We start from the raw sequence: 57,671 nt of genomic DNA on the forward strand, positions 1-57,671 counted from the left end.
AATCAAAGCGGGTAAGGACAAGACCGCCGTTCTGCGCGACATGTCCGAACGCGCAGGCGTGGCCGACGTCGCAAGCTTCGTTACCGTTCTCATCCAGTCGCAGCAGTTCGGTACATCCATCGCCGAAGCGCTCCGCGTCTATGCCGCCGAAATGCGGGATAAGCGCGTTATGCGCGCTGAGGAGAAAGCGAACACCTTGCCGACGAAGATGACCCTTGCCACAATGGTACTGACGGTTCCGCCGCTCCTTATCATCCTCGTTGGTCCATCGGTTTACAGTATTGTCACGCTCCTGTCGGAAAACTCGTTCTGAGACTGCATCCGCAGACGTGATGCGTCCGATTTCAAACGTCGTACTAAAGACGCTCTCCGTCATGGCCATTCTCCTGCTCGCTGCTTGCGAGCAGGAGAATTTCGCTCCGACAGGCGACCGGGTTTTCGCGCCGGGTCTCGCCGGCGAAGCAGATGTCGACGGTCTTACGATCGGCCATCGTCTCATGGCCGCGGGCCAGTACGAGCTTGCCCTGAAATCCTATCAAAGGGCCGCTGCAACTCAAGGGCTGACAGCCGACACCCTCTCGGCGATCGCCTCCGCAAATCTCGAGCTTGGCCGTCTCAATCAGGCAGAGCGCTTGATGCGGCAGGCCGTGTCCATGGACCCGACTTTCGCTGCCGCTTGGAACAACCTCGGTGTGATCCTTATGGAACGCGGGAACGTGACCGAAGCGCGCCAGGTTTTCCGTCGCGCCTTTGCAACGGATAACGGCCAAAGCGAGGAGATCCGGGACAACCTGAAACTCGCTATCGCAAAATCAGAAGATCCGGGTTACAATCCAACCACAGATAATAATACCAAATTGGTGAGGCGGGGCACAGGCGACTACCTGATCCTGCAAACACCATGACAAGGCCCGAGCAGTAAAAGGACGCACAACATGCGCCACTCCATTATCTTTACCTTGTCCCTGACAGGGATCGTTGGTCTGTCCGCATGCGATCGCAGCGGCGAGGCTGAAGTCAACCGCGCCCTCCGCGACATCAACGTCATCGACGAGACCAATCTCAACGACGTCATGCTGAACTCGGCAGACCCGAACGAGGCGGTAGGCTATTTTGCGAAGGCCTTCGCTGCGAACCCCGAGCGGATCGACCTGGCCCGTGGTCTGGGCACGTCGCTTGTCAAGGCTGGCGATCCGGCCCGGGCTGCCATCGCCTGGAAACAGGTGACGACAATGGAAGGCTCCGAGCATGAGGATCACGTCGAACTCGCCGACGCGCTGATCCGCACAGGAGAATGGGATCAGGCCGAAGCGACGCTTGCGTCCATTCCGCCCACCCACGAGACCTTCAAGCGGTACCGCCTCGAGGCGATGGTCGCCGATAGCCGTCAGAAATGGGACAAGGCCGACAGCTTTTACGAGATTGCTGCGGGTCTGACCAACCAGCCCGCAGGCGTCTTGAACAACTGGGGCTATTCCAAGCTGACGCGTGGCGATGCCAAAAGCGCCGAGAGCCTTTTCACACAAGCGCTCCGCAACAAGCCGGATATGTTCACAGCAAAGAACAATCTCGTTCTGTCCCGCGCGGCACAGCGCAAATACGATCTGCCGGTTATCAAGATGACCCAGACCGAACGGGCGCAGTTGCTCCATACGATCGCACTTGCGGCGATCAAGCAGGGAGATGTCGCAACCGGTCGCGGTCTTTTGACCGATGCCATCGAAACGCATCCTCAGCACTTCGAAGCGGCCTCGCGAAGCCTCGCAGCCCTCGAAGCGAACGTTCAGAACTGACCTCGGCCAGATGGCTCTGACTTCTGTCGAAGCTCTCTGGTTCCTTCCGTTTGTCCTTCCGGTCTGTCTCTATATCACTTGGACCGACCTCTCGAGAATGAAGATCCCGAACAAGGCCAATATCGCCTTGTTCGGGATCTTCGTGATCATTGGCCCTCTTGCCCTTCCGACCGAGGCCTATCTCTGGCGGTTCGCTCATGCCGCCATTGTCTTGGCCATCGGCTTCACGGCCAACATGGCCGGAGTCATGGGAGGGGGAGATGCAAAATTTCTGGCCGCCGCAGCGCCCTTCATCGCCTATGACGATCTCGGCATCGTTCTCGTCCTGCTCAGCGTCGCCATGCTTGCGGCAGTGGCAGCCCACCGCCTTGCACGTCATACACCGCTCAAAACCTTGGCGCCTGACTGGAAGAGCTGGGACAAGAACCGAAGGTTCCCCATGGGCTTTCCCTTCGGCTGGTCGCTTTGCCTCTATCTTGCGCTGGGCGTGCTCTACGGCGCGTCGTAAAGCACGTAAAGCTCCGTCCTGCGCAGCTCGCGAAGCGGCTCTTCGCCTTCGCGAGCTGCCTCTATGTTCTCAAGCGTTTTGGTCCGAACGTCCGAATAGATCACGCAAAGGGGAACCAGCAGGTAGTCGGCACTCTCCCAACCGGGAAGTCCGCTGTAATACCAAGGGGACCCCCCCTCCAGTCGCTCGAAATCACCGTAAAGCCAGATCGACGAAAAGAGATCGGCAAAGAAGATACGCGAGGCGCCAAACCCGGCCTCTGTCAAATCCTCTGCGATCTCTTCCATGTAGATCGGGATCCCGTTGTCAACGGTGCAGAACGGCAGCGTCTCGCCCTGAAAGACCGTCGGATCGTCCCGCTCTTCGGGATCGGCGCGAGAGGCCAAAGGCATCCCTTCGGTATCCAAGGCGATCTTCGCATCTGCCCGAAGCGTCCGGACCCGGATCAACTGAAGATCGGCATGTACGTTATCTTCAAGAAACAAAGGCTCGTATTCGTCCGGGTCCTGGTTTGCCATCGTCACCGGCGAGTAGGCCATATTCAAATAGGACGGCAGACCAAAGGCGAGCACGACGGCGATAAGGATATGGCTCGCCTGCCGCATGTCCCACCCAAAGCCGTTGGTCATACCTGGTTCGGGCCGCAGCGCGATCAGCATCACGGCCAGAAGAAGAAGCCATTGTGGGTCATTCCCGAAATTCTGATAGGTCACGTAGATAAAGGCCGGAAGCAGGACCAGCAAAAGCAGCCCTTCGCGCTGCCGCCCCGACTGGCGCAAGAAGATCACGGCAACAACTGCCGCCAGCCAGGCGCCCCGGTATTCCGGATCGGTCACGATGCCCAATAGTGGCAGCCCCGGCTCCGATCGCAGATCCGACTGCGAAACCTCGAGCAAGTCACCGAGATACGCAAACCAATAGTCCGCCCCGAGCCAAAGCGTCAGCCCCGCCGCGATCACAAGACCAGTGCCCAGCGCCGCCGCAAGAGACCTCCAGGCGGAGCGCAGAACCAAGGCCAACAAAACAACCGGCGCAAATGCTGCAAAATAGGTAACCTTTATCATCACAAGACCGGTCATCAGGGCTCCGATCAGCACCCCATCAAACAGATCAGAACGACGACGCGATTCGAAGACGGACAGCATGATCACGAGAAACGAGAGCGCCCAGCACCACCGATTGTAGTGCATGGAAATCGACAGCCCTGTCTCGACCTTGCCGTGGATCACCGCGAGGCACAGGACCGGGATCAAGGCCCCGAACAGAAGTCCATTCACAAAGTTCAAACGGCTGACCGCAACCCACCATGCGATCGGCGTCAGCAAAAGCGCCGCACCAGCTTGTGACCAAAGGATCGACCGGCCTAGCCCCATGCCGCCTTCCACGAAAGAGGCGAATGGCGCAAAGGCCAGACCGCCGATCGGCGTCATGAAATCGAGATGCGGAACCTCTCCGGCAGCCATCCGAAACACGATTTCAGAAACATGCAGCGTATCGCCTTCGTGATGCGTCAGATAAAACGCGCCCTGCCACAGCGCGAATCCGCCGAGAACAAAACCGATCAGCGTGAGAAAAAGGCCGAGTTTCGTGGATTGTGCCCGGTTCATCTTGGGTTTGCCTTATTCATGTTTCTTTTTTGCCGTCTCTATACGGTCTGAGTCGGTGATGCGTTACCTGAGTGGTGTTTTTGTTGTTTGAAAGGCACCTGCGCGGTAGTTTCGCCACAAATCTGGATCCAAAGCTCGAGTGATTTCATGAACGTTCAGGCCCATCCGACCGAAGCGACCGGCGTCACAAAGCCGCCTGCTCCGAAATCGCTGTCCCAAATGCGTCTGCCGCAGGTGATGATGCGGGACATCCTGCTCAAGACGATGTTCCGTATGAACCTCGATCTGGTGACCGATCTCGCCCGTGTCATCTGCCTGCCGATCCCTGTGACGCAGGAGCTCGTCGATCTCGCCCGCGGCCAGAACCTGCTCGAGGCGACCGGTACGCTGAACGCCAATAGCGGCAACGAAATGGGCTATCAGCTCACCGATCTGGGCAAAGCCCGCGCGATGGATGCCCTGGCCCAGTCCGAATATTTTGGCCCGATGCCTGTTCCGCTCGAGGTGTATGCCGAGCAAGTCAAGCGCCAGTCGATCCGCGATATTACCATCAACCGCGACCAGCTGACCGCTGCAATGGGCCACCTTATCATCCCGGACGAGCTGCTCGATCATCTCGGCCCCGCAGTCGGCGCCGGGCGCTCGATCCTGATGTATGGCCCGCCCGGCAACGGTAAATCCTCGATCTCAAACGGCATCCGCGATGCGCTCGGTGACAAGATCTATGTCCCCCGCGCCATTGAATATTCCGGTCAGGTCATCACCGTCTACGACCCGATCGTGCATTCCGCCGCCGAAGAGATGCTCGATGATCCCAACGCGCTGCGCCGCACCTCCGACCGGTTCGACACGCGCTACGTCAAATGCGAGCGTCCGACCGTCATCACCGGCGGTGAGCTGTCGCTCTCCATGCTCGATCTCGTCTATAACCCGACCGCGCGGACCTATCAGGCCCCGCTTCAGCTCAAGGCGACTGGCGGCATCTTCATCGTCGACGACCTTGGCCGCCAGGAAGAACCGCCCCAGGCCCTCGTTAACCGCTGGATTGTCCCGCTCGAGGAAAACAAGGATATCCTCGCTCTGCAATCGGGTGAAAAGTTCGAGGTGCCGTTCGACACGCTCGTGATCTTCTCCACCAACTTCCACCCCAACGAGATCTTCGATAAGGCGGCGCTGCGCCGGATCTTCTTCAAGATCAAGATCGACGGCCCCAATCAAGAAGACTTCCTCAAGATCTTCGCGATGGTCGCCCGCAAGCGGAAGATGCCGCTGGACGAGAAGGCGCTCGTGCACCTGCTCAAGGTGAAATACCCCGAGATCGACAACGTCTACGCCAACTACCAGCCGATCTTCCTCATCGATCAGATGCGTTCGATCTGTGAATTCGAAGGCATCCCCTATCAGATGTCGCCCGAGCTGATCGACCGCGCCTGGGCCAACATGTTCGTCCGCGAGGAACATATCGAACATTGAGCAGTGACCCCGCGCCCGCGACGAGTGGCACGTTCGGCGGGCGCGGGGTGGTTTCTGTCGGCGTGGCAGGCTGCGGACGCATGGGTCTTCCTATGTTGCGAGCTCTTCAAAGGGCCGGGTTTCAAGCGAATGGCTTCGATATCCGCCTCGATGCCCCCGCTGATATCGAAACGAACTCGGCTACCTTCGCCGCTGACTTGACCATCCTTCTGACGGTCGTCCGAGATGACGCGCAGACCGACGCTCTCCTGTTCGACACCCAATGCCTGATCGAGCACGCGCCGAACCTGACGCATCTGATCGTCTGCTCCACCCTTTCGCCGCGCTATATCGCTGACTTGCGCAACCGCCTGCCTGCCCGTGTCCATCTGATCGACGCCCCCATGTCCGGCGCGCAGATCGCAGCGGAGGAGGCGCGCCTTTCCTTCATCATCGGCGGCGACCCGGACCAGATCGATGCGCTGATGCCGCTCTTCATGGCCATGGGCGCGCACCAGCACTATATGGGCCCGCTCGGCGCAGGCATGCAGGCCAAGGTGTTCAACAACCTGCTCGCAGCCGCCTCGACCGCCATGACCCGGCAGGTTTTGGGTTGGGCCGATGCGGCGGGGCTGGACGAGGCGCGCTTTCTGGATCTCGTCAACACTTCGTCCGGCCGCAACTGGCTGACGCTTGGCTTCAACGAGATCGAGTTCGCCCGCGACGGATGGGCCGAGGATAACTCCATCGGGATCCTGACAAAGGATGTCGATGCCGCGCTTGACGCCCTCCCCGATACAGCCGACACCGCACTCGCCGAAGAGATCCGTCGCGTGATACGAACCCTCCATCCCCATCCGTCTGGCCCTAGAACCCCTTAAATCATTAACCTTAACAGCGATTAATCTTAACGCCCCGCCGCGGACCCAGCCTGTCTTTGCCTTTCTAAATATCCCCGCCGGAGGCTGAGGGCCGGGGCCGCTCGACCAGAGCGGCCTCGGCCTGAACGGGCAAAGCCCGATCGGAACCTACCGGCAAGATGCATACACCACCGGACAGATCGTAAAAACCGCCTACATTGGCCCCATGACCGATCTGCCCCCGATCTTCTCCGACTGGTTCGCCTCCAAAGGCTGGTCGATCCATGCCCATCAGCAAGACATGCTGGACGCCGCCGACGCGCCGTCCCTCCTGCTCATCGCCCCAACCGGAGGCGGCAAAACCCTCGCCGGCTTCCTGCCGACCCTCATCGATCTGCATGAGAACCCCGGCGAAGGCCTACACACGCTTTATGTCTCGCCCCTCAAGGCACTCGCCGCCGATATCCGCCGGAACCTGACCACCCCGGTCACAGAGATGGGCCTGCCCATCCGGATCGAGGATCGCACCGGCGACACGTCCTACACCCAAAAACGCCGCCAACGCGCCGATCCCCCCCATATCCTGCTGACAACCCCTGAAAGCCTCGCGCTCCTGACCAGCTACGAGGACGCCCCCCGAATTTTCAAAGGCCTCAAACGCGTCATCGTCGACGAGATCCACGCGCTCGCCGAATCGAAACGCGGCGACCAGCTCATGCTTGCTCTCGCCCGCCTGCAAAGCCTCGAGCCGGGCCTCAAGCGCATCGGTCTCTCCGCCACGGTCGAGGATCCGCAGGCCATCGCCGACCAACTCGCCCATCACCCGGATCCGACCCTGATCGTCAATGCCGATCCCGGCCCTGCCCCCGATATCCAGATGCTCACCACCGAAGAGCTTCCACCCTGGGCGGGCGGTGGCGCAAAATACAGCATTCCATCCGTTCTGAATCAGGTCAAAAAGCACAAAACCACACTCATCTTTCACAACACCCGCGCCCAGGCCGAGATCTTCTTTCACAACCTCTGGCTCGCCAACGAAGACGACCTGCCCATCGGGATCCATCACGGCTCGCTCGCCCGCGAGCAGCGTCAAAAGGTCGAAGCTGCCATGGTCCGGGGCGATCTGCGCGCCATTGTCTGCACCGGCTCGCTCGATCTTGGCATCGACTGGGGCGACGTCGACCTCGTCATCCAGATCGGCGCTCCCAAGAACGTCAAACGCCTCGTCCAGCGCATCGGCCGGGCCAACCACCGCTACAATGCTCCGTCCAAGGCCTTGCTCGTCCCCGCCAACCGCTTCGAGGTAGTCGAATGCGTCGCCGCGCTCGAAGCGGTCAAGGATCACGACCTCGACGGCGATCCCAAAGGCCCCGGCCCCCGCGACGTCCTCTGCCAGCATATCTTGCTCACCGCTTGCGCAGGCCCTTTCGAGGCGGACGCGCTCTACGCCGAGGTCATCACAGTCGGCGCCTACCGCCACCTGACCCGAGACCAGTTCGACGCCTGTCTGGAGTTCTGCGCCACCGGCGGCTACGCACTGCGCGCCTATGACAAATGGAAACGCCTTAAGCAGACGGACGGCCTATGGCATCTGCGCGATCCCCGGGCGGCCCGTAATATCCGCATGAACATGGGAACGATCATGGACACCGATACGCTCAAGGTGCGCCTCAAAAGCCGGGGCGGCGGCAAGCCCCTCGGCGAGGTCGAAGAAGGCTTCGCCGCGACCCTCACCGCGGGCGACACGTTCCTAATCGGCGGCCAGATCGTCCGCTACGAAGGGCTCGACCAGATGACGGTGCAGGTTACGCGCCGCCCATCGGACAAGCCACGTATCGCCACTTTCATGGGCACCAAATTCGCCACATCCACCCAGCTGTCGCACCGCATCCAGCGCATGTTCCAGCAGCCCGACTGGCCCGAATTGCCGCAGCACACCGCCGACTGGCTCGCCCTTCAGCGCGAAGTCTCCAAGCTCCCCGAACCCGACCGCCTCCTGATCGAAAGCTTCCCCTTCGAAGGCCGCGCCCAGACGGTCGTCTACGGTTTCGCAGGCCGCAACGCGATGCAAACGCTCGGCCTTCTCATCACCCAGCGGATGGAAGAGCGGGGGCTCGACCCCCTCGGCTTCGTGACCACCGACTACGCCCTTCTGATCTGGGGGCTGGAGCCGCTCGACGATCCCGAACCGCTTTTCGTAGCCGAGAACCTGCGCGAGGGGCTCGAGACCTGGCTCAAAGGCAATGCCGTGATGAAGCGCACCTTCAAGCAGTCCGCCACCATCGCGGGCCTGATCGAGCGCAACACCCCGCAGGCCCGCAAGACCGGCCGCCAGGCAACCTTCTCCAGCGATATCCTCTACGACACGCTTCAGAAATACGACCCCGACCATCTCCTCCTCGACATCACGCGCGAAGAAGCGACGCGCGGCCTCGTTGACTTCGGCCGGATCGAGGAGATGGCGGCCCGCGTCCAGGGCCGCATCGACCACCTCCATCTCGACCGCGTCACCCCGCTCGCCGCGCCGCTTTTCCTCGAAGCAGGCCGCGTCCCCGTCAAAGGGGCAGGCCAGGAGCGCCTCCTCGAAGAGCATGCCGAACGCCTCATGTCCGCCTCCGGCCTCGACAAGCTCGCGCCCGAACGCGAGCAACCCAAATGGCGGGTCCCCTGGTAATCCCAAAGGGTCCGCGAAACATCCTGTCACTCCTCACATCCAAACAATCCCGCGACGAAATGCACCTGTCGTCGCACTCCCTCTGGACGCAAAAGCTGAGGTCTGGCAAAAGAACATCCCATGAACGGACACATCTTCACCCTCGCAGGCGTCACGCTCACCGCCCTGCCCTCAGGCGCCCTTTGGTGGCCGGAGAAGCGGTTGCTGACCGTTTCCGACCTGCATCTGGGAAAATCCGAACGGATTGCCCGCCGCGGGGGGACCATGCTGCCCCCCTATGAGGTCGACGCAACCCTGCACCGCCTAAGCGAGGATATCGCCCGGACCGATCCGGCCGCCGTCTTGTGTCTTGGCGACAGCTTCGATGACCTAACCGCTGCGGAAAACCTCAGCGAGGCGCATGCCTTGCAGATCACCCGCCTTCAGGCGGGGCGTCAGTGGATCTGGGCCGAAGGCAACCACGATCCCGGTCCCGCGAATTTAGGCGGAACCCATGTTGTCGAGTATCGGGCGGGCCCGCTCACCTTCCGGCACATTGCAACCTCCGAGACCGGGGAAATCTCCGGGCATTATCACCCCAAGGCCGAGATTCGAGGCCAGTCCCGCCCTGCATTCCTCTGCGATATGGACCGGCTCATCATGCCGGCCTACGGCGCCTATACCGGCGGCCTCAGGGCCGATAGCGATACCCTACAACGTCTGATGAAGCCTGCCGCTATCGCGATCCTGACAGGCCACCGGGCGCTCGCGATTCCAATGGTTCGAATGCGCGGCCACGCGGCCTAAAGAACGCCCGCCGCCACCAGATCAGGCCGGTATTTGCGCCCGATCGGAACTTCGCCGCCATCCCGCACATGTAGAACCTCGCGGCTGCCGACCCGTTCGGCGCCCGTGATCGCCCGCCGGGCCACCCAATGGGACCGGTGCGAACAGAACCCCGAGACACCTTCCATCTCGTTCACCGCATCGGAAAACCGCATCCGCACCCGGTGCACCTGCCCGTCATCGCAATGAACCGAAACGAAATGATCCTTGGCGCTGATCCGCAGGATGCGCACATGCTCCGGCAGATCCAGCCGTTGCGCCAGACGCGGCCCTTGCCGAACCGGAGGATCGATCGCGATCCGAAGCATCGTCACGCACAGCGATGATACGAAGACGGCCGTGAACAACGCCCAGTCGGGGAGAGACGACGATCCATCCGACAGTCCAGACGTGCACCAGTTCAACACAGGGAAATAAAGAACCGTGAAAAGGAAGGCCTGGAACAAAACGCCCGCCAGGTTCATCGGACCGGGCGTGATCCGCAGCATCAAAAGCCGCGTCAGAAACCCGAACGGCACCGAAAGCGCGAAGACCAGTGACCAGAACGCCAACCGGTCGACAAGCGACAAAGTAAGGTATGTTCCAAACGGGCCCGACAATCCGACCACGACGCTTGCCGTCAGCCAGGATCCGAAAATCGGAATGGATGTCACATATTTGCGAAACTCCCGAAGAAGGCCTTCGGTCGCTTCGGTTTCAGCTGGCCTCTGGCTATCTGATTTCAGATTCGCTCGACGCACTCTTCAGACCCCCCAGTCTATTCATACAAACCACATTGCAGAAACATGGTTTACGCTTGGACAAATCCAAGCACCTTCATCGCTTTTCTGTTTCACCTTCGTGGAGAAAAGATCGTCGCGACACGTCTTCTCCAAGGCATTTATGTGATGTCCACTCTTGCGCAACCTTGCGCAACCTTGCGCAGAAATGGCCCGAAGCAAAATACTGAACGTACCTTCGGCCTCACATTTTCTTGAAAGATCTTAATGGATTAAGTCAAACCGTTAGACCTTCAGGCTCTGCAAGCCCGTTTGCCCGGCAGCAGGCTGTCACCGTATTGGCCAGAAGACAGGCAATCGTCATCGGCCCAACTCCTCCAGGAACCGGGGTGATCGCGCCGGCCCGTTCTGCGCAGCTCTCGTAATCGACATCGCCGACCAGGCGATCCTCGACCCGGTTGATCCCCACATCGATGACGGTCGCTCCCGGCTTGATCCAGTCTCCCGTTACCATCTTGGGCCGCCCGACCGCGGCGACCACGATATCGGCCCGCCGGACGACCTCCGGCAAATCCTTCGTGCGCGAATGGGCAATCGTGACGGTGCAGCTCTCTCCCAAAAGAAGCTGAGCCATCGGTTTGCCCACGATATTGGACCGACCGATAACGACGGCATCAAGGCCGCTCAGACTGCCGTGATGATCCCGCAGCATCATCAGACAGCCCAGCGGTGTACAGGGCACCATCGCTTTCTGCCCGGTCCCGAGACGCCCGACATTCAGGATATGAAATCCATCGACATCCTTTGCCGGATCGATGGCGTTTATCACCGCCTCCGCATCGATATGAGCGGGCAGCGGGAGCTGAACCAGAATGCCGTGAATCGAAGGATCGGCATTCAGCTCTTCGACGACGGCAAGAAGCTCGCTCTCCGATTTGTCCACCTCCAGCTTGCGCTCCACGCTCTTCATGCCGGCGGCAACAGTCTGCTTGCCCTTGGAGCGGACATAGACTTGGCTCGCCGGATCCTCGCCCACCAGAACAACCGCCAATCCGGGGACGATGCCATGCTCTTCGGACAGCCGTGCAACGTGACCGGCAACCTTCTCCCGAACCGTCGCGGCAAATGCCTTCCCGTCAATCACCGTCGCCGTCATTCGTCGTCCTTCCGTGTCCGTCGCCAAAAGTTAACCGGTTCCTAACGCCAATCTCGCGAAAAGGCACAGCTCGCCGTCTAGTATGCCACTTCTGTTGAGTTATCGAAGAGGGGTGCCGGATTCCACCGACCGGATACCGACGGAATACCGACGCGATACCGATCCTAGAATAATCCCTCGATCTCTCCGCTCTCGTTCAATCCGATCTGCTCTGCGGAGGGGATCCGCGGAAGACCCGGCATCGTCATGATCTCTCCGCAAATCGCGACGACAAACCCCGCTCCAGCACTCAACCGGACCTCCCGGATCGGGACGCCATGCCCTGTCGGCGCGCCTCTCAAACTGGGATCCGTCGAAAAGCTGTACTGCGTTTTTGCCATACAAATCGGCAGGTTACCGTATCCATCCTCTTCCCATTGCCGAAGCTGGTCCCGGATCTTCTTGTCGGCAAGGACTTCGTCAGCCCGATAAATCCGCTTTGCGATCGTATCGATCTTGTCAAAAAGGCTCATCTCGTCAGGATAAAGCGGCGCAAACTGTGCAGCACCGCTATCGGCAAGCTCCGCAACCCGGCTCGCCAGATCCGTGACACCGGCAGATCCTTTTTCCCAATGTTTGCAAAGGATTGCCTCCGATCCTTGCGCTTCTACATAGGCCTTGACGGCGTCGACCTCCGCCTCTGTATCACCAGAGAAATGGTTGATCGCCACGACAACCGGAACCCCGAAGGATTTGACGTTCTCGATATGCCGTCCAAGGTTCGGACACCCAGCCTCCACCGCAGAGACATTCTCCTCACCCAGGTCCTGCTTTGCCACGCCGCCATTCATCTTCATCGCGCGAACGGTGGCAACCAAAACCACAACATCTGGTGCGATACCGGCTTTCCGGCACTTGATGTTCATAAACTTCTCAGCGCCCAGATCCGCGCCGAAACCGGCTTCGGTCACAACATAATCGGCTAGTTTCAGAGCCGTTGTCGTCGCGATCACCGAGTTACAGCCATGCGCGATATTGGCAAATGGTCCGCCATGGACAAAAGCTGGATTGTTTTCAAGCGTTTGCACCAGGTTGGGCTGCATCGCCTGCTGTAGCAGAACGGTCATCGCTCCATCCGCCTTGATATCGCGCGCATAGATCGGCGACCGATCCCGCCGATAGGCCACGATAATATCACCAAGCCGCTTCTGCAGATCCGCCAGATCAGTCGCAAGACACAGGATCGCCATGACCTCGGACGCAACCGTAATATCAAAGCCGGTCTGTCGAGGGAAACCGTTTGCCACACCTCCAAGCGACGTAACAGTATCGCGCAAGGCCCTGTCATTCATGTCCATAACGCGTCGCCACACGACCCGCCGCTCGTCGATTTCCAGGTCGTTGCCCCAATAAATATGATTGTCGATCATGGCACTTAGCAGGTTATGAGCGCTCGTGATCGCATGGAAATCGCCTGTGAAGTGAAGGTTCATTTCTTCCATCGGAACGACTTGCGCGTAGCCTCCGCCAGCCGCGCCCCCCTTCATTCCAAAGCAGGGGCCAAGGGACGCTTCGCGAATACAAATCGCCGCCTTCTTGCCGATCGCATTCAGGCCATCGCCAAGTCCAACGGTTGTCGTGGTCTTACCCTCCCCCGCCGGCGTCGGATTGATAGCGGTGACGAGGATCAGCTTACCATTCGGACGATCCGCAACGCTTTCGATGAAGTCAGCCGAGACCTTGGCCTTGTCATGCCCGAAAGGGACCAAGGCCGCCTCCTCGATACCAAGGCGCTCCCCAATTTCAGCGATGGGCCGCTTCTTGGCGTTCCGGGCGATTTCGATATCGGTGAGGTGGCTCATATGATTGCTTTCAGGTCAGTCGATTTATGGCCATGTTACGCAAACCCACCTGCAGGAAGGCAGCAGGAGCGACCTTTCCAAGTCGTATCGCGGCTTCGATATATTCAAGGCAACGAGGCACGTGCTTTACGGCTTCCAGAGCCTCTGCGCCGGTACATGCAATGTTACGGTGTCTCCGACCGACAGAACGCCCTCCCGCTCCACCCATGCCGTGACACCTCTCCGGCCTTTGGCAGCGGCTTTGAAGGCTGCTCCATAGCCTGGTTGATCCTCGTCGATGACCTTGGCCGGAAGGTGGCAAGGTCGGTTTTCCATATCGACGGTCAAGGTCGCGCCGGATCCGGCCTGAAGCCGTGAGGATGGCGGAATATGAGTAAAATCGGGTATACCTTCGACGACCAGACTTGCGCCGATCCAAGCTGGATCGAAGTCATCCAGACCACTTTCCTTCGCAATTTGGTCGAGCTCCTCTCGGGATACGATAGAGAGCTGCCGAACATTCCGAATTTCGGTTCCCTTGGGATACTGCGTGACAACCCGACTGCAAGACGGCCGGGTCAAACCGCCATGGGCTTCCCCTTCAAGTCCTGAAAAGCGCGCCTCGACTTCTGTCAGCTCTGTCGATCGCAAGGCAGCCTCTCGATCAAGAACACGGCCAAGCCAGGTGAGTTTTCCGATGTAGTCCGTTTTTATAAGAGCGGGCAAAGCATGTCTCCGACGGCCAAGGATACATATCCGACGTGAACGAAAAAAGCCCACCGCACAAGAGCGGTGGGCTTAGATCAATCTCGGTTCTGCAGGAAGCGCCTACGGTGTGGGTTCAGGCTTAAGTGTACCACTGGTATCCTTCGGCTTGCGAGGCTTCGTCTTCGGGATCGCGGTGACCGAGCTGCCGCTCGACGGAGGCGGATCCTCCGCGTCATCCCCAATATTCAGCTTCTCGCCAGCGATCACCTTCTTGATCTCGTCTCCGGTCAGCGTCTCATACTCAAGAAGACCCTGCGCAAGACGCTCGAACTCTTCCGAGCGTTCCTCAATGATCTTGTAGGCGCGATCATATCCATCCTGGATGAAACCGCGGACCTCCTCTTCGATCATCTCTTTCGTCTTCGCCGAAACGGAAAAGCCAGCGGTATTGCCCTGATAGCCCTCATGCGCTTCGGAATAGTCGATGTTGCCGACCTTGTCGGACATGCCCCATCGCATCACCATAGCGCGCGCCAGACTACTTGCTTGTTGGATATCACCGGCAGGACCGCTAGAGACGCTTTCTTCACCATACTTATAAATTTCAGCGGCCTTACCGGCCATAGTCATGGTGATCTTCTCGAGCGCTTCGTCCTTGAACATCTGAAGCTTGTCCATCTCCGGAAGCGAGACGACCATACCTAACGCACCGCCGCGCGGAATAATCGTCGCCTTGTAGACCGGATCAGTCTTGGTCAGCGTCATTCCGACAATCGCGTGCCCAGCCTCATGGTAAGCGGTCTTTTCCTTTTGATCCTGCGTCAGAACCATGGAGCGCCGCTCGGCGCCCATCATCACCTTGTCCTTGGCAGATTCAAAATCGATCATCGTGACAAACCGCCGCCCAACTCGCGCGGCTGCCAAGGCAGCCTCGTTCACGAGGTTGGCCAGATCGGCACCCGAAAAGCCGGGTGTGCCGCGAGCGGTAATGCGCAGATCGACATCGGGACCCAGTGGCACCTTGCGAGCATGCACTGCGAGGATCTTTTCGCGTCCCTTGATGTCCGGATTGGGCACTTGGACCTGACGGTCAAAGCGGCCCGGCCTCAGCAAAGCGGGATCGAGAACGTCCCGGCGGTTCGTGGCCGCGACGATAATGATCCCTTCATTTGCCTCAAATCCGTCCATCTCGACCAGAAGCTGGTTCAGCGTCTGCTCGCGTTCGTCGTTACCGCCGCCATATCCCGCACCACGGGACCGGCCCACGGCGTCAATTTCGTCGATGAAGACAATGCAGGGCGCGTTCTTCTTCGCCTGATCGAACATATCGCGGACGCGCGATGCACCGACACCGACGAACATTTCGACAAAGTCAGAGCCTGAAATGGTGAAGAACGGAACGCCCGCTTCACCCGCAATTGCCCGCGCGAGCAATGTCTTACCGGTCCCGGGAGGACCAACCAGTAGGGCACCTTTTGGGATCTTGCCTCCAAGGCGCGAAAACTTTTGCGGGTTGCGGAGAAATTCGACGATTTCCTCAAGCTCTTCCTTCGCCTCATCAATGCCGGCGACATCATCAAACGTCACGCGCCCGTGCTTTTCGGTCAGCAACTTGGCCCGGCTCTTGCCGAAGCCCATGGCGCCACCACGCCCGCCGCCTTGCATGCGGTTCATGAAGTAAACCCATACGCCGATAAGAAGCAGGAACGGCAGAAGAGACAGGATGAATGTCTGCAGACCAGAGGTCTCTTGGCTCACGACGTTGAGCTCTACCTCGCGCCCTTCAATCAGCTCGGTGACATCCGTCTCGCGGGGTTTGATCGTCTCGTATTCGCGGCTATCGACGCGAAAGCGCACCCTATCGCCATCAAGCGTGATCTCTGCCACATCACCAGCTTCGACTCGCTCGACAAAGTCGGAATAGCTCATCCGGCTGTTCTGAAGCGTTCCTCCACTGCCGCTGAAAACATTGAAAAGCGCCAGCACCAGAAGGAATAGCACGACCCAGAATGCGATATTTCTCGCGTTGCCCAAGGAAAATCTCCTGAAAAAGAACGGCACTGCCTACGACATCGTTGGCACTACATCATTAAGATAGAGAATGCAGCGCTTTCTTCAATGTGAAAGCAGATGCGATGCAAAGTCCGGCTCGCAAATCGCGTCCCATCCGTTGTCAAAGCCTGCAAGGGGAGCCGCAACGAGTTCGTGGTCTTTCCAGATTCCGAGCGTACCTTCCAGAACTTCGCGCGGAACACCGCTTTGCCGCCAATCGCACTGCATCAGACCGTCTCCGCCAAGCGAACCAACGAAATATTGGTCTTCGTTGCGAAGCGATGATGGCTTCAATATCCTCCACCGGCCATCCCAAACGTTCGTCTCTCCATGCTTCAGAGCGACACGCGGACCAGTTGCAGCGGGCTCCCGCGTAACGATAAGGCCGTCCCGCCCTTTGATCGGGGGCAGCAGAAGGCATCCCCCCAGCGTTGTGCTTCTTCCACCTCTCACCGTCTCCACGGCTGCGAGAAGAGCCTCGAGACGCGGACGATAAGTGTTTCGTCCGATCCACCGGATAGCCTCGGACAGGATCCGTCTAGCTGTCTCTCCCCGATCCAAGCTAATGACCGTATCGGGAATAAAAAGCGCCCCTGAACGCAGTTCGATTTCTGCTATTGCCAGATCGAACGCGACTGATCCAAGGGTCTGCCGGGCAAGATGCATGTGTTCCGCTGTTTGGGTTAGGCGGTCCACCGTCAGTCCGAGCTCATCCAGATGGACTAGCATTTCCCGCGCTTTCACCCGATCAAAGCGCTTGTCCTCATTACTGGGATCGTCGGCCCAGGGAATCGACTGAGCTTCAAGCCACGTCCTCAAGTCTTCTCTGCGAGTATTCAAAAGAGGTCGCCCCAGTTTGAGACCACCATTTACAGAGAGCATGTTCATCCCGGCCAGCCCGTCCACGCCCGAGCCCCGTGCGAGCCGCATCAAGACGGTTTCTGCCTGATCGTCTTTCGTATGACCCAGGAGGACAGTCCCAACATTGTTCTGCGACGCCCAGTCCCCAATCAGCTGCTTTCTCGCATCACGTGCCCTCGCCTGCAGATTGCCACGACCATCCCAGGACCAGGCCACAACATCGTGAGGTACTTCCAACCGCGCCGAAGCCTCGGCGGCAAGCGCAATCTCCTGTACCGCCCCAGACCTCAAACCATGGTTAACGGTCACCGTTTTCAAGGCAACCGACCTCTCGCGAGCCCACTTGGCAGTCAGGTATAAGAGCGCAATTGAGTCAGAGCCGCCCGAGACGGCAATGCCCACAGCGCCCGCGCGATCATCGACGAGCCGGCTTAATTCCGCGCCAACACTCTGCTCGAGCGTCACTGACAGTTCAGCGACGCCATTGCTGCTTGAGCCTCGCCAACCTGCGCGTTGCCGGGAAACCGAACTTCGACCTCGGCCAAGGTCGTGCAGGCATCCTGAATCTGACCGATCGCGCCAAGCGAGGTCCCGAGCTTTGCTAAGGCCTCTGGCGCGAACTCGCCGTCTGTGTCGCCTGAAAACGCATCAAGATAGGCACGGGCGGCGTCAGTCATCTGCCCGAGCTCTTCCAAAGAGCGCCCTTTTAGAAGATGCGCCTCCGATGTCAGAGGGCCGCCGGGGTAATTTTCGGCAAAGGTCCCGAACCGTTCGGCCGCCACTTGATATTCCGCGGCATCAAAAGCTTCTTTGGCCAAGTCAAATTCACCACGCTCGCCTGCCGCCAATCCGGTATCAGAGCTGGTGGGTGGCAGCGCCGCAGGAGGAGGCGCCTGCGCGACTTCCCCTCCTAGTGACGGTGTATCGCCAAGAGTGGAGATGTCGCAGTCTGTCTCGAGTTCGCAAAGCCGAAACTCGAGATTGCCGATCCTGTTTGTGCCGTCCCTGACAACCTGTCCTACCCGAAACTCAAGCTGTTCAGTCTGCGCCGTCAGCCGCTGAACCTCGGCTTCCAGTCCCGAAAGTCGCTCGAGCACCGTCGTTCCTCCGGCCGATGCCCCGGCGCCCTGCGTCGTCGATAGCTCCCGATTAAGCTTCTGGATCTCAACATAGACGACAGAAAGTTCCTGACGGATATCCGCGAGGGTCTGCTCCCGGTCCTGAGCCAGAACCGGAAGCGCCCCGAGAACGAAGGTAGAGGCAAGAAGCAGGCGACGCATCATCTTGTTCCTAACTCACGGCGCCGGTTGAGATAATCGTAACCGCACGCCGGTTCTGGGCATAGCAGGATTCGGTGGAACAGATCTCGACCGGGCGCTCCTTGCCATAGCTGATCGTCCTCAGGCGGGATTGCGGGACGCCCTTTGAGACGAGATATTCCCGAACCGCATTTGCGCGGCGGGCTCCAAGGGCAAGGTTGTATTCGCGCGTGCCCTGCTCGTCGGCATGTCCTTCGACGACGGCGAGGTAGTCTGGGTTTGACATGAGCCATCCAGCCTGACCGTCGAGGGTCGCGCGACCCTCGAGTGTGAGTGTCGACGTGTCGACGGCAAAGAGAACCCGATCCCCAATGGTTTGGCTGAAATATTGCGGGCTGGACGGATCCGACGCACCACCCTGACCCGCGCCAAGAGGAACCCCCTCCCCAAACGCTCCGTTTGGATCGCCTCCTGCGCCGTCCTCTCCGAACCGGTCTGCATTGGTACAGGCGGACAAGGCGAGCCCGACCGCAAAAAGTGAAGCAAGGCGAATAGAAGTCATGATCGTTTCCCTGTCTTTGTCTTTTGCTCTTGTTGACCTCTGTCTAGCACGGCTAGCGAAGCTTGAAAATCACGGTTGAAGCGGCCCCCAGGACGGATCGGAAGCTGGACCCGGCGTGGTGATCCGCTTGAGATTGACGCCCGTGATATCGACTGAATAAAGCGCTGGCTCCCCGGTCGCGCCAAGCGTTTCGCGCGTGAACATCAGAACACGACCATTCGGCGACCACGTTGGCCCCTCATCGAGGGGGGAGGCCGTCAGCAGACGTTCCTCGCTCCCATCGGTGCGCATCACGCCGATAAAGAACCGGCCCTCGCTTTGCTTAGTGAAGGCAATGAGGTCTCCGCGCGGGCTCCAGACCGGAGTGCCATAGCGACCATCGCCAAAGCTGATCCGATTAGGCTCCCCGCCATTCGCGTTCATCACATAAAGCTGCTGCGTTCCCGATCGGTCACTCTCGAAAACGATCTGCTGTCCGTCCGGGCTCAGGCTTGGCGCAGTCTCGATAGACGGAGCCGAGGTCAGCCGCGAACTCTGACCGCTGCCAAGATCCGTGCGGTAAATATCCGTGTTTCCGCCGTTGCTCAGCGAATAGATCACCTGCGTCCCATCCCGCGAGAAGCGTGGGCTGAACGCCATTTCTCCGGGAGCGGTCGGAATCTCGCGGCGTCCGACAGAGGCCACGTCGATCATATTGATCCGAGGGAAGCCGCTTTCGTAACTTGTGTAAAGCACCCGGTCGCCATTCGGCGAAAACCGCGGCGCCAGAACGATCGACGCGCTGTCCGTCAGGAACTGCACATTCGCGCCGTCGTAATCCATGATAGCGAGCCGCTTGCGGCGATCGTCCTTTGGCCCCGCTTCGGAGACAAACACGACGCGGCTGTCGAAATAGGGATCTTCACCTGTGATCCGGGCATAGACCTGATCGGCAACCTTATGGGCAATGCGCCGCCAGCCCTCGGTCGTTCCGACCAGCTGCTGGCCCTCACCCAGTTCAGCGCCCGAGAACACATCATAAAGGCGAAACTTTACGATTATCTGATTTCCGTTCACTGCAACTGCCCCGGTCAGAAGACCGGTCGCATTAATCGCCCGCCAATCTGGATACCGGACGGGGGCGCTGAAAGATGAGACCTGGCTGATGAAAGCTTCCGCCGGGATCTGGCGAAAGAGCCCTGTGCCGACAAGATCCTCGGTAATCACGCGACTGATATCTGCCGCAATGGTCGCGGCATCCGCCGTCTCAGCCTCAAATTGAGGGATCGCCAAAGGAAGCGGTGCGATCCTGCCATCTACGATTCTGATGCAAAGCTTTATATCCGGAGGGCAGTTAGACTGCGCTATGGCGGGCGCTCCGCTACCAAGCGTCATTGTCAGAAGCAGCGCAGAGACCAAAGCCCGCATGCCGTTCGTCACAAACCTTGTCATCGATACCATCTCTGCTCAGCCCTTGTTTTGTCTCCGCGCCATTCGCGCTATCGCAAACGCATCTGGTTCGGATCGAACTCTATCTGCACTCTACTCCACTGATCGTACTTTTCGACAGGAAGGTCGTAGCCCCCCTTTTCGCAGCGAAGAATTGCTACCCGTGCGGCTTCGAATGCGGCGCGGGTTGCCGCGTCGTTTGGTCCGTTGGATGAGGCCATCTCGATATTACTGACCTGACCTGATTGGGTCAGATCGAAGGTGACCGCGACGGTAGTTCGTTGAGCATCGGTGCCAATCGGAAGCGACCAGCAGTCGGAAATCGCAACACGGAAGCCCTCCAACTCGCCAGATGTCAAAGGAGCCCCTGATGGAGCGGGAGCTTCCTCACCCCCCAGAATACCGGCCAACGTGTCATTGATCGTATCCGTGGGCGCATCGGGCACCTCGGTCGGCGCTTCGTCGACAGGCTCGCTCTCGCTGACCTCTTGCGCGGCGGGCGGTTGCGGACGGCGAAGCTGAGGGCGCAGCGATGTGGTCGGGGCCAGCGCAACCTCTTCGTCCTGAATGACCGGTGCATCTTCAGGCTCGTCGGCTTCCGTAACAATCGCAGAGGTCTGCTCTTCTTCGGCAGTCGCCTCCTGCTCTTCCGCGGGTGTCTCGGACGTCTCGGATTCGACCACGGCCTCTTGGGTCTGATCGGCGATCTCCACGTCCGGCTCTGGCGGTGCGACATTCTCGGATGAAATGACATCCGAGGGACGCGGACGCGGGCGGGTGGACGTGCCGACAGCCGTGTTCACCGGCGGAGGCGGAGGCGTAGGTGGCGCAGGTTCCGGCACGGGCTCTGGCTCGGGCGCTGGCGGTGCCGGAGCAGGCTGCTCGGGTGTCGGCGCGGGATCAGCGGCTGGCGGAGGCGTAGCCGCAGCCGGAACCGACGGCTCCGGTGGCGCTTCCACGACAGGCGGCTCTTGGGGAGCCTCTTCCAAAGGAATTTCGGGCGCTACAAGTGACGGCGGAAGCTCTGACGGAACGTTTGGCGCTTCGCGAGAATTCAATGCCGCGAATTCTTCGGAGGATACGACATCGACCTCCGCGATATCAAACGGAAGAGGGTCACTCGAAAGCCCCCATCCAAGAACAAGCCAGCCAAGAAAAATGACATGACCTGATAAGGAAACATATGTGCCGGGTGACACGAGACTACCCTACCCGTTCTCTTCAGCCATCGGGGGATCGCCGATATCCGTAACGAGCCCGATATTGGAAAAGCCGCCTGCATTCAAATCCCCCATGACGGTCGCAAGGCTGTCCCAAGACACCGTCCGGTCAGCTCGAACGAAGACACGGTCGCTTTCCCTTTCGGCGGAAATCGCCGTGAGCCGTGCCACAAGATCGGACGCAGCAACCTCCGTCTCCTGAATAAGGATTTGCCCTTCGGCGGTCAGCGTGATGGTCAATGGCTCTTCATTATCTGTCGGCAAAGCGTTAGCCGCCGTCTCGGGCATGTTCACGGGAACACCGACAGTCAGCAACGGCGCCGCCACCATAAAGATGATGAGAAGAACCAGCATCACGTCGACGAAGGGCGTGACGTTGATCTCGGACATCGGCGGGCTGCGGCGCCCACGGCGACCGCGTCTGCGGCCCCCGCTGTCGCCTTTCTGGATCACTCCTGCTCCCATGTCAGCTATCCAACTGCCGGCTGAGGATGGTGGAGAACTCGTCAGCGAAAGCCTCGTATCCGTTGACGATCCGGTCGCTATCGGCTGTTAGCTTGTTGTAGAAGATCACGGCAGGGATAGCCGCGAGAAGACCCAACCCAGTTGCAAGAAGCGCCTCGGCGATACCCGGAGCGACCACGGCGAGGTTGGTATTCTGCTGTTCGGCGATCTCGATAAAGGCGTTCATGATCCCCCAGACCGTACCAAACAGCCCGACGAAGGGTGCGGTTGATCCCACTGTGGCGAGGACGGGAAGCCCTTTCTGAAGTTTCTCGGCCTGCCGCGCAATTGCGACATCCATGGCCCGGTCGATCCGGGCCTGTGCCCCTGCAATCAGGCCACCATCATTTCGGTGCGATCTGCGCCATTCGAGCATTCCGGCGGCGAAGATCCGCTGGGACTGCCCCTTGGGCTCGGGTCCGATCTCTTCGTAAAGCCCGTCGAGCGGCTCTCCGGACCAGAAGGACCGGTCGAACCGAGCGGCCTCGCGCCGGGCGCGCCGGTATTGCAGCCATTTGTCGACGATAACTGCCCAGCACCAGACCGAGGCCATGACCAGCATAATCATCACAACTTTTACCGTGAGTGTCGCACGCGCAAATAGCGCCCACATCGAAAAATCGACTGCTTCCATCTAACTGCTCTCTTGCCGGCGCGACCTCTTTGACGGGCCGCATTAACGTCTGTTTAGCCGAGAGAGCGTATGAAAGCCAATCACAACGCATGTCGAGACTGAAAATTATGGACTACCCGCCATCAACTTCGTGCGAATATCCGCTGGAAACCGGCTTGGCTTGCCCTCGCTTGTCAGCATCGCAATCGTCACGGTAGAGCGGAAAAGCATGGTTTCGCTCCTGAGAACCGTTTGCTCAACCTCGAGCCGAACGCCTGTGATTTTCACAGGTATTGTCCTTACAAGCAGAACGTCATCGTAAAGGGCTGGCGCGAGATAGTCTGCCTCGACCCGGCGCACGACGAAGACAAGATCTTGATCCGATTTCAACGCTGCCTGATCGATGCCAAGCGACCTGACCCACTCGCTTCGGGCGCGCTCAATGAATTTCAGGTAGTTCGCGTAGTAGACGATCCCTGCGAGGTCAGTATCCTCGTAATAGACGCGAAGCTGAAAGTCGTAGCTCATTGCGGACGTGTCATCCGCGCCTGAAGCCGCAAGGCATGGCTCACGTCGTTCGAAGCCGCAGGCATGACGGGATCATAGGCCGCTCGGATCACACTCGCGATCTCCGGCTTGAGGATCACCCGGTCGCTGCCCACCATTCCCAGAGGAGACGTCTCGAGAAACGCCTTGTCGGACCACAGCAAGATGAGCTGGACAGCTTGGTTAAGAGCAAATGTCTCTGCGGATATGCTTGCCAGACTCTCGTCCATGCGGATCAGGACAAAGCAGGCCCGGATCGCGCCCGCTTCACCAAAGCGGAACACACGATATTGGTTCGCATCGGTCCGGTCGAGTTGGGCAAGCAGATCTGAGAAGCCGAGGATCAGCCGGTCAAGGTTGGGGATCTCCCGCAATTCGGACCAATCCTTGCAGAAGAACATCAAAAGGTTCGCACCAAGTTCCGTATCCACCTCATCAACCGGGTGGCTCGCAAGCTGTGCGATCGCCTCAATTGCGCCCTTGAAGATCGTAAGGGTCGCGTCATCAACACCGAAGATAACGGGTGCAATTGGTCGGCCCCATCTCGCGAAGGCGTACCGCCCATCCCCTCGGACGAACAGCGCTTCAACGTCCTCGGCAGACAACGAAGGCGGCTGATCTTGCGAGGGCAGCGCGGATGTCATTCGAACAAATCCTTGTCACGGACAGGCGCATCGAGGCCAAGATGTCTCCATGCGCGTGGCGCCAATCTGCGCCCGCGCGGCGTTCTTTCAATCAGACCTTCCTGTAGCAGGAACGGCTCGATTACATCTTCGATCGAGTCCCGACTTTCACTCATGGCCGCTGATAGGGTTTCAACCCCGACAGGCCCACCTCCGTAGTTCTCGGCAATGATCCGAAGGTACTTTCGGTCCGCACCATCAAGCCCAAGATCGTCCACACTGAGACGGGTTAAAGCGCCATTGGCCAAAGCTTCGCTGACATGTCCATCCCCCTCGACAATCGCGAAATCGACTACTCGCCGCAGCAGTCGGCCTGCGATACGGGGCGTGCCGCGGGCGCGTCTGGCAATCTCTCGCGCACCTCCATCATCGGCAGATACGCCAAGCAGCGTCGCGCCACGCGATACGATGGCGTGAAGCTCATCGACCGAATAGAACTGCAAACGAGTGGGGATCCCAAAACGGTCGCGTAAGGGCGTCGTCAGAAGGCCCATTCGGGTCGTGGCCCCGATCAGCGTGAAAGGCTGAAGCTCAATCCGAACTGTGCGGGCTGCAGGTCCTTCCCCGATCACCAGATCAAGCTCGAAATCCTCTAGCGCAGGATAAAGCACCTCCTCTACAACCGGATTAAGTCGATGGATCTCATCGATGAACAGGACGTCCCGTGCGTCCAAATTAGTCAGAATTGCCGCAAGATCCCCTGCTTTCGCAAGCACAGGTCCGCTCGTCATCCGAAAATTGACACCAAGCTCCCGGGCGATGATCTGAGCCAGCGTGGTTTTGCCCAGCCCAGGCGGTCCATGGAAAAGCGTATGGTCCATCGCTTCGCCCCTCTGCCGGGCGGATGCGATAAAGATGGCAAGATTGGCTCGCGCTTCTGCCTGACCAATGAACTCGTCCAATCGCTGAGGCCGCAACGCTCGGTCGGCATCTCCGGGCAGGCTGTCCGGGCGCATCGTCGGATCTGGGTCGAGACTCATGCAAAGGTCCTAGCTCTTAGGAGCAAGACGGCGCAAGGCGGCGCGGATGAGGTCCGACGTACCGGCATCGGGCTCTTCCACAAGAACCTCCGCGATCGCGCGGGTGGCATCAGCCGGCGTATAGCCGAGATTGCCGAGAGCCGACAACGCTTCTGCCTGTGCCGCTGCATCGGTCTGGGGCGTTGGGGGCGATGCCGCCTCCACGAGCACGTCGGTGCTTGGATGAGGCGCGGCAGGTCCGGTCGCCATGGCCATGACACCCGGCGCCTTATCCTTGAGCTCATTCACCACTCTTTGCGCCGTCTTCGGACCGACACCCTTCGCGACGGCGATCGAAGACCAGTCTCCAAGCGCGATGGCCTGCCCGACCCCTTCGGGTCCGATCGCCCCTAGAATGGCCATCGATGCCTTCGCCCCGATCCCTTGCACTCCCATCAAAAGCCGATGCCATTCCTTCTCGACAAGGCTCGAAAATCCAAAGAGCTGCAGCAGATCTTCGCGAACTAAAAGATCGGTAAAGAGCGACACTGCCTGCCCGGTTTCAGGAAGAGACATGCGAGTACGGTCAGAGACGTAGACGATATAGCCGACACCGCCGACATCGATCAGGACGTGATCGTCAAAGCGGTAATCGAGCCGCCCACTCAGCCGCCCGATCATCCCGCCGCTTTCCTCAAGGCATCGGTCAATTGGCTATGGCTCGCCCGATGATGCGCGTGACAGATCGCGATCGCCAAAGCATCTGCTTCATCATGGGTTTGCGGTGCAGCGGCGGGAAGCTGAAGCCTAATCATGTGGATGACCTGCCGCTTCTCCGCATGTCCAACTCCGACCACAGTCTTCTTGACGGTATTCGGGGCATACTCGCTCACGGGCAGGCCCGCCTTGGCCGGAACAAGCATCGCAACTCCCCGTGCCTGTCCAAGTTTCAACGTTGCGCGGGCGTCTTTGTTGACGAATGTCTCTTCGACCGCAGCCTCGTCCGGCGCGAACTGCTCTATGACGTCGGCCAGACCATCATGGAGACGCAAAAGCCGGTCCGCCAAAGAGCCTTCACCGGACTTGCAAATACCACTTGCGATAAAAACAAGTCGGCTGCCACCCATCGGCTCGACGATCCCCCATCCCATGGTTCGCAAGCCGGGATCGATCCCGATAATCCGCATGCTCAGCCTCGCTCGTTCTCATTTTTACGAGACGCTAGCACGAAAAGTGAACATTCGAAACCATATAGACAGGATGGCATTGGCTCGAATGCTGAATTGCACGTCGCTTCAGGGAGAAGCGTTGTCGTATTCCTGCCATGCAGAACGTGCATATATTCCATGCAAAAAAAGCTGCTATTCAGGCCTGAATATTTTGTCTAGCGCGGCGTTCTGAAGAGAAATATCGAGCCGCTAGGATAATATAATGACAACACTCACGATGGGCCGCGTATTCCGCTCCGTTCGGACCTGGAACGATCGCCGACTTGCTCGTACCGCATTCGCAAAATTTAGCGATCGCGAGCTTTACGATATCGGACTGAGTGTCACCGACCTCGACATGATCGGTCGCCACTAAAGAAAAACCGCGCCTTCTCAGGCGCGGCTTCATCCATCTTATCGTGGAAAAGATCTAAAGATCTTCGTCGACGATGGCGATCGGGGTGTCTTCTGCTGCAGGTGCTCCGGACAGATACCGGTTCATCTGCGATGCAAGCCACCCTGACACCGGATCCGCATCAAGAACGAAAGCCCCCGCCTTTTCAAAGGCGGTTCCTTCAACAAGCTGGCTGACACGCTGATCGTATCCGGCCTGTCCGTGATGAAAGAGAAGGAACGCTTTGATCATGAACAGGAAGATCGCGAGCCAAACAACACCACGCACCGGAAACCGAAGTGACGTCCGGCGCGGACGAGACATAATAAGCCCATCCTTGCCCACGGCGTGAACAACACCCGCACGGGCCATACGCTCGTGCCGACGGTGAAGTCGCTTCACTCGTTTCTCGAATTGGAGATGACTGGCAGTCATATTTACTCTCCAAAATTAAAGGCCCCCACACCCAACTCACGAAATCATATCCCCAAATACGACTTTTGTGTGGCGCGGCGGCGGTTACTAGTTCTTCTAGAAAGCCTCAACTTCTTGTGAGCGTCAAGGTCGACCAGTCTCCGATTGGGTCTTCCGCCTCAAGGACGAACCCGTTTTTTTCGTAGCATTCCAACACTTCAGCCTGCTGTTCTCGCAATAGACCGGACAGGATGAGGCGTCCCCCTTGGCCGATATTTTGAGACATATCCGGAGCAAGTGCAATGAGAGGGCCCTTGAGAATATTGGCAAAAACAAGATCGAACGAGTTATCGCGGGCTTCATCGGACGGCGGGAAACCTGCAGCCTCGGCCGTTTGGACCAACTCGGTCAGACCATTAGCCTTGATATTGGCCTCGGCAACATCCACCGCCACAGGATCGATGTCACTTGCAAGAACACTCTGTTTCCAGAGCTTTGCCGCGGCCATAGCGAGCACAGCAGTGCCGCATCCGACATCAGCGATTCGCTTCGGAACGAAGCCGCTACGACCGAGCCGGTCCAGGGCCAGCAAACATCCCAGCGTTGTACCGTGATGCCCAGTGCCAAACGCCATCGCTGCATCAATCAGCAGACCGATCCGCTCGGGAGGCAGTTTATCTGCGTCATGGCTGCCATAGAGAAAGAAGCGCCCGGCCTCGACCGGCGCGAGATCGCGGCGCACCTTCGCCACCCAGTCAGTCTTGGGCAATTCCGAAACAACGAAGTCCTTGGCCTCATGAAGGGTCGCGAGCAAGGCCAACCCTGCATGATCGGGCGGAGCTGTGAAATATGCTCCTACCTCCCAAAGACCGCTGCCATCCTCAATCTCGAAAACCCCGATGCCCAGCGGTTCGGGATTAAGCGCCTCGAGTGTCTCCCCCAACTTTTCCGCTGCTGCCTGGCTCGGGACCGAGGTGAAGGCCGTAAAGGTTGTCATTGCGACCTACGGCCCAAAGCTTCGCTCACGCTCCTGTCCCGATCGGGCAGGTGACGCCTGTCCCTCCGATCCCGCAATAGCCCGCAGGATTCTTTGCCAGATATTGCTGATGATACCCTTCAGCCATGAAGAACTCGCAAGCCGGCTCGATCTCGGTCGTAATTGTTCCATATCCCGCTTGGGCAAGGCGTGTCTCGAAATCTGCCTTCGTGGCGTCAGCCAGGCGCTTCTGCTCAGGCGTGGTATAGTAGATCCCCGAGCGATACTGGGTGCCCCGATCATTGCCTTGCCGCATGCCCTGCGTGGGGTCGTGCCCTTCCCAGAAGACCTTTAGAAGCGACTCGTAAGAGATCACATCTGGATCGTAGACCACGCGAACGATTTCGTTGTGACCCGTCATGCCCGAACACACTTCTTCGTAGGTCGCGTTCGGCGTGAAGCCTGCGCCGTAGCCCACGATGGTCAGCCAGACGCCTTCCAACGTCCAGAACATGCGCTCAACTCCCCAAAAACATCCCATCCCGAAGACCGCGACTTCCAGTCCTTCGGGAACGTCGAGCGTCAGGGGGCGCCCGTTAACGAAATGAGTGTCAGCCGTCGGGATCGGTTCGGATCGCCCGGAAAGGGCCTTGTCAGCCGAAATCATCTCGGTCTTTTTGCGGGTCAGGGTAAACATCGCAGCGCTCCATCTTTGTTCGCTTAGATATAGGGACCGCCTGCCAGGATTCTACTCGGCTGCCGCCGCAACAGGCCCCCTAAGGATCGTTTCGTGCCCAGGAACGGGATGCCGAGGGATAAGCAGTGACAGACCAAGCGAAATACCAGCCATCGCGGCGGCCGACAGGAACACCAGCCCGGGCGAGGCCAGCCAGAGAAGGCCCAGAAGGACAGGCAAAAAGACCGCGGCAATATGATTGATCGTGAAGGCAACCGCTGCCGTCGGCGCGATGTCAGACGGATCAGCGATCTTCTGAAAGTACGTCTTGATCGCCAGTGCGAGGCTGAAGAACAGGTGGTTGACCACGTAAAGCACAGCGGCCACCGCAGCGCTCCATTCAAGGAAATAGACACCGGCATAGGCAAGAAAGACCGCTGCCAGCCCGGTATATTCAAAGATCAGAGCGCGCCGCTCGCCGAAAACCTGAACCAGTCGCCCAAGAAAGGGCGCGACAAGCATGTTGGCAATCAGCGTCGTCAGAAAGAGAGCCGTGATCTCGTGCACGGCATAGCCGAACCGTTCGACCATCATGAAGCCAGCGAAGACGACAAAGATCTGACGGCGTGCGCCCGACATGAACTGAAGCGAGTAGTAGAGCCAGTACCGTTTGCGCAGCACCATCTGTCGACGCTGCGCGTCTTTCCCTTCGAACTGCGGGTAGGCAAAGAGGCAGAAGAGAGCGACAAGAGCCGTGAACCCACCTGCAATCCAGTAGACAAGACTATAATCGAGGTCGAAGCGCTCCCATGTTCCGATAATCAGGAGGTACGCGATCAACGTCGCGCCCGACCCGGCCGAGATCAGCCAGCCGAGAACCTGTGGCGCGCGATCCTTTTCAATCCATTGCAGCTGGAGCGATTGGTTGACCGTCTCGTAGTAGTGAAAGCCGATTGAGCTGAGAAGCGTGATCGTCAGAATGCCGCCCATCGTCGGAAACTGAGCCGTTAGCGCAGTCGCAACCCCAAGCAGCATGAGTGATACCAGCCCCAAGATCTGCTCTCGCATGAAGAGCAGGATCGCGATGACACCGATTGCAAGGAACCCCGGGATCTCTCGTATGGTGTGAAGCCAGCCGATATCCGCTCCATCGAAATCGGCGACATCGACCACAAAATTATTCAGCAATGCGCTCCAAGTCGAAAAGGCGACCGGCATCGCTGCCGACATCAGAAAAAGCAAGGTAATCGGACGTTGCCAGACCGGCAGTCGGTGCGTTTCTGTGATGTGAACGGTCTTCATGGAGACCGCTCTACCCCTCGGATCGGTCAAAAGATAGGGTCAGAGAAAACCCTGCGGATCGATATCGATGGACATTCGCGTCTCGCCTTTGAGACGAAACTGCCCCGACCATTCAGCCAACGCTTTCTGGATCGGAGCGCCTTTTGCAGCCTTTACGAGAAGCCGGACGCGATGTCGCCCGCGAATGCGCGCGATAGGGGCTGGCGCAGGCCCGAAGACGTCAGCGCCGATAGCGCGCAAAGGGTCGGTTTGCCGGGCCATAGCACGTCCCAGATCGAAGACATCCTGAATATCTGGAGAGGACAGAACGATTCCCGCCATCCGCCCGAAGGGCGGCATCCCTGCAAGACGTCGCTCATCGGCCTCGGCACGCCAGAAGGTCTCTTCCTCGCCGGTCAGGATGGCCTGAATGACCTGATGTTCAGGCTGATAGGTCTGCAGTAAGGCCTCGCCCGGCACTTCGGACCGCCCGGCCCTCCCCGCGACCTGCCGCATGAGTTGAAAGGTGCGCTCAGCTGCCCTCAGGTCGGAGCCCTGAAGTCCGAGATCGGCATCGATCACCCCGACAAGCGTCAGGTTTGGAAAGTTATGCCCCTTTGCAACGAGTTGCGTTCCGATGATGACATCGGCGCCCCCGGCCGCGATCATCTCGATCTGGGCTTTGAGATGCCGCGCGCTTCCGTAAAGGTCCGATGACAGAACCGCGATACGGGCGTCGGGGAACAGGGCTGCGCTTTCCTCAGCCAGACGTTCGACACCAGGCCCGATCGGGGCGAGACGATCCTCTGCCCCGCAGGATGGACAGGTCGTGGGAATGGGCCGACTCTCCCCGCATTGGTGGCAGACCAGCCGCTTGAGAAATCGGTGCTCGACCAACCGCGCATCGCAATGATCACATCCGACCTGCTGGCCGCAGGCACGGCACAGCGTAACCGGCGCATATCCCCTGCGATTGATAAAGAGGAGCGATTGTTCGGACCTCTCGAGCCGTGTGTTCACCGCCGTTCGAAGACTGGGAGAAATCCAGCTTGTCGCAGGCATGTCTTCGACCCGCATATCGATCGCCCGCATCGCAGGCATTGTTGCGGGACCGAAGCGGGAGGTCAGCTCGATCCGGTCGTATTTCCCGCTATCGGCGTTGACCCAGCTTTCCAGCGACGGCGTCGCCGAAGCAAGAATGACGTGAGCTGCATTGATCGACGCCCGTAGCACCGCCATGTCGCGGGCGTTGTAGAGGACCCCGTCCTCCTGCTTGTAGGAGGTGTCGTGTTCCTCATCGACCACAATCAGACCAAGATCGCGATAGGGCAGAAAGAGCGCCGATCGGGCACCGACGATCAGCTGCGCGCCGCCCTGCCCGACCATGCGCCAAAGCCGCCGCCGCTCCGTCATCGTGACACCGGAATGCCATTCAGCGGGCTGCGCGCCGAACCGCGCTTCGACACGGGTCAGGAACTCTGCCGTCAGCGCGATTTCGGGCAGTAGAACAAGGGCTTGCCTATTCTGCGCGAGGCAAGCGGCGACAGCTTCGAGATAAACCTCCGTCTTGCCGGATCCGGTGACGCCTTTAAGGAGGGTCGTGCCGTAGGAGCCGGATCGGACCGCTGAGATAAGTCGCTCTGATCCGGTGGCCTGATCCTTGGTCAGATCCTTCCCGGCCAGATCGGGGTCAAGACGCGGATAGGGCACGTCCCGTGGGGCGGCTTCTTCGATGACAGCACCGCTTTGCAGGAGACCTTTGACCACCGAGGACGTCACATCCGCTGCGTCAGCTAGTTCCTTGAGCGTGAAACCAAGACCGCCGTATTCCTTGAGCGTGTCGAGAACGCGTGTCCTCGCCTCGGTCATCCGGGGCGGAACTCCCTCTCCCAACCGGTAGATCTGCCGCATAGAAGGCGGATCCCCGAGGCCGGGCGCTCGCGTTGCAAGACGCAGCATGGCGGGGAGCGGCGTCAGTGTGTAGTCGGCGGCACGGGTGAGAAAAGTCTGCATTTCCTCGCGCATGGGGGCTGCGTCCAGCACGCGGATCACCGAGCGGATCTTCGAAATATCGTAGTCGCCCCGCCCTTTGCCCCAGACGACACCGATGACCTTGCGGGGACCAAGCGGCACTTCCACGAATGCGCCAAGCTGGCACCCGCCTTCAGGCGACTTGTAGTCAAGCGCACGCCCAAGCGGCTGCGTGGTCAGAACGCTGACAAGATCCCCCTGATGGAAAAAACCGTCCATTCGATGCCTTCGTCGCGGGGCTTTCCGGCCCGGTAGAGCTCAGGTAAACGCTGGGGCGAGGAAATGCCAATTCATCGAATGGAGATCGCTGCCATGAAATTTTTCGTAGATACCGCCGAGATAGACGACATCCGCGATCTCAAGGATCTTGGTATCGTGGATGGTGTGACGACAAACCCCTCCCTCATCATGAAGTCCGGTCGCGACATCAAGGAAGTCACCAAGGAAATCTGCGACCTGGTCGATGGACCGGTTTCGGCCGAAACGGTGGCGACCGATTCCGACGGTATGATCGCAGAAGGTAAAGAATTGGCTAAGATCGCGGACAATATCGCGATCAAGGTGCCGCTGACCTGGGACGGGCTGAAAGCGTGCAACAGCCTGACCGACGACGGTCATATGGTGAACGTAACCCTTTGTTTTTCCGCCAATCAGGCCTTGCTTGCCGCCAAGGCCGGCGCCACTTTCATCTCACCTTTCATCGGACGCCTCGACGATATCAATCTCGACGGGCTCGATCTGATCTCAGACATTCGCGAGATTTACGACAATTACGGGTTCGAGACGCAGATCCTCGCCGCCTCGATCCGGTCGGCCAACCATATGAGCGAATGCGCCAAGATCGGCGCGGATGTGGCAACCGCGCCGCCTGCCGTAATCCGGAAAATGGCCGATCATATCCTTACAGATAAGGGTCTTGATGGGTTCCTGAAGGACTGGGCAAAGACCGGCCAATCGATCCTCTGAGGCGCAAAAGCCGCAACTTTTTCCGCAAAGGCGGCTTTGCTGGACAGGAGAGTCGCCCGTTTCTATCCTGCCTCTCAATTGACTGGGGCAAACCCGGCAGATCGAGAGGCAGGATATGAGCACGACGCATTCCGCGACGCTAGAAACGAGTCTGCGCGAGAGGATCTTGGCCGATCCCGCGCTTTTACTGGACGATCCCGACGTCATGCGGGCTTTGGTCGATACCAAGGCCGATGAGATGGGCGGAAATATCGTTGATTTACGGGGGGTTGCGATGGAGCGGCTCGAGCATCGGCTCGACCGTCTCGAAGAGGCGCACAAGTCGGTCATCGCGGCGGCCTACGACAATTTGGCCGGCACCAATCAGGTGCACCGCGCGATCCTCGGACTGCTGAGCGCCACGACATTTTCGGAGTTTCTCGAGGATCTAGGCGGGGATGTGAAAGAGATCCTCCGCGTCAATGCGATCCGTCTGGTCCTTGAGGAAGATACCCTTCAGGATCCTGATTTTACAGATAAATCCAGTGTTCTACTTCGCTCCGACGCAGGCTTTGTCAAAGGCTATATCGGTCAGGGACGGGATGCGCCGCTTCGGCCTGTGACGCTGAGGAAACTGGCGCCTCGGGCGGGGGGATTGTTCGGGGACGAGGGGCCGCATCAGCGCTCGGAGGCATGTCTGAAGCTGGACTTCGGAGGTGATCGGCGGCCGGGTCTTCTGGCTTTGGCCTCGGAAGACGAGAGCCGATTCATTCCGCAGCAAGGCACTGATCTTCTGGAGTTTTTCGGCGGTGTGGTCGAGCGGTCGGTGCGGCGCTGGATGATCTGAGCGCATGCTGATCTCGCCGGGATTACGCGATGCTTTGGAGAGCTGGCTGGATCATGAGAGATCAATCAAGAGTGCCTCCGCTCATACGGTTTCCGCCTATTGCACTGATCTGACAGGCTTTTTGGAATTCTTAACGCATCATCGCGGCGAAAGGGACGGTTTGGCCGGTATCGTTAACCTTTCGCTTCGCGACATGCGGTCCTGGATGGCCCATGAGCGACAGCGCGGGATCGGCGCTCGGTCGCTGGCGCGCAAGCTGTCGGCGGTCAAAAGCTTTACGCGCTGGCTGGCCGTCCGTGAAGACTTTGATCCTACAGCGATTTTATCGGCCCGCTCCCCGAAAGCGCCACCTCGCCTGCCGCGCCCGCTGACGCCGGACGGCGCGCGGGATATGATCGACACGATTGCGTTGCAGGGGCAGGATGACTGGGTCGCGGCACGCGATGTGGCCGTGGTGACGCTGCTTTACGGATGCGGCTTGCGAATCTCCGAAGCGCTGGGTTTGACGGGGGCCGATGTGCCGTTGCCGCCGGGCTTGCGCATTCTGGGAAAAGGCCAGAAGGAGCGGATCGTCCCGGTTCTGCCCGCCGCCCGAACGGCGGTGGATCGCTATGTCGCGCTTTGCCCGTTCGATCTTGAGCCCACGTTGCCCCTCTTTCGCGGAGCGAGAGGCGGTGCGCTGAATCGCAGGCTTATTCAAAAGGTTATGGCCGATGTGCGCGCCCAGCTTGGCCTGCCCGCGACGGCGACGCCGCATGCGATGCGCCATTCCTTCGCGACGCATCTGCTCTCTGCCGGTGGGGATCTGCGCGCCATTCAGGATCTGCTTGGGCATGCGTCCCTGTCCACAACGCAGATCTATACGGCGGTCGATACGGCGCGGTTGATGGAGGTCTATGAGAAGGCCCATCCCCGGTCCTGACAGATCGCTCTTCTTACACCAGCGTACGGTCCGGTTAACGGCAAATCGGGGGTTCGGTATCCGGTCGGTATTGCGTCGGTATCTGGTCGGTGGAAATTTGGTTAACTGGACAAGATGAACAGGAATGGCTTGCAAACCGAACCGGAAGGGCCGATTTCGACCGGACCCCTAGATCGAGATCTTTTCAACTCATGATATCCTCTTTCATGACCCCCGAACGCAAAGCGCTGGCCGTCCATCTTTTGACCGCAAGCGGCGCGGTCTTCGCGATGTTGGCAATGCTCGCGGCGGTCGACGCGAAATGGGATATCATGTTCCTATGGCTCGTCGTTGCCTTTGCGGTCGACGGAATCGATGGACCGCTGGCCCGGCGCTATGACGTCAAGAAGAACGCGGCAGAGTTCGACGGCGTCCTGCTTGATCTGATCATCGATTACCTGACCTATGTCTTCATCCCGGCCTATGCGCTTTATGCGAGCGGACTAATGGATGGCTGGTCGGGCTGGCTGGCGATCATTATCATCACCTTCACCTCGGCGATGTATTTCGCCGATACGCGGATGAAGATGCGGGACAATTCCTTTTCCGGCTTTCCGGGCTGCTGGAACATGGCTGTGCTGGTGCTTTTCGCGGTCGAGCCGTCTTGGTGGGCCTGCCTGATGATCGTGACGGTTCTGGCCGTGGCGATGTTCCTGCCGATCAAGTTCGTGCATCCGGTGCGGACGGCGCGCTGGCGCGCGGTGACGCTGCCCGCGGCCGGGATCTGGACGGCGCTGGCCGGGGTGGCGGCGTGGAACAACTTCGAAAGCGGCGGAGGCGTCGTGACGGCGCTTGTGGTTCTCTCGATCTATCTGATCCTTGCCGGACCTATGCAGCAGCTGACCGAGCGGTCCTAGGCGAGGCTTAGGCGGATCGGGCCGGTAGCGGTTACAGGATCGACGGTTTGGCCTTTCTGCGTGGCTTTGAGATCGGGCATCGCGGCTGCGATTTCCCTGATCCGCGGCATCAAGGGACGCCAATCCCCGGCCAGCGCGCGGGCGACTTCGGACGGGCAGAAGGTTTTGTCCGCGCCGCGCTGAAGAGCGAAGGCGCGGAGGGTCGCGGCGATGTCGGCATCGGTCATGGGAGGTTAGATCGGGCAACTGAGATGAGCGTCAAGCTGGCCAGCTAAAGATAGCCTGAGCTGGGCCAGCGGCGGCCCGTGGGATGGCGCTGGCCCGCATATGCGAGGCACCTTTTATGGTGCCACTTACATCTTCGCTCTGAGGTCAGCGAGAGATGGCAAAGCGCCAGCCCGCCGAGACGGGCCGCCGCTGGCCCGGCGCCTTCGGCTTGTTTCCGGGCCGATAGAGACAAACCTCTTGCTTTGTACGCGCTGAAAGGTTGAGCCGCGCCCACCCAGGGTCGGGCGCGCCCCTCTTTCCTTGAGCCCTAACCCAGCGCCTCGTTACAGCGACCGCATACACCTTCATGGGCATGCAGGCCGACATCGGGGAGGATCTTCCAGCAGCGTTGGCATTTCTGGCCATGGGCTTTCTCGAAGACCACGCCGACGCCGTCGGCCTCGAGCATGCGGAAGGCCTCGGCGGGGCTGGGATCGGTGGTGATCTGAAGATCGCTGGTGATGCAGATATCCTCGAAGGGGACAGTCTTGAGGATCTCGGCCTGCTCGGCGCTGACATGGACGACCGGGGCCGCCTCGAGAGAGGAGCCGATGGTTTTGTCCTGGCGCTGGATCTCGAGCGCGCCGGTGACGGCGCGGCGGACCGTGCGGATCTCCTGCCATTTGGCGGCGAGCGCGTCGTTGCGCCAGTCCTGCGGCGTGTCGGGCATGTCCTGCAGGTGAACCGAGGCGTCGTCCTCAGGGTGCCGTTCGAGCCAGACTTCCTCCATTGTGAAGACGAGGATCGGGGCGAGCCAGGTGGTCAGGCGCTGGTAGATCTGCTCGAGTACCCAGAGGGAGGCCTGCCTGCGCTCTGTCTCGCCATCGCAGTAGAGCGCGTCCTTGCGGATGTCGAAATAGAAGGCCGAGAGGTCCAGCGTGGCAAAGTCGAAAACCGTGCGGAACACCGTTTGGAAGTCGTAGGCCTTGTAGCCCTCGCGCACCGCCAAATCGATCTCGGCGAGGCGGTGGAGGACCCATTGTTCGAGCTCGGGCAGGTCGGCGGGTTTTTCGGGGGCCGTCTGGGGCAAAGAGCCGAGGAGGAAACGCATTGTGTTGCGCAGGCGCCGGTAGCTGTCGGCCACGCCCTTGAGGATCTCGGGGCCGATGCGGTGGTCGTGGACATAGTCGGTCTGGGCGACCCAGAGACGCAGGATGTCGGCGCCGTATTGCTTGACCACCTCGTCCGGCACGATCGTGTTGCCGAGCGACTTGGACATCTTGTTACCCTTCTGGTCGAGCGTGAAGGCGTGGGTGACAACAGCGCGATAGGGCGCGCGGCCCTTGGTGCCGCAGGCTTGCAGCATGGAGGAGTGGAACCAGCCGCGATGTTGGTCGGTGCCTTCCAGATAGACGTCGGCGATGCCGTCCTCGGTGCCGTCCGCGCGGTCGCGCAGGACGAAGGCGTGGGTGGAACCAGAATCAAACCAGACGTCGAGGATGTCGAAGACCTGATCGTAGTCGTCGGGGTTGTGGTCACCCGCGAGGAACCGCTCCTTGGCGCCGTCGGCGTACCAGGCGTCGGCGCCCTCGGCCTCGAAGGCCTCGGTGATGCGGGCGTTGACGGCGGCGTCGCGCAGCAGGAAGTCCGGATCGGTCGGCTGGGCGCCTTTGCGGGTGAAGCAGGTGAGCGGCACGCCCCAGGCGCGCTGGCGCGAGAGCACCCAGTCGGGGCGGTTCTCGATCATCGAATAAAGGCGGTTGCGGCCGGTCTTGGGGGTCCATGTGACCAGCTCGTCGATGGAGGTGAGCGCCCGTTCGCGGATCGTCTTTCCGTAGGTGTCTTGCCCGTCGCCGACGGGGCGGTCGATGGCGGCGAACCATTGGGGGCGGTTCAGGCGGATAACCGGGGCTTTGGAGCGCCAGCTATGGGCGTCAGAAATCGTGATGCGCTTACGGGCGAGAAGGGCTTCGACTTCGACCAGCTTGTCCATGACGGCCTTGTTTGCGCCGCCGGGTTTGCCGTTCGGCTTGATGATCGCTTCGCCGCCGAAGAGCGGCAGGTCGCTTCGGTAGGTACCGTCGGCCTCGACATTGTAGGTCATCGGTAAGTTGTGCTTCAAACCGATCTGATAATCGTCATCACCATGTGCAGGTGCAGTGTGGACGAAGCCGGTGCCTGCGTCGTCTGTGACGTGATCGCCGGGAAGGAGAAGGACGTCGAAGTCCCATTCGCAACTGTCCGAAGCAGACCGCAAGGGATGAGCGCACGCCAAGTCATCTAACTCATCTGCAGCAACATCGCGCACGCGAGTCCACTGATCGTGCTCCAAACGAGCAGCGGTCATGACTTCAGAGACGAGGTTATCAGCGATTAAGTATTTATCACCCTTAGTCGCCCAGCACTCCTCCGGTGTTTCAGTGACCTCATATAGACCGTAGGCAATATCAGGACCGAAGCAGATGGCACGGTTAGATGGTAGGGTCCAAGGCGTTGTCGTCCAAATGACAACTTGAGTAGATGCAAGAGGTAGATCTCGACGATTCTTCGCCTCTTCTTGCGGACTGTAAGCACTACTTTCAGCGGCCAAGAACGTCTTACGGGCGGCAATCTCTCTATCGAGTTTTTCGGACGTGAGACCGGTTTTCACTATAGGAAACTTTACCCACACCGCATCGACCTGACGGTCATGGTACTCCACTTCTGCCTCGGCGAGCGCGGTCTTCTCGACCGGGGACCACATGACGGGTTTGGAGCCCTGATAGAGCGTGCCGTTCATCAGGAAGGTTTGGAACTCTTCGGCGATGACGCGTTCGGCGTGGTGGTTCATCGTGAGGTACGGATCGTCCCAGTTGCCGGTGATGCCGAGGCGCTGGAATTCCTCGCGCTGGATGTCGACCCATCCGGCGGCGAAGTCGCGACATTCCTGGCGGAACTCGAGCACCGGGACCGCGTCCTTGTCGCGGCCCTTCTGGCGGTATTTCTCCTCGATCTTCCATTCGATCGGCAGGCCGTGGCAGTCCCAGCCGGGCACGTAGCGCGCGTTGTAACCCATCATCTGGCGGGAGCGGACGACCATATCCTTGAGGATCTTGTTGAGCGCGTGACCGATATGTAGATGCCCGTTGGCATAGGGCGGCCCGTCATGGAGAGTAAAGCTCTCGCGGCCCTCTTTCTCGCGCAGGCGGTCGTAGACGCGCAGCCGGTCCCAGCGGGCCAGCCAGTCAGGCTCGCGCTTGGGCAGGCCCGCGCGCATGGGAAAGTCGGTCTGGGGCAGGTTCAGCGTGGATTTGTAGTCGGGCGTGGTCGCGGTCTCGGCGCACATGTCGGGCGTCCTTACGGTAGCGGATCGGGGATCTGGAGGGACGGCGCGACGGATCTCAGCGCCTTGGCCCGGCAGCTCATCGGATCAGAGCGCCGGGGATATAATTCGAATGATGCGGGCGGTGTGATGCATATTGCGCGCGTTATAGAAGGCGGATCGGGACGCGTCCAGTGGCGGCTTGACGGGCTTTGGCGATCGGGCGACATCGGCGCCTGGAAGGACCGGCACGGCAGAGTTCAGGATAGCGATTGCAGGCGCCGGGATCGGCGGGCTGGCGGCGGCGGCCTTGCTGGCGGATCGCGGGCACCGGGTGACGCTGTTCGACCGGTTCGAGGCGCCCGCGCCTGTCGGATCGGGGTTGGTGATCCAACCCGTGGGACAGGCGGTGCTGGACGAGATCGGCGCAGGGGAGGCCGCGCGAGAGGCAGGCAACCGGATCACGCGGATGCTGGGGCACGAGGCGGGCAGCGGGCGGCGCGTGCTGGATGTACACTACGATCGCGGCGGCGGGGCGCGGTTCGGGCTTGGGATCCACCGGGCGAGCCTGTTCGATGCGCTGATGGAGGCGGTGCGCGCGCGGGGGATCGAGTTGGTCTCGGGCGCGCGGGTGACGGCAGCCGAGAACGGGCAGCTGACGCTGGCCTCGGGCGAGACGGAGACCTTCGATCTGGTCGTGGATGCGACCGGTGCGGGGTCGGAGCTGTCACCACTACGCTCGCGGCCCCTGCCCTACGGCGCGGTTTGGGGGACGGTCGATTGGGTGCCGGATGTGCTGCCGCAGGCGCAGCTGAGCCAGGTTTACCGCAAAGCCAGCCGGATGATCGGGGTGTTGCCGTGCGGGACGCTGCCCGGAGAGGACGGGCAGAAGGCGGCGATCTTCTGGTCGCTGCCCGCGCATGATCATGAGGCCTGGCGCGAAGGCGGGCTGGGCGCATGGCGGGACGAGGTGGCGGCGCTCTGGCCCGAGGCGATGCCTTTCGTGGAGCAGATTACCGATACCGATCAGATGACGATGGCCCGTTATGGACACGGCACGCTAACGCGCCCCTATGCCGAGCGGCTGGCGATCATCGGCGATGCGGCGCACCGGGCCAGCCCGCAGCTGGGTCAGGGGGCCAATATGGCGCTTCTCGATGCGATGGCGCTGGCATTGGCGCTGGACCGTCACGATATCGGCGATGCGCTGCAGTCCTACGCGATGGCGCGGCGCTGGCATGTGCAGATCTATCAGGCGATGAGCTGGGCATTCACACCGCAATATCAATCCGATAGCCGGTGGCTGCCCCTCTTGCGCAACCGGGCGCTGTTCCCGCTGTCGCAGATCGGGCCGGTGCCGCGCGTTCTCACAGCGCTGGTCTGCGGCACGATGGTGCCGCCCTATGCCAGCCTGATGACACGCAAGGCGTCCGGTCAGGTCTTCTGATCCTGGCTGTCGATCCACTCCCAAACTTTCGAGATGACGACCGACCCTTCGCCCACGGCGGAGGCCACCCGCTTAACCGATCCGGCGCGCACGTCGCCGACCGCAAAGATCCCCGGCTCGGAGGTCTCGTAGCCGGACGGTTTGCCGATCACCTCGCCTGTGCAGACGAAACCCTTGTCGTCGAGCTGGACCATATCGGCGAGCCAGTCCGTGTTGGGCGCCGCGCCCACCATGATGAACGCCGCGCGGGTCTTGAGGCGCCAGTTCTCCCCAGCGGCCCGGTCGCGGATGGTGATCGCCTCGAGCGTGTCGTCCCCTTCGAGGCCGGTCATTTGCGTCTGGTAGTGGATGGTGATCGCCGGATCGGCGTCGAGCCGGGAGAAGAGGTAATCCGACATCGAGGCAGCGAGCGACGGGCCGCGCACCAGCAGGTGCACATGGCTGGCCGAGCGCGAGAGGAACATCGCCGCCTGCCCCGCCGAATTGCCTCCTCCGATAATGACGACCTCGGTGTCCTTGCAATAGCGCGCCTCGATATCGGTGGCGGCGTAATAGATGCCATGGCCCTCGAACTCTTCGAGGCGGTCGATGGGCAGGCGGCGGTATTGCACGCCGGTGGCCACGATGACCGAGCGGGCGCAGGCTTCGGTGCCGTCGCTGAAGGTGGTGCAGAAGGTGCCGTCCTCGCGTTTGTCGATGGCGGTGGCGCGGCGGGGGACGGCGAAGCGGGTGCCGAATTTCATCGCCTGCACCTCGCCGCGCCAGACCAGATCGGCGCCCGAGATGCCGGTGGGAAAGCCCATGTAGTTCTCGATCCGGGAGGACGTGCCCGCCTGCCCGCCGATGGTCAGATCCTCGGCGACCAGCGCGCTGAGCCCTTCGGCCCCGGCATAGACGCCCGCCGCGACACCGGCCGGGCCGCCGCCGACGATGAGGGTGTCGAAGATCGTTCCCTCGTCGATATCGAGCGCGAGCCCCAGCCGAGCGGCCACGCGGGCGGGGGTCGGATCCTCGAGCACCTCGGTTTTGCCGAAGAGAACAGCCGGTTCGGTGTCGCCGATCTTGCATTGGTGGGCGAGCGCCTCGGCCTCGTGTTCGCCTAGCGTCAGCTCGCGGAAGGGGATGCGGTTGCGGCCTGCGAACATGGCGATCTCGCGGATCTCGCGGCTGATCTCTCCGCCGATGAGGGTGAGGGAGGCATCGCCTTCCTCGAGCTGGCGGCGGCGGCGGGCGGAGAAGACGGTGATGATAATATCCGACATCTCGGGGATCTGGGACATCAGATCGAGCATTTCCTGGCGCGGGATGCACAGAAGGCGGCTGGGCTGGACCGCGCGGGCGGACATCATGTTCTTGCCGCCCGACAGGAACGTGACCTCGCCGAAGAACTGGGTCGGGCCAAGCGTGGCATTGCCGTAGCGCTTGTTGGTGCGAGGATTGACGGCCTCGACCTCGCCGTCGAGGAGGTAATGAAACGTGTCGACCGGATCGCCGGCCCGGACGAGATATTCGCCGGGCTCAAGGGTCTGTTCGGTCGCGATCCGGCGCATGGCCGCGACATGGCTGTCGTGAAGGGGCGTGCGCACCATGGTGCTTAGATCGGCTGCGAGCGATTCCATTGCGGGCCTCCTGCGGTCCGGTTTGAGGTAGGGTATAGGACGGCGCTGTCACCCTCACATATCGGCGGCGTCCTTCGATCCGCCGAAAAGGCCGGTCAGGGCGCGCTGGACGAGGCGGGTCACAGAGGGTTTGCGCGCCTCTATGAAGGGTAAGGGGCGGCAGACCTCGATGGCGGCCACGCCGACGCGGGCGGTCAGCGCGCCGTTGATAACCCCTTCGCCGAAGCGGCGCGAGACGCGCGAGAGCACGCCCCCGCCCGCGACCGAGCCGATCAGATCGTCACCGACCGCCACCGCGCCGGTCGCCACCAGATGGGACAGGACCGCCCGGGTCAGCCGCCAGCCGCCCAAGGCGCCGGAGCGGCCGCCATAGATCTCGGCGATACGGCGGATCATGCGGATATTCGAGGTCAACGCGGCGATGACATCGGCAAAGGCGAGCGGCACGACCGCGGTGACGGTCGCGACCTGACGGGCAGCGGCCTCGACCTCGCGCCGGGCTCGCTGGTCGAGAGGCTCAAGCAGGGTCGTTTCGGCGAGGCTCAGAAGCGCGTCGGCGTCGAGCGGGTCGGCCCGCCTTTCGGCAAGCCGCTCACGACCCCATCCCAGATCAGGGCGCGCCGCATAGAGCCGTTCGAGATCGTCGAGGACCACGCGGGCCTGCCCCAGATCGCGACTGGAAAGCGCGGCTCCGGCATCGGACTGGATCCGGTCGAGACGGCCGAGCCGGAAGAGGGCGGCGGCCTCGCGGGTGATGATGGCCAGACAGACAAGCGCCAGGGCGGCTGTCAGGCCTGCGGCAATGGCCCCCAGGATCGGAGAGGACGAGATCAGGGCGGTCAGAGCGGACCAGGCGGTCAGAGACAGGATCAGCGTCAGCAAGGCGCCGAGCAGCCCCCAGAACCAGCGCGTCAGCGGCGAGGGCCGGGCTGCGGCCAAGGCCGCAGCCTTTTGCATACTGGCCTGGCGGGGCACGAGATCGGGCACGGGCGGGGCGGCGGCGGGCGTCGGTTCGGGCTGTCCCGAGGCGCCGTCATCTAGATCGATGAGGACAGGCCCTTTCATAACCGTTGCCTCGAGGCGGCAGAATTTTCATCGAAAATTCTGGCGTCGCAAAATCTTCTAGAAGATTTTGGGGCTTCAGATTTTTCTAGAAAAATCTGTCTCATAGCAGATCCCCGATCAAAAACTCAGCCGCCGTGTCCAAGCGGATATGGGGAGGCCCCTCGCCCGGTTTCAAGCTGAGGGCCGCCGGTGAAAAGGTCATCACCTCATAGCCCGCATCGAGCCATTTGCCGGCCCCCTGCCGCGCGGGGTCCAGCAGATGGGAGGGATCTTCGGGCAGCTCTCCGGGATGCAGCGCCGCGCGTTTGCCCGAGGCCAGCGTGCCGCGCACTACATCGAGCGGTGTGCCTTGGTGGTCGATCCGGTCCTCGGTCGTGGCCCGAAGCGCGGCGATGGCCAGCGCTTTGGTCTTGGCTCCCGCGAAATCCGCGCGATCCTTGGCGTCGCGCAGCAGGGCGGCGGCGATATCGGTCAGCTGCTGATGCTGGGAGTGGTGCAGATGGTCTGCCTTGGTCGCAGCGAAGAGGATCCGCTCGACCCGGCGGCCTGCGAAGATTTGGGAGAGAAACGCGTTCCGGCCCGGGCGGAAGGCCGTCAGGATGTCGGTCATCGCGCGCCGGAGATCCTCGACCGCCGGAGGACCGGCATGGATCGCCCCGAGGATGTCCACGAGCACGACCTGCCGGTCGATGCGGGCGAAATGATCGCGAAAGAACGGGCGCACCACGTTGCGCTTGTAACTGTCGTAGCGGCGCTGGAATTCGCGGGCGAGCGAATTGCGCGGCGCGTTCGGCATGGGCGGCAGCGGCGCGAAAGTTAGGACCGGCGATCCGGCCAGATCACCCGGCAGAAGGAAGCGGCCCGGGGTGCAGTCCGAATAGCCCGCCGCGCGGGCCGCATGCAGATAGGCCGTGTACTGTGCGGCGAGGCGCTGGGCGGCGGGCTCTTCAAGGCGGGCGGTCAGGTCGGTTTCGGCCAGAGCGCGGCGGAAGTCCTCGGCCTCAGGACGGTCTTCGATCCGCTTAAGCGCATCCTCTGACCATGCTGCGAAATCGCGGTCGATGAGTGACAGGTCCAGAAGCCACTCGCCGGGATAATCCACGATATCGAGATGGACGGTGCGCGCGCCCTGGATCGTGCCGAGAAGGCCCGAGGGCTGCATGCGGAGCGACAGGCGCAACTCGCTGACCGCGCGGGTGCCTTCGGGCCAGTAGGGCTGCGCGCCGGTCATCGCGGCCAGATGATCCTCGTAGGCAAAACGCGGGATCGTATCGTCGGGCTGGGGCTGCAGATAGGCGGTGCGGATCGCCCCGGTTGAGGCGGCGCGCAGGCCGGTCATGCGGTCGCGGTCCATCAGATTGGCCACGAGCGAGGTGATAAAAACCGTCTTGCCCGCCCGGCTAAGACCCGTGACGCCCAGACGGATCACCTTGTCCGAAAACGGCGCGGTCACCGCATCGGTCAGCCCGCTTACGCTGCGCGCGATCCCGTCGGCCAGTCGTCCTACCACCATCGCGCGCGTCTTTCCTTGCCCATGAAGCGGGAAGATAGGGGCGGGGTGCGGGATTGGGTAGGGATTGATTTCAGCGCCTTGCAAGACTAGGGGCGCGGGCCATGGGCCGGTATGCGCTGAAGATCGAATATGACGGGGCGCCCTTTGCGGGGTGGCAGCGGCAGGCGGATCAGCCGTCGGTGCAAGGCGCGGTCGAGGCGGCGCTGGCGCGGTTGGAGCCTGGAGAGCACAGGATTGCGGCGGCAGGCCGGACGGATGCAGGCGTTCATGCGCTGGGCCAGGTGGCGCATGCGGATCTGGTCAAGGACTGGGAGCCGTTCCGGCTCTCGGAGGCGCTGAACTGGCATCTCAAGCCGTCGCCCGTCGCCATTCTGGATGCGGTCGAGGTTGCGCCGGACTGGCATGCGCGGTTTTCGGCGGTGGAGCGGCAGTATCTCTTTCGGCTGGTGGCGCGGCGGGCGCCGGTAACGCATCTGGCTGGGGCAGCCTGGCAGGTGCGCCATCCTCTGGATGCGCGGGCGATGGAGGAGGCGGCGCAGGCTTTGGTCGGGCGGCACGACTTCACGACCTTTCGGTCGGTGATGTGTCAGGCCGAAAGCCCGGTGAAGACGCTGGACGAGATCCGGGTAGAGGAGCGCGAGATCAATGGCGGGGCCGAATACCGGTTCCATGTGAGGGCGCGGTCGTTCCTGCACAATCAGGTGCGCAGCATTGTCGGCACGCTCGAACGGGTGGGCGCAGGATCCTGGCCGCCCTCGCGGGTGGCCGAGGCGCTTGCGGCAAAGGACCGGGCGGCTTGTGGTCCGGTTTGCCCGCCACAGGGGCTTTATCTTGCGAATGTGCGTTATCCCGCCGATCCATTCGCCTCCGGCTGACGGGTCTTTCTCAATATGGGATGGGTTTGACCCTCCTTTCCGCTTTCTTTGATTAGACGGGGGGCGTTAAGGTTACTGGTATTGCGGGCCCGAAGACCTGCATCAAAAAAGTATGGGGTAAGCTTTTGCGGCGCAGTGTTTCGGTTCTTCTGACCATGCTTGTTCTGGGCGCCCCGGCTGTGGCGCAGGATGTGTCTTTCGTTGTAGCTGGAGAGGACGAGGACCTGGAAGCCAGTCTGATCGCCGCTTCGCTTCTGAGCTCGCTCGAGGATGTCGAGGATAGCCGGACGCAGGATTACATCGCCGCCGCCCAGGCCGATTACCGCAGGCTCGTGACGGCGCTTTATAACGAAGGGCATTTCGGCGGCGTGGTGCAGATCTCGGTGGATGGGCGCGAGGCGTCGACGATCCCGCCGCTTAATCCTCCGGCGCGGATCTCGTCGATCGTGGTTCGAGTGGATCCGGGGCCGCTTTTCACCTTTGGGCTGGCGCGGATCGGGCCGCGGGTGCGGGGGACCGAGATCCCCGAAGCCTTTGCCACCGGGCAACCGGCCGAGACCAGCGCGATCCGGACGGCGGTCGGCACCAGCATCGACAGCTGGCGCAATGCCGGGCACGCGAAGGCCGAGGTGGCCGATCAGACGATCATCGCGCGGCAGGCCGAGGACCGGCTGGATGTGGAGGTCTCGCTCGCTCCGGGACCGAGGCTGACGTTCGGGCCGCTCACCGTCACAGGCAATGAGCGGGTCCGGACCGAGCGGATCCGGGCGATTGCAGGGCTTCCGACGGGCGAGGTCTTTTCGGAAGAGGAACTGGAGCGGGCGGAAAACCGGCTGCGGCGAACGGGGACCTTTGCCTCTGCCGCGCTGATCGAGAGCGAGACGATCGGGCCGAACAATACGCTGCCCATCACAGCGCAGGTCGCCGAACGTCTGCCGCGCCGGATCGGGGCGGGCGCGGAAGTGTCGACCACCGAAGGGCTGTCGCTGTCGGCGTTCTGGCTGCACCGCAATCTTTTGGGTGGGGCCGAGCGGTTCCGGATCGAAGGCGAGGTCAGCGGGATCGGCAGCGAAGCGAATGACGAAGAGTTCGGCGATATCGAAAATGCGCTCGATTACCGGCTGACGACGACCTTCGACAGGCCCGCCACCTTTGCCTCGGACACGGATCTTTACGCGATTGCCGAGATCGAGCAGCGCAGCGAGCCGGGATTCTTCTCGCGGCAGGTGCGCGCGGAGGTCGGGCTGACCCGCTACGTCACCGACCGGATCACGGTGGAGGCCGGGATCGGGCTGCGCGCCGGTGAGAGCGAAGACGATCTGGGCAAGCGCGATTACGTCTATCTGACCTTCCCGACCTCGGGCGAATGGGACCGGCGGGACGCGCCGCTCAACCCGACCGAGGGCTTCTACATTGCGATCGATGCGATCCCGTTCCTCGCCTTGAGTGACAGCGAAAGCGGAGGGCGGCTCGATCTGGATGCCCGCTATTACTTGCGTCCTCTGGCCAGCGACCGGCTGGTGCTCGCCTTTCGCGGTCAGCTTGGATCGCTTCTGGGGCCTGAGGCGGAGGATGCGCCTGCCGATTTCCTCTATTTCTCGGGCGGCGGCGGCACGGTGCGCGGGCAAGAATATCAATCGCTCGGCGTCGAGGTGGATGGCGATACGACCGGCGGACGGTCCTTTGTCGGGGCCTCGGCCGAGGCGCGCGTGGGGATCACCGATCAGATCGGATTGGTCGCGTTCTATGATTATGGCTTCATCGGGCCGGACAGCTTTTACAGCGACGAAGGCGACAGCCATTCGGGCGCCGGGCTGGGTCTGCGCTACAATACCGGGATCGGGCCGATCCGGCTTGATGTCGGCACGCCGGTCAGCGGAAACGAGGGAGAGGACGCATCGATACAGGTCTATATCGGCATCGGGCAGGCGTTTTGATGCGCCGCGCCGCGCTTGTTCTTCTGTGCTTTCCGGGTCTGGCGGCGGCGCAGGATCAGGAAGATCGCGATGTTGGCCTGATCCAGGGTTTTCTTGAGGACAACCTGTCGGGCGTCAGCCGCACGGTTCGGATCGAAGGGTTCGACGGCGCGCTGAGTTCGGAAGCGACGATCGAGCTTTTGACGATTGCAGATGAACAGGGCGTCTGGCTCAGGGCCGAGGATCTGGTGCTGGACTGGAACCGGTCCGCCTTGTTGCGCGGGCGGCTGGAGGTGACCGAATTAAGCGCGGGCGCAATCGCCCTGCCCCGGCTGCCGGTGGCAGAGGCCACGGCCCCGGCGCCTGAGGCAAGCGGCGCGTTCTCGCTCCCCGAGCTGCCGGTTTCGGTAGAGGTCGAGCGGTTCGGCATCGACCGGATCGAACTTGGCGCGCCTTTCGTGGGCGAAGAGGTGGTCCTCTCGATGGAGGGCTCCGCCAGCCTTGCGGATGGTGAAGGCGAGGCGCAGCTAAGCGCGGATCGGCTGGACGAGCGGACCGGACGGTTCGAGGTCGCGGGCAGCTATTCGAACGAGACGGATGTTCTGGGCCTGAACCTGACCTTTATCGAAGGCGAAGGTGGGATCGTCGCGAGCCGGCTGGGTCTTCCGGGGGCGCCGTCGCTGCGGCTGACGCTGGAGGGGACCGATCCGCTCAGCGATTACACCGCCGAGCTGGCGCTGGCGACGGATGGGCAGGACCGGGTGGCGGGCACGATCACGACGGCGGCAACCGAGGCCGCGGGTCGACGCTTTGCGGTCGATATCGACGGCAACGTCGCGCCTTTGGTTGCGCCGCAATTCGAAGGGTTCTTCGGCGATCAGGTCTCGCTTGTTGCCTCGGGGCAGCAGGGCGCGGATGGCGCGGTGACGCTGGACGAGCTGGCGCTCGAAACCGAGGCGCTGCAACTGAACGGCTCGGCGGCGATCGGCGCGGATGGCTGGCCAGAGCGGTTCGATCTGACCGGCGCTTTGGCTGAGAACGCGGAGCGGGTGCAGCTGCCCGTGGGCGGCGATCCGGTCTTTGTTGACGGGGCCGATCTCGCCGTGCGGTTCGATGCGGCAGAAGTTGACCAATGGACCGCCGAGTTCGAGCTGCGCAATCTGGAGCGGCCCGGTCTGGGGATCGAGACGATCAGCCTGACCGGCGGCGGTGTGATCGTGCAGAATGAGACGTTTACGGCCGCTCTCGACTACGGAGCGGAAGGCCTCGTGCTGGATGATGTCGGCGCGAGCGAGGCGCTGGGCGATGCGGTCACCGGGGAGCTGCGGCTGGAGGCACCGAGCGGCGCGCCGATCCGGGTCGAGACGCTGAGCCTGAGCGGCGCAGGGCTCGACGCGGCGATGAATGCGGTCGTTCAGGGGGCCGAAAGCGGGTTCGCGACGGTCTTTGATCTGACCGCAGAGGTCGACCGGCTGGGGCGGTTCTCCACCCTCGCGGGGCGCGATCTGAGCGGCAGCGCGGAGGTCACGGCGGAGGGAACGGTGGTCCCTCTGGAAGGCCGGTTCGATGTGACGGTGAACGGGCAGACGCAGGATCTGGGCATCGGCATCGCCGAGGTCGACGGTCTGATCGACGAGGCGGGCGAGATCTCGATCGCTGCGGTGCGCGATACCGAGGGCACGCGGCTCGAGCGGTTCCAGATCGAAACACCGGATGCGCGGATCACGGCCTCGGCCGATCTGACGAGCGAGGGCAGCGTGGCGCAGATCGACGCGCGGATCGTGGATCTGGGGGCGATGCGTGAAGGTCTGAGCGGTGCCGCGACGGCGACCGGAGAGGTCCGGCAGGCGTTGGACGGATCGGTGACGGCGGATCTGGACCTGACCGGGCCGGGCGCAGTGACGGCGCGGGTCGATGGAACGATGGCTGCGCCCGAGCAGGCGCGGCGGATCGAGGGGACGGTGGATCTGAGCGCGCGCGATTTGAGCGTCTATGCGCCTTTGGTGGATCCCGCCTTTGCCGGTGCAGTGGACCTGCGGATCGATGGGGCGGTCACGCCGGGCACGTTTGTCTTTGACGTCGATGTCGAGGGGACGACGGACGATCTGGCGGTCGGGATCGAAGGGCTCGACCGGTTGCTGGCCGGGAACGGGCGGATGAATATCGAGGCGCGGCGCGATCAGACGGGGATCGATCTGCCCGAATTCATCGTCGATTACGATCTGCTGACGGCGAACCTGACCGGGCGGGCGGACGAACCTTCGGAAGCGACCGGACCACCGAGCCTGGAGAGCATCGAACGGATCACGCTGGACGGGCAGCTGGAGGCGGCGGATCTGGCGGTGTTTTCCGAGATTGCCGGGCGCCCTTTGGGCGGGTCGGTCGATCTGGCGCTGGATCTGTCGGTGGAGCCGGAGCAGCTTTTGTTCGAGGGCGAGATCGACGGGACGACGACGGATCTGGATGTCGGGGTTCCGGCGGTTGAGGCGATGCTCGACGGGCGCGGCGCGATCGCGCTGCGGGCACAGCGGACCGCGACGGAGATCGTGATCGAAGAGCTGACGGCGGAGTATCCGGATCTGACAGTCGATCTGACCGCGCGCGCGACCGAGCCAGGGGATGCGCGCGTTCCCAGTCTTGAGAGCATCGACAATGCCGATATCGACGGGCGCGTCGCGGTGCGCAATATCGCTGAGATCGGTGCTGCCTTGGGCCGGGAGATGAGCGGATCGGCGGATCTGAACATCGACGCGAGCGTGCGGCCCGAACAGCTGTTCTTTGACGCCGACATTCTGGGGACGACGCGCGATCTGGCGGTCGGGGTCGCTCAGGTCGATCCGCTGATCGGCGGGACGGGCGAGATCGTTATCCGGGCCGAACGGGATGCGGAGGGCATAGATATCGACCGGGCGCTGCTTCAATTTCCGGGCGTGACACTGAATGCCTCTGGCAGCACGGCGGGGAATGGCAATACGGCGCGGTTCGATCTTCGGATCCCGCAGGTTGGGCTGATTGATCCGTCGGTGCAGGGGCCCGCCTCTATCGTTGGAACGGCCAGTCAGCAGCCCGGCGGCAACTGGGTCATCGATGCCGATGCAAGCGCGCCCGGCGGCGTGTCGGCGCAGGCAGATGTCACTGTCGGTCCCGAGGAGGACGGCTACCCCGTCTCCGGCGAGGTCGAGCTGGCGGCGGCGCAACTGGCCGCCTATCGCAACATCGCGAACCTTCCGCTGAGCGGGTCGATCAACGCGACGCTATCGGGACGCGGGGTTGTCGAGACCGGAGCGTTCGACGTGGATCTGACAGGCCGAACGCAGTCTCTGGGCATCGGGCAGGACATCGTAGACAGCCTTTTGAGCGGGACTGGCACGTTGGATCTGTCTGCCGCACGGCGCGCCGATGGAACGCTTGTGCTGGACCGGGTCCGGGCCGACTTTCCCAACATCGACGTCACCGCGACCGGGTCGGTGCAGGGCGGTGTCAGCCGGGCGCAGTTCGATGCACGGCTCGCCGATCTTGGATTGCTGAGCCCGGAGCTGATTGGGCCGCTCACGGCGGACGGCACGGCGACCCTATTGGAAGGCGGCGGGATCGACCTCGATGTCGCGCTAGACGGCCCCGCGGGTGCGGATGCCGATGTCAGAGGCCGGATCGAGAGCGGCGGGCGGCTGAACCTGCGCGCCTCCGGTTCTGTTCCGCTTGCTTTGGCGAACCCCTTTATCGAGCCGCGCAGCCTGGCCGGAACCGCCTCTTTCGATGTGAGCGTTCTGGGCCCGCCCGAGCTGAGTTCGGTCAGCGGGCGGGTGACGACGCAGGATGCGCGTCTGGCCCTGCCGACCTTTCTCGAGGCGCTTGAGGATATCGATGCGACGGTCGATCTGGTAAACGGGCAGGCGCAGATCAATCTGTCTGCCGATCTTCCGGCGGGGGGCGATCTGGCGGTGACCGGTCCTGTGGGGCTGAGCGCGCCGTTTCCGGCAAATCTTGTGATTACGCTTGATGAGGCCGAGCTTGTCGATCCCAACCTCTATCAGACATCCGTGGACGGTCGTGTGACTGTCAGCGGGCCGCTTGCGGGTGGGGCCAGCATTGCCGGTGATCTGGCGCTGGGGCCGACCGAGATACAGGTCCCCTCTTCCGGGCTGGGGGCGCTGGGGGATGTGCCGGATGTGCAGCATGTGAACCTGCCTGCGGATGTGCGGGCCACGCTGGAGCGGGCCAATCTTCTGGGCGGCGAGGACGACGCCGAGGCTGCGGGCGCGAATACCGCGCGGCCCTATCCGCTGAACGTGGTGATCCGCGCGCCGTCGCAGATCTTTGTCCGGGGACGCGGTCTGGACGCAGAGCTGGGAGGGCAGCTACGGGTGACGGGCACGACCGCCAATGTGATCCCGCAGGGTCGGTTCGAGTTGATCCGGGGCCGGCTCGATATCCTTGGGCAGCGGTTCGAGTTGGATGAGGGGGCGATCACCTTGCTGGGCGATTTCGTTCCGAACCTGCGGCTTGTCGCCCAAACGGAGACCGACACTACGACCATCAGCATCGTCGTAGAAGGGCCGGTGGACGATCCGGATGTGAGCTTCAGCTCTTCGCCGGAATTGCCCGAGGAAGAGGTGCTGGCGCAGCTTCTGTTCGGGCGGGATCTGGACAATATCTCACCGCTGCAGGCGGTTCAGCTTGCCTCGGCGGTGGCGACCCTGTCGGGGCGCGGCGGTGGCGGTTTGATCGACAATCTGCGGTCCAGCAATGGGTTGGAGGATCTCGATATCGTGACGACCGATGACGGCAACGCTGCGGTGCGGGCGGGCGCCTATCTGTCCGAGAACGTCTATACCGACGTGACGGTCGGCTCTGGCGGGAATGCCGATGTGTCGCTGAACCTCGACATCACGCCGTCGCTGACGGCGCGCGGGACGCTGGGATCCGACGGCAATTCAAGCGTCGGGATCTTTTTCGAGCGCGATTACTGAAACCGGCTGTCAGTGCCGTTTGGAGGTGTCGAGGATCGGATGATCCTCAAACTCGATGGTCGAGCTGTTCAGCACGGCATGTTCGGGGACGCGGATCTCGTAGCTGAGACCCTTTTCGGCGAAAGAGGCGATCAGTTTGCCCTCGAGCGTGCCTTCGACGCTGGCCTCGATCAGGCTGGTGCCGAACCCGTTGCTGCCCGGATCCGACGCGTCGGGCCCTCCCTCCTCGGTCCAGAAGATGACGACCTGCTTGCCGTCGCCCCTGTCCTGCAACATCCACTCCACCTCGACTTTGCCTGTCTGCGTGGACAGCGCCCCGTATTTCGAGGCGTTGGTGGACATCTCGTGGAAGGTCATCGCGAGCGCGAGCGCGGCCTTTGAGTTCAATTCGAGCGTCGGGCCGGAGATCTTGCAGCGCTCTTTGCCATAGGGTTCGATCAGCTCGTTGCGCAGCATGTGTTCGAGATCGGCAGAGCGCCAATTCTGCACAGAGAGCAGGTTGTTCGTGGCCGAAAGCGCCTGCAGCCTTTCCGACAGGCGGACGAGTGCCTCATCTGCCGGGCGGTCCGAGCGGCGCGCCTGGCGCACCAGCGCCATCACGTTGGCCAGCATGTTCTTCACGCGGTGCTGCAGCTCGTGCATGAGCCGCCGCATTTCGGCGGCCTTCTCGCGATCGTCGGTGATGTCCTGGACGACAACGGAGATGCCCCGGATTTCGTCCCCAATCCGAAGCGGCGTGTAGTCGGCAAGAAAGACGCGATCGACGCCGAGCTGGGCGGCGGTCTGGCCTTCGATGATGTAGCCCAGCTCCGGCTCTCCGGTATCGAGGACCTTCTGCAGCACGCTGACCACCTGATCGGCCACATCCGGCACAACCTCGTGGACGGAGGCGCCGATCATCTCTTCGGCGCTCATCCCGTTGATCTGGGCGATCTGGCCGTTCGCCCGGATATAGCGCAGATCCCGGTCGATCAGGCACATGCCGACAGGGCTTTCGAGGTAGATCTGTTCGATCTCGGCGAGCCGCAATTCGAGATCGCGGCGCAGGCCCTCGATCTTGGCATTCGCATCGGCCTGGCTCGTGATGTCGACGATGACGTAGACGACGCCGCTGATTTCGTCGGCGAGGGTCCGGTAGGGCAGGACACGCAGCAGGAAGCTGCCGGCATCGCCGCGCAGTTCGAGATCCTCTTCGCGCATGGTGTGGTCCTGAAGGACCTCGAGGCCCAGATCGCGCAGCCGGTCGGTATCCGCGCGGGTGCGGAGCTGGTCGATGACGCGGCCGGTATCGGCACTGGTCAGGCCCAGACGCTCGCCCGCCTCGGGCGTGAAGGAGCGGACCATCAGATCCTTGTCGACAAAGATCGTGGCGATCTGGGTGCTTTCCAGAAGGTTCTGGATGTCGTCATTGGCTTCAGCCAGCGCCTCGATCTTGAAGCTGAGCTCGTCGTTGATCGTCGAAAGCTCCTCATTGGCCGATTGGAGCTCCTCGTTCATCGACATCATTTCCTCGTTGGAGCTTTTCAGCTCCTCGTTCGAGGTCTCGAGCTCTTCGATTGTTGAGCGGAGTTTTTGGCGGCTTTCCTTGAGTTCGTCCTCAAGCTCGCTGATGCGGTCCTCGTCGGAGAAAGGCGTGATTTCCACGCCTTCTTCGTCGGACTGGACAAAATCTTCGGACGAGGTTTCCTGAAAGACGATCAGAAGCGCGCCCTGCCCGACCGGTTCGGACGAGATGTCGAGCTTGACGATCCGGCCGTCCGTCTCGAGCTCTACCCCGCGGCGCATGCGGCGGCCAGAGCCGCCCCGGCCGCTCATCACGGCGCGCACAGCGGACCGGATCGGCGTCTTGGCCAGCTCGAGAATCTGCTGGCTGGGACGGCCGAAGCCGAATTCGAGATAGCGGCCCGTTCGCCCGGACGAATAGATCACGTTGCCATTGGTATCGACGACCACGAAAGGCGGCGCATAGCGTTCCATGATCCGCGATTGCAGATCATCCTCGTCGATGCTTTTCTCGCGCGCTTCCTCGGCGCGGCGTTCGCCAGCGGTGATCTGGGACGGCATCCGGATCGGCAGGTTCACGGGCGTCGTCGTGTTGCCCTTGCGTTTGAAGATGCGGTGCCGGCGCGAGATCACATCCATTAGATTGTCGTGACCCGCGAGGTTTTCGGACGGGCCAAGGAAGAGATAGCCGTTCTTGCTGAGCGCGTAGTGGAAGATCGGGATGATCCGCGCCTGCAGGGTCTGGTTGAAATAGATCAGCATGTTGCGGCACGAGATCAGATCGAGCCGCGAGAACGGGCTGTCCTTGATGACCGAATGTTCGGAGACGCGCACCATGTCGCGGATGCGCGGGCCGATCCCGAAGCCCTTTTCGTCGGCGATGAAATACTTGGTCAGAAGCTCTTGCGGCACGTCCACCATGGAGGCCAGCGGATAGACCGCACGGCGGGCCGCCTCGAGCATAGTCGGATCGATATCAGTCGCGAAGATGCTGACCTTGGGTGCGCCGTCATGCCCCTCGAGCGCTTCGGCCAGAAGGATGGCGATGGAATAGGCCTCCTCCCCGCTTGAACAGGCGGGCACCCAGATGCGGATCGTATCCGCCCTGCCCTTCCCCTCAATCAATTTGGGGATCACCTCGGTCTTGAGGACTTCGAAGGCTTCGGCATCTCGAAAGAAGCTGGTGACGTTGATCATCAGATCCCGGAAAAGCAAATCGCCCTCCTGCTGATCGACGGTCAGCCGCTTAATATAATCCTGTGGATCCTCGAGCCCCACCACCTGCATCCGGCGGCGGATCCGGCGGCCCAGTGTCGTGTGCTTGTAGTTCGAGAAGTCGTGCCCGGTGCGGTAGAGAACCGCCTCGGAGACGCGGTTGATGAAGCTCTTGTTGATCGGGGCTTCGTCCCCTTCCCCGGGATGTTCGACATCGAGCGCAAGACGCGGGGCGCCGAAATATCCGACCAGGGTGTCGGGCATCCGTTCGGCCGAAATGATGAGATCGACGAGCCCTGTGCGCACCGCGCTGTTGGGCATGCCGTCGAATTTGGCGAGCGACGGATCCTGAGCGATGGTCAGCCCGCCCGCCTCCTTGACAGCGCGCAGACCGCTCGACCCGTCAGAGCCAGTCCCCGAAAGAACGACGCAGGCCGCATTGGTCGTCTGATCCTCGGCGAGGCTGCGGAAAAAGTGATCGATGGGCGTGCGGCGTCCGCGTTGCTCCTCGAACTCCTCAAGATGCAGGACCCCGTCGAGGATTCGCACCTCCTTGTTCGGCGGCAGGACATAGACCTTGTTAGGTTCGACCGCGACGCCGTCCTCGATCGTCAGAACCTCGATTTCGCCCTGACGTCCCAGCAGCTCGGGCAGGAGGCTGTCATAGTTCGGATCAAGATGCTGAACGAGGATATAGGCCAGACCCTGATCCCGCTTGATCGAATCGACCAGATCGGTAAACGCCTCGAGCCCGCCGGCGGACGCGCCGACACCGACGATGGGACAGGGTGCCTTGGCTCCGCCGAGATTCGGCTTGTCAGGCACCATTTCAGCGGTCGGGCCATTCGGGCCTTGGGCTATCTCTTCATTCATGACTGATCGAAACTCCACACGTGGAGAAATCTAACCGGATTTTTCATTAAGCGACAGTGAACTTTTGCATCCCTGCGTTGTCAAATCGCCGCTTTAACCTGAGACAAATCCGTCACGAAGAGATCTTCCTGGCGGGCGCGTTCCGCCGCGTTGGGCAATCGCAGCAGGTAGGAGGGATGAACGGTAACGAAGACAGGGATGCCATCCTGGCCGCCCTCGATCGCTCCGCGCCGTTTGAGAATGCCCTTGCCGTTGCCGGTCGTCGCCCTGAGTGCGGTTGCCCCCATCGATAGGATCATCTTAGGCCGGATCAGGTTGATCTCCTGCGCGAGCCACCAACGACATTGATCGATCTCTCCGGTCGAAGGGGATTGATGAATGCGCCGCTTGCCCTTGAGGGTGAACTTGAAGTGCTTGACCGCATTGGTGACATAGGTCTGCGAGCGGTCGAGCCCGGCCCTTTCTGCCAGTTCGTCAAACAGCCGCCCGGCGGGACCTATGAAGGGGCGGCCTGCCAGATCCTCCATGTCGCCGGGCTGTTCGCCGACGATCATCAGGTCCGCATCCTGCGGCCCTTCGCCGAAGACGAGCTGAGTGGCATTCGCGTGAAGGGGACACCTCGTGCAGGTGCTGGCTTCGGCTTTGACGCCGTCGAGAGTGTCGGCTGAGAGAAGATCCATATCCTTGACCTTAGGCTGGGCTGCGATCCGTTCGGCCCGCAGAGGCGGCAAGGTCGGCGCGGCGTCTTGCATGGCGCGCGTCTTGGCCTCGGCCTCTGCGATCAGGGAGGGAATGAGTTCGGCCTCGGGAAGGTTCCGCCAGTATTTCTTGGGCATCTCGGCGGTCATCGCCTTGATCTTGAGCCGCGCCGGGTTGAAGATATTGGCGTAATAGGTCCGCCACAGATCCTCGGTCGCGTCCTTGAGGTTGGGGTTGCTGGCGGGCGTCGGATCAAGCGTGATCTGACCATCCTTGTGCTGGATCGACATCGCGGGCGTTGCGATCACCCAGTCCATATCGGCGAAGCGGCGGGCGAAGAAGCCTGAGATCGGCTCGCAGATGTGGTGATCGGGCTCGAACCAGGCGGCGAAGGCGCGGCGATCCGTATCGGAGGCGATTTCCTGAAAGCGGACGAAGGCCTTCATCTTGTGCATGTCGCGCCGAACCGCCTTGGCCAGCTTTTCAAGATGCGCGACTTCGGCGTCGCCGCGATCCTTGAGTAGTCTGGGGGTCGTCTGAAGGCGCAGAAGGACGCGGTAGAGCCTTGAAAAGCGGTCTTTTGCAGAATGATGCGTAACCGTCCGGGCCAGTTCCAGGAACTGCTTGGAGGCGGTGACCTTATGGCGCGCCTCGGACATCGGGCCGGTTTCGGTGATAAGGAATCCGGCGCTGTCGCCTTCGAGATACCAATCGACGCGATCAGGCTTTGTGCGCATCGTCGCAAAGTCGCGGGCGCTGCCGCGCCACGCCTCGAACGTGCCGATCCGGGGCAGCTGGATCTGACGCATCAGATCAGCTGAAGCTGTTCCGGCGGCGGCGCGAACCGGGCGCGCAGGCTCTCCGCATCGAGGCTCTGGCCCGGCGTCCAGTCGGAGACGGTAATGAAGGAGCGCGCGTTCTTCATGTTGGCGCCGATCCGGGTCAGATCATCGTAGCGCAGGCTCTTGGTTCGGCGGGCGTTGAGGATCCGGCTAACAGTCTTGGTGCCGAAGCCCGGCACCCTAAGCAGCATATCGCGGCTCGCCCGGTTGGGATCGACAGGGAAAAG

The 57,671-nt window shown here is 61.4% G+C and carries 48 protein-coding genes (2 of these 48 running past the window's edge); 17 read left to right on the forward strand and 31 right to left on the reverse strand.

Going from position 1 to position 57,671, the window contains the following annotated elements; all coding sequences use genetic code 11:
• The 4 genes in view from AAD018_RS16085 to AAD018_RS16100 are tightly spaced (at most 30 nt apart) and all read left to right on the forward strand, a layout consistent with a single transcriptional unit that may run on beyond the window.
• Window positions 1-313: the end of a type II secretion system F family protein gene (locus tag AAD018_RS16085; RefSeq protein ID WP_367315826.1), read on the forward strand. Its footprint begins 662 nt before the window's first position; the window shows 313 of its 975 coding nt (coding positions 663-975); its start codon lies beyond the left edge, outside the window; the stop codon is at window positions 311-313.
• Between the two features lie 19 nt (window positions 314-332).
• Window positions 333-905, forward strand: a complete 573-nt coding sequence (locus AAD018_RS16090) for a tetratricopeptide repeat protein (RefSeq protein WP_412005301.1) — start codon at window positions 333-335, stop codon at window positions 903-905.
• A gap of 30 nt (window positions 906-935) precedes the next feature.
• Window positions 936-1,793, forward strand: a complete 858-nt coding sequence (locus AAD018_RS16095) for a tetratricopeptide repeat protein (protein ID WP_367315824.1) — start codon at window positions 936-938, stop codon at window positions 1,791-1,793.
• A gap of 10 nt (window positions 1,794-1,803) precedes the next feature.
• A complete protein-coding gene (locus tag AAD018_RS16100) occupies window positions 1,804-2,301 on the forward strand; it encodes an A24 family peptidase (protein ID WP_367315823.1) in 498 nt (165 codons plus the stop codon).
• Here AAD018_RS16100 and AAD018_RS16105 read toward each other — a convergent pair.
• Window positions 2,286-3,908 carry a glycosyltransferase family 87 protein gene (locus AAD018_RS16105; protein ID WP_367315822.1) on the reverse strand — a complete coding sequence of 541 codons (1,623 nt, stop codon included), beginning with the start codon at window positions 3,906-3,908 and terminating at the stop codon, window positions 2,286-2,288. The genes AAD018_RS16100 and AAD018_RS16105 overlap by 16 nt on opposite strands.
• Before the next feature lie 147 nt (window positions 3,909-4,055).
• Here AAD018_RS16105 and AAD018_RS16110 point away from each other — a divergent pair, with 147 nt between their 5' ends.
• The 4 genes from AAD018_RS16110 (at window position 4,056) to pdeM (ending at window position 9,680) form a co-directional block, all read left to right on the forward strand.
• Window positions 4,056-5,381, forward strand: coding sequence for a P-loop NTPase family protein (locus AAD018_RS16110; protein ID WP_367315821.1), 1,326 nt, complete (start codon window positions 4,056-4,058; stop codon window positions 5,379-5,381).
• On the forward strand, window positions 5,378-6,241 hold the full coding sequence (locus AAD018_RS16115; protein ID WP_367315820.1) for an NAD(P)-dependent oxidoreductase: 864 nt from the start codon (window positions 5,378-5,380) through the stop codon (window positions 6,239-6,241). The genes AAD018_RS16110 and AAD018_RS16115 overlap by 4 nt, the downstream gene beginning before the upstream one ends.
• A 205-nt stretch (window positions 6,242-6,446) precedes the next feature.
• A complete protein-coding gene (locus tag AAD018_RS16120; protein WP_367315819.1) occupies window positions 6,447-8,894 on the forward strand; it encodes a ligase-associated DNA damage response DEXH box helicase in 2,448 nt (815 codons plus the stop codon).
• Window positions 8,895-9,014: 120 nt separating this feature from the next.
• Window positions 9,015-9,680, forward strand: a complete 666-nt coding sequence (gene pdeM / locus AAD018_RS16125; RefSeq protein ID WP_367315818.1) for a ligase-associated DNA damage response endonuclease PdeM — start codon at window positions 9,015-9,017, stop codon at window positions 9,678-9,680.
• Here the strand turns inward: pdeM and AAD018_RS16130 are convergent.
• The 17 genes from AAD018_RS16130 to ruvC all read right to left on the reverse strand — a co-directional run bounded on the left by AAD018_RS16130 (window position 9,677) and on the right by ruvC (window position 25,996).
• A complete protein-coding gene (locus AAD018_RS16130) occupies window positions 9,677-10,459 on the reverse strand; it encodes a LytTR family DNA-binding domain-containing protein (protein ID WP_367315817.1) in 783 nt (260 codons plus the stop codon). The genes pdeM and AAD018_RS16130 overlap by 4 nt on opposite strands.
• Window positions 10,460-10,715: 256 nt before the next feature.
• Window positions 10,716-11,594 (reverse strand): bifunctional methylenetetrahydrofolate dehydrogenase/methenyltetrahydrofolate cyclohydrolase FolD, encoded by an 879-nt coding sequence (folD, locus tag AAD018_RS16135; RefSeq protein ID WP_367315816.1) that lies wholly within the window; start codon window positions 11,592-11,594, stop codon window positions 10,716-10,718.
• A gap of 164 nt (window positions 11,595-11,758) precedes the next feature.
• Entirely contained in the window at window positions 11,759-13,435 is a 1,677-nt protein-coding gene (locus AAD018_RS16140) for a formate--tetrahydrofolate ligase (RefSeq protein ID WP_367315815.1), read from the reverse strand.
• A gap of 126 nt (window positions 13,436-13,561) precedes the next feature.
• Window positions 13,562-14,140, reverse strand: coding sequence for an MOSC domain-containing protein (locus tag AAD018_RS16145; protein WP_367315814.1), 579 nt, complete (start codon window positions 14,138-14,140; stop codon window positions 13,562-13,564).
• Between the two features lie 102 nt (window positions 14,141-14,242).
• Window positions 14,243-16,156, reverse strand: coding sequence for an ATP-dependent zinc metalloprotease FtsH (gene ftsH, locus AAD018_RS16150; RefSeq protein ID WP_367315813.1), 1,914 nt, complete (start codon window positions 16,154-16,156; stop codon window positions 14,243-14,245).
• 81 nt (window positions 16,157-16,237) lie between these two features.
• Window positions 16,238-17,500: a tRNA lysidine(34) synthetase TilS gene (gene tilS / locus AAD018_RS16155; RefSeq protein WP_367315812.1), complete on the reverse strand. Its 1,263-nt coding sequence runs from the start codon at window positions 17,498-17,500 to the stop codon at window positions 16,238-16,240.
• Window positions 17,497-18,315, reverse strand: a complete 819-nt coding sequence (gene ybgF / locus AAD018_RS16160) for a tol-pal system protein YbgF (protein WP_367315811.1) — start codon at window positions 18,313-18,315, stop codon at window positions 17,497-17,499. Before ybgF ends, tilS begins: the two co-directional genes overlap by 4 nt.
• Window positions 18,316-18,325: 10 nt before the next feature.
• Window positions 18,326-18,856 (reverse strand): peptidoglycan-associated lipoprotein Pal, encoded by a 531-nt coding sequence (gene pal, locus AAD018_RS16165; RefSeq protein WP_367315810.1) that lies wholly within the window; start codon window positions 18,854-18,856, stop codon window positions 18,326-18,328.
• 69 nt (window positions 18,857-18,925) lie between these two features.
• Window positions 18,926-20,287 (reverse strand): Tol-Pal system beta propeller repeat protein TolB, encoded by a 1,362-nt coding sequence (gene tolB / locus AAD018_RS16170; protein WP_412005302.1) that lies wholly within the window; start codon window positions 20,285-20,287, stop codon window positions 18,926-18,928.
• A 47-nt stretch (window positions 20,288-20,334) separates the two neighbouring features.
• A complete protein-coding gene (locus AAD018_RS16175) occupies window positions 20,335-21,087 on the reverse strand; it encodes a hypothetical protein (protein WP_412005303.1) in 753 nt (250 codons plus the stop codon).
• 405 nt (window positions 21,088-21,492) lie between these two features.
• Window positions 21,493-21,969, reverse strand: coding sequence for a protein TolR (gene tolR / locus AAD018_RS16180; protein ID WP_367315808.1), 477 nt, complete (start codon window positions 21,967-21,969; stop codon window positions 21,493-21,495).
• Window position 21,970: 1 nt separating this feature from the next.
• Window positions 21,971-22,642 (reverse strand): protein TolQ, encoded by a 672-nt coding sequence (gene tolQ / locus AAD018_RS16185; RefSeq protein ID WP_367315807.1) that lies wholly within the window; start codon window positions 22,640-22,642, stop codon window positions 21,971-21,973.
• Between the two features lie 105 nt (window positions 22,643-22,747).
• Entirely contained in the window at window positions 22,748-23,149 is a 402-nt protein-coding gene (gene ybgC / locus AAD018_RS16190; RefSeq protein WP_367315806.1) for a tol-pal system-associated acyl-CoA thioesterase, read from the reverse strand.
• A complete protein-coding gene (locus tag AAD018_RS16195; protein WP_367315805.1) occupies window positions 23,146-23,811 on the reverse strand; it encodes a hypothetical protein in 666 nt (221 codons plus the stop codon). Before AAD018_RS16195 ends, ybgC begins: the two co-directional genes overlap by 4 nt.
• Window positions 23,808-24,830, reverse strand: coding sequence for a Holliday junction branch migration DNA helicase RuvB (gene ruvB, locus AAD018_RS16200; protein WP_367315804.1), 1,023 nt, complete (start codon window positions 24,828-24,830; stop codon window positions 23,808-23,810). The genes AAD018_RS16195 and ruvB overlap by 4 nt, the downstream gene beginning before the upstream one ends.
• Window positions 24,831-24,839: 9 nt before the next feature.
• Window positions 24,840-25,490: a Holliday junction branch migration protein RuvA gene (gene ruvA, locus AAD018_RS16205; protein ID WP_367315803.1), complete on the reverse strand. Its 651-nt coding sequence runs from the start codon at window positions 25,488-25,490 to the stop codon at window positions 24,840-24,842.
• Window positions 25,487-25,996 (reverse strand): crossover junction endodeoxyribonuclease RuvC, encoded by a 510-nt coding sequence (gene ruvC / locus AAD018_RS16210; RefSeq protein WP_367315802.1) that lies wholly within the window; start codon window positions 25,994-25,996, stop codon window positions 25,487-25,489. The genes ruvA and ruvC overlap by 4 nt, the downstream gene beginning before the upstream one ends.
• 244 nt (window positions 25,997-26,240) lie before the next feature.
• On the opposite strand from ruvC, the gene AAD018_RS16215 reads away from it, so the two are divergent.
• Window positions 26,241-26,393 (forward strand): DUF1127 domain-containing protein, encoded by a 153-nt coding sequence (locus AAD018_RS16215; protein ID WP_367315801.1) that lies wholly within the window; start codon window positions 26,241-26,243, stop codon window positions 26,391-26,393.
• 54 nt (window positions 26,394-26,447) lie between these two features.
• On the opposite strand, the gene AAD018_RS16220 is transcribed toward AAD018_RS16215, so the two are convergent.
• The 5 genes from AAD018_RS16220 to AAD018_RS16240 form a co-directional block, all read right to left on the reverse strand.
• Window positions 26,448-26,735 (reverse strand): hypothetical protein, encoded by a 288-nt coding sequence (locus AAD018_RS16220; protein WP_367315800.1) that lies wholly within the window; start codon window positions 26,733-26,735, stop codon window positions 26,448-26,450.
• A 217-nt stretch (window positions 26,736-26,952) separates the two neighbouring features.
• Window positions 26,953-27,822 carry a 50S ribosomal protein L11 methyltransferase gene (locus AAD018_RS16225; protein WP_367315799.1) on the reverse strand — a complete coding sequence of 290 codons (870 nt, stop codon included), beginning with the start codon at window positions 27,820-27,822 and terminating at the stop codon, window positions 26,953-26,955.
• 25 nt (window positions 27,823-27,847) lie between these two features.
• Window positions 27,848-28,498, reverse strand: a complete 651-nt coding sequence (gene msrA, locus AAD018_RS16230) for a peptide-methionine (S)-S-oxide reductase MsrA (protein ID WP_367315798.1) — start codon at window positions 28,496-28,498, stop codon at window positions 27,848-27,850.
• A gap of 51 nt (window positions 28,499-28,549) precedes the next feature.
• Complete coding sequence (locus AAD018_RS16235; protein WP_367315797.1) at window positions 28,550-29,779, reverse strand: MFS transporter; 1,230 nt, start codon at window positions 29,777-29,779, stop codon at window positions 28,550-28,552.
• 39 nt (window positions 29,780-29,818) lie between these two features.
• On the reverse strand, window positions 29,819-32,008 hold the full coding sequence (locus tag AAD018_RS16240; protein ID WP_367315796.1) for a primosomal protein N': 2,190 nt from the start codon (window positions 32,006-32,008) through the stop codon (window positions 29,819-29,821).
• A gap of 93 nt (window positions 32,009-32,101) precedes the next feature.
• On the opposite strand from AAD018_RS16240, the gene fsa reads away from it, so the two are divergent.
• The 4 genes from fsa to AAD018_RS16260 all read left to right on the forward strand — a co-directional run bounded on the left by fsa (window position 32,102) and on the right by AAD018_RS16260 (window position 35,399).
• Window positions 32,102-32,755, forward strand: a complete 654-nt coding sequence (fsa, locus tag AAD018_RS16245; RefSeq protein ID WP_367315795.1) for a fructose-6-phosphate aldolase — start codon at window positions 32,102-32,104, stop codon at window positions 32,753-32,755.
• Window positions 32,756-32,870: 115 nt separating this feature from the next.
• A complete protein-coding gene (locus tag AAD018_RS16250; RefSeq protein ID WP_367315794.1) occupies window positions 32,871-33,581 on the forward strand; it encodes a DUF484 family protein in 711 nt (236 codons plus the stop codon).
• Between the two features lie 4 nt (window positions 33,582-33,585).
• Window positions 33,586-34,503, forward strand: coding sequence for a tyrosine recombinase XerC (locus tag AAD018_RS16255; protein WP_367315793.1), 918 nt, complete (start codon window positions 33,586-33,588; stop codon window positions 34,501-34,503).
• Between the two features lie 206 nt (window positions 34,504-34,709).
• Window positions 34,710-35,399, forward strand: coding sequence for a CDP-alcohol phosphatidyltransferase family protein (locus AAD018_RS16260; RefSeq protein ID WP_367315792.1), 690 nt, complete (start codon window positions 34,710-34,712; stop codon window positions 35,397-35,399).
• On the opposite strand, the gene AAD018_RS16265 is transcribed toward AAD018_RS16260, so the two are convergent.
• Both AAD018_RS16265 and ileS read right to left on the reverse strand, forming a co-directional pair.
• Window positions 35,396-35,626, reverse strand: coding sequence for a DUF3253 domain-containing protein (locus tag AAD018_RS16265; RefSeq protein WP_367315791.1), 231 nt, complete (start codon window positions 35,624-35,626; stop codon window positions 35,396-35,398). The genes AAD018_RS16260 and AAD018_RS16265 overlap by 4 nt on opposite strands.
• 308 nt (window positions 35,627-35,934) lie before the next feature.
• The gene (gene ileS / locus AAD018_RS16270) at window positions 35,935-38,931 is read right to left on the reverse strand and encodes an isoleucine--tRNA ligase (RefSeq protein ID WP_367315790.1); all 2,997 of its coding nucleotides are present in this window, start codon (window positions 38,929-38,931) and stop codon (window positions 35,935-35,937) included.
• Between the two features lie 178 nt (window positions 38,932-39,109).
• On the opposite strand from ileS, the gene AAD018_RS16275 reads away from it, so the two are divergent.
• Window positions 39,110-40,354, forward strand: a complete 1,245-nt coding sequence (locus AAD018_RS16275; protein ID WP_367315789.1) for an FAD-dependent oxidoreductase — start codon at window positions 39,110-39,112, stop codon at window positions 40,352-40,354.
• Here AAD018_RS16275 and AAD018_RS16280 read toward each other — a convergent pair.
• The 3 genes from AAD018_RS16280 to AAD018_RS16290 all read right to left on the reverse strand — a co-directional run bounded on the left by AAD018_RS16280 (window position 40,342) and on the right by AAD018_RS16290 (window position 44,551).
• Window positions 40,342-41,973 (reverse strand): FAD-dependent oxidoreductase, encoded by a 1,632-nt coding sequence (locus AAD018_RS16280; protein ID WP_367315788.1) that lies wholly within the window; start codon window positions 41,971-41,973, stop codon window positions 40,342-40,344. The two genes, AAD018_RS16275 and AAD018_RS16280, sit on opposite strands and share 13 nt — an antisense overlap.
• A gap of 54 nt (window positions 41,974-42,027) precedes the next feature.
• Window positions 42,028-43,038 carry a YcjF family protein gene (locus tag AAD018_RS16285; protein WP_367315787.1) on the reverse strand — a complete coding sequence of 337 codons (1,011 nt, stop codon included), beginning with the start codon at window positions 43,036-43,038 and terminating at the stop codon, window positions 42,028-42,030.
• Window positions 43,039-43,138: 100 nt separating this feature from the next.
• Window positions 43,139-44,551 (reverse strand): YcjX family GTP-binding protein, encoded by a 1,413-nt coding sequence (locus tag AAD018_RS16290; protein ID WP_367315786.1) that lies wholly within the window; start codon window positions 44,549-44,551, stop codon window positions 43,139-43,141.
• 101 nt (window positions 44,552-44,652) lie between these two features.
• Between AAD018_RS16290 and truA the strand changes: the two genes are divergently transcribed.
• The 3 genes from truA (at window position 44,653) to AAD018_RS16305 (ending at window position 52,312) form a co-directional block, all read left to right on the forward strand.
• The gene (gene truA / locus AAD018_RS16295; protein WP_367315785.1) at window positions 44,653-45,426 is read left to right on the forward strand and encodes a tRNA pseudouridine(38-40) synthase TruA; all 774 of its coding nucleotides are present in this window, start codon (window positions 44,653-44,655) and stop codon (window positions 45,424-45,426) included.
• A 125-nt stretch (window positions 45,427-45,551) separates the two neighbouring features.
• A complete protein-coding gene (locus tag AAD018_RS16300; protein ID WP_367315784.1) occupies window positions 45,552-47,363 on the forward strand; it encodes an autotransporter assembly complex protein TamA in 1,812 nt (603 codons plus the stop codon).
• Window positions 47,363-52,312 carry a translocation/assembly module TamB domain-containing protein gene (locus AAD018_RS16305; protein ID WP_367315783.1) on the forward strand — a complete coding sequence of 1,650 codons (4,950 nt, stop codon included), beginning with the start codon at window positions 47,363-47,365 and terminating at the stop codon, window positions 52,310-52,312. The genes AAD018_RS16300 and AAD018_RS16305 overlap by 1 nt, the downstream gene beginning before the upstream one ends.
• A 9-nt stretch (window positions 52,313-52,321) precedes the next feature.
• Here AAD018_RS16305 and AAD018_RS16310 read toward each other — a convergent pair whose 3' ends face one another.
• The 3 genes from AAD018_RS16310 to AAD018_RS16320 all read right to left on the reverse strand — a co-directional run.
• Window positions 52,322-55,903, reverse strand: a complete 3,582-nt coding sequence (locus AAD018_RS16310; RefSeq protein WP_367315782.1) for a CheR family methyltransferase — start codon at window positions 55,901-55,903, stop codon at window positions 52,322-52,324.
• 80 nt (window positions 55,904-55,983) lie between these two features.
• Window positions 55,984-57,411, reverse strand: coding sequence for a UdgX family uracil-DNA binding protein (locus AAD018_RS16315; protein ID WP_367315781.1), 1,428 nt, complete (start codon window positions 57,409-57,411; stop codon window positions 55,984-55,986).
• A protein-coding gene (locus tag AAD018_RS16320; protein ID WP_367315780.1) for a putative DNA modification/repair radical SAM protein crosses the window boundary here: on the reverse strand, window positions 57,411-57,671 show its 3' portion. Its footprint extends 969 nt past the window's final position; 261 of the gene's 1,230 nt are visible here — the last part of the coding sequence; its start codon lies beyond the right edge, outside the window; its stop codon occupies window positions 57,411-57,413. Before AAD018_RS16320 ends, AAD018_RS16315 begins: the two co-directional genes overlap by 1 nt.

The sequence above is a fragment of the Aestuariibius insulae genome (assembly GCF_040783535.2).
GTDB classification, from domain to species: domain Bacteria; phylum Pseudomonadota; class Alphaproteobacteria; order Rhodobacterales; family Rhodobacteraceae; genus Aestuariibius; species Aestuariibius insulae.

Excerpts from the sequence above, each read along its gene's own strand:
- AAD018_RS16090 (WP_412005301.1), top strand. The coding sequence starts at position 333 with ATGCGTCCGATTTCAAACGTCGTACTAAAGACGCTCTCCGTCATGGCC.
- AAD018_RS16095 (WP_367315824.1), top strand. The coding sequence starts at position 936 with ATGCGCCACTCCATTATCTTTACCTTGTCCCTGACAGGGATCGTTGGT.
- AAD018_RS16100 (WP_367315823.1), top strand. The coding sequence starts at position 1,804 with ATGGCTCTGACTTCTGTCGAAGCTCTCTGGTTCCTTCCGTTTGTCCTT.
- AAD018_RS16105 (WP_367315822.1), bottom strand. The coding sequence starts at position 3,908 with ATGAACCGGGCACAATCCACGAAACTCGGCCTTTTTCTCACGCTGATC.
- AAD018_RS16110 (WP_367315821.1), top strand. The coding sequence starts at position 4,056 with ATGAACGTTCAGGCCCATCCGACCGAAGCGACCGGCGTCACAAAGCCG.
- AAD018_RS16120 (WP_367315819.1), top strand. The coding sequence starts at position 6,447 with ATGACCGATCTGCCCCCGATCTTCTCCGACTGGTTCGCCTCCAAAGGC.
- pdeM (WP_367315818.1), top strand. The coding sequence starts at position 9,015 with ATGAACGGACACATCTTCACCCTCGCAGGCGTCACGCTCACCGCCCTG.
- folD (WP_367315816.1), bottom strand. The coding sequence starts at position 11,594 with ATGACGGCGACGGTGATTGACGGGAAGGCATTTGCCGCGACGGTTCGG.
- AAD018_RS16140 (WP_367315815.1), bottom strand. The coding sequence starts at position 13,435 with ATGAGCCACCTCACCGATATCGAAATCGCCCGGAACGCCAAGAAGCGG.
- ybgF (WP_367315811.1), bottom strand. The coding sequence starts at position 18,315 with ATGCGTCGCCTGCTTCTTGCCTCTACCTTCGTTCTCGGGGCGCTTCCG.
- pal (WP_367315810.1), bottom strand. The coding sequence starts at position 18,856 with ATGACTTCTATTCGCCTTGCTTCACTTTTTGCGGTCGGGCTCGCCTTG.
- tolB (WP_412005302.1), bottom strand. The coding sequence starts at position 20,287 with ATGACAAGGTTTGTGACGAACGGCATGCGGGCTTTGGTCTCTGCGCTG.
- tolR (WP_367315808.1), bottom strand. The coding sequence starts at position 21,969 with ATGGGAGCAGGAGTGATCCAGAAAGGCGACAGCGGGGGCCGCAGACGC.
- tolQ (WP_367315807.1), bottom strand. The coding sequence starts at position 22,642 with ATGGAAGCAGTCGATTTTTCGATGTGGGCGCTATTTGCGCGTGCGACA.
- ybgC (WP_367315806.1), bottom strand. The coding sequence starts at position 23,149 with ATGAGCTACGACTTTCAGCTTCGCGTCTATTACGAGGATACTGACCTC.
- AAD018_RS16195 (WP_367315805.1), bottom strand. The coding sequence starts at position 23,811 with ATGACATCCGCGCTGCCCTCGCAAGATCAGCCGCCTTCGTTGTCTGCC.
- ruvB (WP_367315804.1), bottom strand. The coding sequence starts at position 24,830 with ATGAGTCTCGACCCAGATCCGACGATGCGCCCGGACAGCCTGCCCGGA.
- ruvA (WP_367315803.1), bottom strand. The coding sequence starts at position 25,490 with ATGATCGGGCGGCTGAGTGGGCGGCTCGATTACCGCTTTGACGATCAC.
- ruvC (WP_367315802.1), bottom strand. The coding sequence starts at position 25,996 with ATGCGGATTATCGGGATCGATCCCGGCTTGCGAACCATGGGATGGGGG.
- AAD018_RS16215 (WP_367315801.1), top strand. The coding sequence starts at position 26,241 with ATGACAACACTCACGATGGGCCGCGTATTCCGCTCCGTTCGGACCTGG.
- AAD018_RS16220 (WP_367315800.1), bottom strand. The coding sequence starts at position 26,735 with ATGTCTCGTCCGCGCCGGACGTCACTTCGGTTTCCGGTGCGTGGTGTT.
- AAD018_RS16225 (WP_367315799.1), bottom strand. The coding sequence starts at position 27,822 with ATGACAACCTTTACGGCCTTCACCTCGGTCCCGAGCCAGGCAGCAGCG.
- msrA (WP_367315798.1), bottom strand. The coding sequence starts at position 28,498 with ATGTTTACCCTGACCCGCAAAAAGACCGAGATGATTTCGGCTGACAAG.
- AAD018_RS16235 (WP_367315797.1), bottom strand. The coding sequence starts at position 29,779 with ATGAAGACCGTTCACATCACAGAAACGCACCGACTGCCGGTCTGGCAA.
- AAD018_RS16240 (WP_367315796.1), bottom strand. The coding sequence starts at position 32,008 with ATGGACGGTTTTTTCCATCAGGGGGATCTTGTCAGCGTTCTGACCACG.
- fsa (WP_367315795.1), top strand. The coding sequence starts at position 32,102 with ATGAAATTTTTCGTAGATACCGCCGAGATAGACGACATCCGCGATCTC.
- AAD018_RS16250 (WP_367315794.1), top strand. The coding sequence starts at position 32,871 with ATGAGCACGACGCATTCCGCGACGCTAGAAACGAGTCTGCGCGAGAGG.
- AAD018_RS16255 (WP_367315793.1), top strand. The coding sequence starts at position 33,586 with ATGCTGATCTCGCCGGGATTACGCGATGCTTTGGAGAGCTGGCTGGAT.
- AAD018_RS16260 (WP_367315792.1), top strand. The coding sequence starts at position 34,710 with ATGACCCCCGAACGCAAAGCGCTGGCCGTCCATCTTTTGACCGCAAGC.
- AAD018_RS16265 (WP_367315791.1), bottom strand. The coding sequence starts at position 35,626 with ATGACCGATGCCGACATCGCCGCGACCCTCCGCGCCTTCGCTCTTCAG.
- ileS (WP_367315790.1), bottom strand. The coding sequence starts at position 38,931 with ATGTGCGCCGAGACCGCGACCACGCCCGACTACAAATCCACGCTGAAC.
- AAD018_RS16280 (WP_367315788.1), bottom strand. The coding sequence starts at position 41,973 with ATGGAATCGCTCGCAGCCGATCTAAGCACCATGGTGCGCACGCCCCTT.
- AAD018_RS16285 (WP_367315787.1), bottom strand. The coding sequence starts at position 43,038 with ATGAAAGGGCCTGTCCTCATCGATCTAGATGACGGCGCCTCGGGACAG.
- AAD018_RS16290 (WP_367315786.1), bottom strand. The coding sequence starts at position 44,551 with ATGGTGGTAGGACGACTGGCCGACGGGATCGCGCGCAGCGTAAGCGGG.
- truA (WP_367315785.1), top strand. The coding sequence starts at position 44,653 with ATGGGCCGGTATGCGCTGAAGATCGAATATGACGGGGCGCCCTTTGCG.
- AAD018_RS16305 (WP_367315783.1), top strand. The coding sequence starts at position 47,363 with ATGCGCCGCGCCGCGCTTGTTCTTCTGTGCTTTCCGGGTCTGGCGGCG.
- AAD018_RS16310 (WP_367315782.1), bottom strand. The coding sequence starts at position 55,903 with ATGAATGAAGAGATAGCCCAAGGCCCGAATGGCCCGACCGCTGAAATG.
- AAD018_RS16315 (WP_367315781.1), bottom strand. The coding sequence starts at position 57,411 with ATGCGTCAGATCCAGCTGCCCCGGATCGGCACGTTCGAGGCGTGGCGC.